The organism is Anabaena catenula FACHB-362, from assembly GCF_014698735.1.
In the GTDB taxonomy this organism is placed as follows: Bacteria; Cyanobacteriota; Cyanobacteriia; order Cyanobacteriales; family Nostocaceae; genus Anabaena; species Anabaena variabilis_A.
The window spans coordinates 1-55288 of record NZ_JACJTQ010000038.1 but is presented as its reverse complement, the minus strand read 5'-3'; the positions used below and the strand labels follow the sequence as shown (position 1 = coordinate 55288).

Below are 55288 nucleotides of genomic sequence, written 5' to 3'. Positions count from 1 at the left end.
ATTACTGTGGGTTTGATTGTGATAGAGATGTAAATGCTGCTCGTAACTTGAGTCAAGAAGCGGTCAGGTTGACCGTATTAGCCTGTGGACTAGATCGTGCCGACACGAATAGGATGAAGCAGGAAGAAAAAGCTGGCTCTTGTTAGCATTAGTTAGCTTTTTTGTATCGGAAGCCGCTACAGGTTTTGTCTGTGTAGCCCTAGAATTCTATCCTGATGATTAATGTAGTTAATGTAGCGCGAACTGACATAAAATTAGTATAAACCCCGTGAGTGATATCACATCCGGAATAATCACTCATTATTAAAATCTCTCCGTATCTCCGCGTCCCCGTGTCCCCGTGTCCCCGTGTCAAGATTTTAGGCTCCTATGATCCTGAATATAGTCAAATCCCTAAATGAAAATTTTCTAGTTGACTGCATCAGTAAAGTATTTATCATTGCTTACAAAGAATCTACTCAGCAGTTGGAAGCAGCATTAACTACAGAAGGATTAGAATGCGAAGTCCTCAGACAAGAACACAAACCAGAATATCAAGGTTTTTCTCGCAGTTATCTCTGCCTCATGAACCATCGTCGGGCTTGGGAAATAGCTACTCAACAAACTCAACCCACTATCATTATTGAAGCAGATTTCGTCCCAGTTCTCGGTTTTGGCAGGTGTCCATTACCTTTTAACCTCAATCAAGCCGATGTTGGCATTAGTTGGCTATATACTTGTGCGCCTCAAGTGTATTATGTTTCCCCTGATGGTCATGCTGAAGGCTTTTCAACCTCCGCAGTTGCTTATATTGTTACTCCGCAGGCTGCACGTTACCTGATAGAACTATCAGATGAAATTACAGAAAAAGTAGGAGCCGTTAACTACTCCACTTGGGATTCCAGTATCGATTCATTTTTGCGCGCCAGAAAACTAAAAAACTATATTCCTTGGCGTAACTACGGAGAACACGGCGGTTTACCTAATCTAGAACATTACCAAAATAATCTCAGTAAAACTCATCGTGCAGATCTTCTCTACAATCAACTTGCGTTTATACCTCTGTATGCGGTGGGTAAAAAAAACGAAAAAATAGCATTCCTGTGGGTGCGATTCCAAGCCCGTCTCAAAGGAATTGCCCGTCTGCTAACTGGACGTTTTCTCCGCCTTAAGGTGGTACAAACTTCAAGCTATCCTCTCAGGCTACTCAAGTTTGCAATTTTCCGACATTTCACTTTACATCTGTAGTTTAGTTTTTTAATCATAAGTCAACAATGCTAGGGTAGGAATTAACAATCAATTTGTGATTTCCTGTGCTGCCTTCTAAACGTCCAGTTGTCTTTCTAAGTTTAGCCATTGTACTCTCTTCCTTAACAGCTTGTGCTAACAGCCCAGCCGCTAAAAATTTAGAGAATTCGTTGGCGGCAGATCCTCGGCTGCAAACTGATCCTACTGTTTTTGGCGAAGCGAAGACTAAGGAATTTCCCACAGCATCAACAGTTCAGTTACCTGCTAACTTTCCCAAAGATATTCCCATCTATGCCAATGCCAAACTTGAAGAAGTAAAACCTGGGAGTAGTTCAGAAAATAAAATATTAACTCGCTGGCAAAGTTCTGATCCCAGCAATGTTATCGCCAGCTTTTACCGTAGTCAGTTTCAAGGCAATGGCTGGCAAATTTTACAACAGCCAAAAGATGATGTCGATGGTGCTTTTGAGGTACAACGTAATAACTTACTATTGAAGGTGACAATTCAACCAAAATTAGTTACCAACGCCGCACCCAATCAACCTCAAACAGCAACTGAATTAATAATTGAATACGTTAATAATACAGTTACTACACAAACTCAACCAAACACAAATTCTAGCGCAGTTCCCCAACCAGAAGATCCTCAGTTTATTGGTCCGACAACACCCAATGTCAATGTAGTCAAGCAGCCGACAAGCCAACCTGATACCTCTGAACCTCAAGAATTTACCGACTTGAATAAAGTACCACCAGAATGGCGACAACACATTCAAGATTTAGCAACATTAGGTGTATTGTCAATAGATTCCCAGACTTCTAAAAGCAACTCCACCGCTACAACCAACCAGTTGGAACCCAATAAAATTATTACCCGCAGAGAATACGCTCGTTGGCTAGTTGCTGCCAATAATGCCCTGTATAGCAATAATCCCGCTAAACAAATTCGTTTGGCATCAGAAACCAACCAACCCGCTTTTAGAGATACTTTACCTAAAGATCCTGATTTTCCGGCAATTCAGGGTTTAGCAGAAGCTGGATTAATTCCTAGTCCTTTGTCTGGAGATGCAACAGCCATTTTATTTCGTCCTGATGCACCCTTAACAAGGGAACAGTTACTACTGTGGAAAGTGCCTTTAGATACTCGCCAATCTTTACCTGCTGCTAACTTAGAAGCAGTCAAGCAAAGTTGGGGTTTTCAAGATACAGAAAAAATTGACCCCAAGGCGTTAAGAGCCGTTTTGGCTGATTTTCAAAATGCTGAACAAGCTAATATTCGGCGAGTATTTGGCTATACAACATTATTTCAACCCAAGAAACCCGTAACTCGTGCTGAAGCTGGTGCAGCTTTGTGGTATTTCGGGACTCAAGGTGAGGGAATGTCAGCAACTGAAGCCTTGAAATTAAAATAATTCGTAATTTGTAATTAAGTTTTTCAAAGATGATTTATACACCGCCACAAAACTTTCCGCTAAGTAAGTAGCCATCATGAACTGCGTACATCAGAACACATGAAAAAAAACTTCTTATTCCCCTCCACGAAACAGCGGGGAGGGGTTAGGGGTGGGGTCTTATTTTCAAGTCAGGCGAAAAGAAATCAAACTATGTTAAGTAAGGTAACAAATTTCCAAATTTCCTCGTAGTGAGGCTGAAACCCTCACTAAAAACCTTTAATTACTTACGTTACTTTACTTAGCAGTTATTGCTCTTTATGCTTCATAATTCCTTTATAATACACCCTCAATTATAAATTTGAGGTGAATTTCAGCATTTTCATGGAATTTGGCTGAAATTTCCGGAAGATTTCGATAGAAAATAAATATACTTACGTAAGTAAAATTAACAGTCTTGACTAAGCGCAAACTGGTAAAAGCAACTGAGTCTAAAAACCGTAACAACACTTAAATTGCAATATCATTTTCCGACTTTCTAAAGAGTTTTTTCACAACTCAGGGAATCACCTGTAGGTTTACTAATCCCTACAGATTTACGAATGTGAGAGATTCACAAAATATACAAGGAATTCCATCAGCATGAAAAAACAAGTTATAGCGGCTGGGTTTATTCTGTTCTCTTTCATGTTACCGCTGAAAGCCTCTGCTGCAAATTTTAGCAATTTTTATGTATTTGGCGATAGTCTTTCTGATACAGGTAACGCTTTTAATTTTACTCAAAGTTTAGGAAATCAAGTACCAGTTTTACCACCAAATCCACCTTACTTTGATGGACGTTTTTCTAATAATAAAATTTGGGTGGATTACCTGGGAGATAGCCTAAATTTAACACCCACTCCATTCACAACTTTAGGGAATCCACCCTTCAATACAACTATTCTCAACCAGAGTATCAACTTTGCTGTCGGTGGTGCTAGTTCTGGTTTAGGTAACGCAGTTTTTCCTAATGTACCGTTACCCGGAGTATTAGAGCAAGTTGCTTTGTTTACCCAACCATTCTTAACAACGAATCAAAAGCTTGACCCCAATGCGCTATATGCTATCTGGGGAGGTGGCAATGATTACGTGTTTGAGACTGATCCTAATCCTAATAAAACAGTCCAAAATTTATCAACAGCCATAGATTTTTTAGCTACAGCTGGGGCTAAAAATATCATGGTATTTAACTTACCGGATTTGGGTAAAACTCCGTTGGCATTGGCTAATCAGCAATCCCAAAATTTGACTGCTTTAACAATTGGCCATAACAATAAGTTGGCAGAAAATCTGAGCTTATTTAAAAGCAACAAACCTGACATTAATTTGATTGATGTTGATGTGTTTTCACTAGTTAATCAAGTTGTAGATAATCCTGGAGATTTTGGTTTTACAAATGTTACTAACTCTTGTGTTGTTGGTGATTTCACTAACATAATCAGTGTATGTAACACTAATGAACAAAACGATTTTGTATTTTTTGACAGCTTACATCCTACAACAAATGCCCATCATCTAATCGCAGATGCAGCACTCTCCGCAATCTCACATAAATCTGTTCCTGAACCTTCGGCAGCATTAGGAATGTTGGCATTTGGGGCTTTGGGAGCGACAGAAGTTATGAAGCGCAAAAAAAAGGCGATTAATTCAGCAAATCGGGTTCTTGTCGGACAATCATCTCATACAAAGGTTGAAAGCTAAACCAACCTAATTCATGAGAACCTACCTGGCTCTGAGTCAAACTAGCGTACTCTGGTTTGATAGGGCTAGGTTGCCCAGCGGATTCTGCTAATAATTGAGCTTGACAAGAACGTTCCATTGTGATGAACCACCAAGCAGCTTCATCAATGGAGTGACCTACTGTCAGTAATCCGTGGTTTTTGAGAATAATGGCTTTATTATTACCTAAGGTTTGAGCAATACGCCGTCCTTCTTTTGGGTCGAGGACAACGCCTGTATAATCATCAAACAGGCTATGGTTTTGGTAAAATGCACAAGCATCTTGGGTGATAGGGTCAAGGAGACGACCAAGACTAGACCAGCTTTTGCCGTAGATAGAATGGGCATGGGCTGCGGCTACTACGTCGGGACGAGCCGCATGAACTTGAGAATGAATGGCAAAAGCTGCCCGATTGACGGGACGGTTGCCGTGAATTACTTCACCTTCATGGTTAACTAAGATTAGGTCGCTGACTTGAATTAAACCAAAGTGCATTCCGAAGGGATTGACCCAAAAATGTTCTGGGTTCTCCGGGTCACGTGCAGTAATATGACCTGCAACACCTTCATCAAACCCAAATCGGGAAAATAGGCGGAATGCTGCTGCTAGGCGTTGTTGGCGGTGTAGTCGTTCTTCTTCAACGGTGGTAAATGTTGGTATTTGAGGTGTGTTGGGCTTTGTAGTTTGCATTTTGACAGTGACTTTTTTATATTTTTCTGTAGGGTTAATATTTAGGGCTTGCTGAATAAATGTAAAACCTAGATAAATCAAGGGATTCAGGGGTAAAAAAGGTTAAGTTGGTGCAAGGAATAGACATTTTACCCATCAAAAACTTATCACTTTTCCGCCAAAGCAACTATTCAAAAGCTGCTTCTAATTCTTCCTCCTGACTCCTGACTCCTGACTCCTGACTCCTAACCCCTAACGGAAAGACTTTTTCAGCAAACCCTATTTATCTATTTTTTCAGATTTAACTAGTATTTATTCTCATGTCAATAAAGGATAAACTTGATTCATATGGTTTGTATATTTGTAGAGGCAACTTATGAATTGTCCTTACAGATGCTTTTACGGAACTTTGAGATTAAATCTTTTGGTTTTTCACCAGACAAAAGCAAACTTGCCAACAGAGTTAAATCTAAATCGGGTAAAAATTCACTTTTTGATATTTTCTCATACTTATCACCCCGCAGAAAATATAACGAAAATTGATGATTCTTCCAAAACCAAACTTCCGGTACACCCAAACCTTGATAAATTAATAAATCATCAATTCCTCCACTGGTGACAACTACCTCAATAGCCAGATCAGGAACAGATTTTTCAGAATCAAAACAATAACATTCATCTGGTTCAATACCTCTAGCGGCTGCTTCCCTTCTAAAAGTAGTTGAGCCTAAAGGATAAAAATCAATATCTTTTTCTATAAAATAGGTTTCTAATAATAAAGCAATTAGCTTTTTATCAAACTCATGGCGACGACTAGGAGACATTATTTCTAAAGTACCTTCTAAATATTTAAAGCGATAATGAGAAGTATTTTCAAATTGCTGTAACAGCGTCTCATATATATTCCAGTTAATACCATTCATCAGTAAAATTTGGTCAGAATCAACATTATCTAATGCTGATTGACTCGTGAATTCTTCCCAGCGACTAAATTTTTCTAGTAAACCTAACATGGTCACTGCTCCAAACTTGCTTTAATCTCAGACATAATCTCAGTAACCCACCGATCTTTCTCTAATATATCAGTTTTATTACCAGCATCCCAAAAAGGTTGTGTATCTGCACTAGTTTGATGATAAAATTTCCTAAAATTATACTTACAAGCATTTTGATTTTATTCTCAATTCCGCCACCATGCTACACATTCAGCAAAATCTTCATCCTGTATCGGCTTAGTTGTAAGTTTTTTGTCCTTCTGGTTAAGATTGCTTTATCATTATTGTTAGATATAATTACTTATCATTTTTATCATCAGCCATAAAGAAGATAATTCTATCAATTATTAGAATTAAACGTAAGGAACTTGTAGCAGTACCAAAATTTGTTTGTATTCCGTGGCATATTCCATGACGATTAAGTTGATTTTCTTCATCTATTTCTTGTTTGTATAAATAAGCAATTACCTTTGGGAAATTTTCATTATTGAGTAAATCTACAAAATTTCCCATAATTTTATTCTGTTCTTTCCATTTTATTGCTAATTTATCTGCTGCATTTTTAATACATCCTTCCTTTAGGGAATCTAAATTAACTTCTTTAATCTCAGCCTCTTTTACGGCATCTTTTAATAATCCTTCAATTTGTGGCATTAGTGTAGATACACTTAAATGATATTTTCTTTCTAAATGCGCTGTAATGGCTTCGTTTAATATGTGTATTCTTTTTTTTACATAGCTATTGTTTTTTTCTGTCCAAGAATTTAAAGTTTCTTCAATCCTGGATGATACCATTAATTTATTCAAGAAAATTTCATCCTTTGTTAGACCTTCTTCCAATCCATCATTCAGAATTTGCAAAGTGCATTCAATAGGAAAAGTTGAAGTTGGTAAAATCCATATAGGTGGAATTTCAATTTCAATTTCATTATTTATATTTTTACCAATAAATCCATTTTCAATGGTTCTGATAACATCAGAATCAATCGAATTACTCATTTTTGAAAGTTCTTCCCATATATTAGAAATTTCAATTTGATAATCTCCATACATCTTATTTTGTTGTATAAATTCTCTTCGTTCTCGCCCAGATAATTTTTCCATATTATATGTTTTAGGTATAAAAATTTCCCTTTGAGAATGTTTGTATTCACCTTCTTCTATAAATTCTTCTTGCACAATTACTTTTACGTGTTCTGTAACATCTTTTTTAATTAATTCTGAGGATTTCGTAACACTTTCTAATAAACTATCTATTGAAGTAATTATGGAAAGAAATAATGAATCATCATCCTGCATTTCAAGAAGATCATCGTGGATTTGACTCGAAATAGTATTGATGTTGCCCAATAAGCGTTTTAAATAGTTCTTTTTATTTTCTTCTCTGTAATACTTCTTATTGATAATTATTTGTAAATATGACGCTATCCTTGATTGAAAAGATTTTAAGACAAGAATTTTCATTTCATTATCTGAATAATTCACTATAAACTCCTAATTGATAAAATTAATGTATTTTTTTGATAAATTATGCTGAATACAATAAACTTTGCAATTGATTCACAACTTCCTTTAATTCCTGAACACCCCCAAATCGTTCAGCAATTTTCACCACATTACCATAATTATCAAACTCTCGATTAGCCTTAAAAGTCGTCGGAATATTAAACTCCTCAACCCCGTTCTCTGCATACTTATCCAAAAGTATTTCTAAAATTGCCCTAGGAGAAAGCAAAATAATTAGCGATAAACGCCTCTCAATCTCGAAAAGCCTGATTGACAAAACACCAAACCTTGATAATAGAATAAGAATATTTAAACAATAGAAGGAATGCACCAGTTTCAACACCCTTCCCGGAGAGCGTTTAATAAGGGCAAATAAAATGATATCGCGGTCAAACAACTTGACAATCGACACAAAACTTAAATTTTTTGCTTAATTAAAGCCGATGATGGGATTTGAACCCACGGCCTGCTGATTACGAATCAGCTGCTCTACCACTGAGCCACATCGGCGTACACAGTTTAAGATTATAGCATTATTTACTTATGGTAGACCCAAATCCTAAAAATCGTATTAATACCGAACAATATGCCCGCCTGAAAGCAGAATCGGTAGCCCCTTATCGTGGTTTGCGGCAATTTATCTATATAGGTGTTGGCGCTTCTGGTTTTATTGGTGCATTTGTATTCTTTTTTCAACTACTAGCGGGTAGGAATATTGACAGTACTTTACCTAATTTCGCACTGCAAGTGGGAATAGTCGCTCTGATGATATTTCTTTGGAAATGGGACAAACGTCGTCAACCACCTTTGTAGCTGATAAAAATTAAATATAGCAGGAGTCAGGAGTCAGGAGTCAGGAGTCAGGAGTCAGTAGGGGCGTATTGCAATACGCCCGTACAGGAGTCAGGAGTCAGAAGTAAAACCCTCTTGTAGTGAGAGTTTCATTATCAATTGATGTCCTAACCACCCTGTCCACGGCTATAAAAATAAAAATATATTCAGCGCCAGACTAAAATTTGGTTTGTAATCTGGCGCTTTTGGTTTCCCAACTGAGTTTACTGAGCAGTGACTAAATAGGGTGAGGAAATTGGTTGGGCCCTGCCAGCATTGACGAGTGCCTGGTAAACAAAGGCCGCAATTTCTGCTCTGGTAGCTTGGCGATTAGGATCAAGTTGTTGAACTGTGGGATAGTTAATCACTAATTGCCGTATAGTAGCCGCAGCAACTGGTCCAGCGGCATAATTGGGGATTTGAGCAGCATCAGAGTAAAAGCTGAGTACAGTGTTATTGTTAGCAGTGAAGTTCAAACCATTAGCTAGAGCAACTAATGCCTGCACTCTGGGAATTTCCTGTTGTGGTCTAAAATTACCATCGGGATAGCCAGAGACAAATTGACTTTCATAAGCTGATTGAATTGCCCCATAAGCCCAAAAATTGCTTTTTACATCCTTGAAATTAATTGCAGGGCGTTTAGCAATGGGTATTAAAGCTTTAGTGATAATGGTAGCGAATTGGGCGCGAGTTACAGGCTCATTTGGTTTAAAACTACCATCTGGGAAGCCTGCAATAATATTTTGGGAAGCCAAAGCTTCTATATAGGCTTTTGCCCAGTAACCTGTAGGCACATCCTTAAAAGTAGTAGGTTGACCTGTGGGTTGTCCTGTGGGTTGTCCTGGTGGTTGTTCAACAGTTGCAGCCACAAAATCTACTGCACCAAAAATTTTCTTTTCATTGATGTCGTTACCAACAGCAAGAATCCTTTGCGATTTGGTGGAATTGTTCAAGTCATAACGAACGTTATCACGGATGAGATTATTACCAGGATTCTCATTAGTACCGAGGTTGGGGAGAGCATTGACAGTGGCGACAATTCCATCTCGCGTATTATTCTGAATTACATTTTTACGCAGTGAGGGTTGAGCAGATTCCGAGATAAAAATGCCGTCTTTGTTTTGGACGATTTGATTTTCTGTTACTAGAGGTGTGGAAGTACCACCAATAGCTAAACCAAAACCCGTATCCTGAAATAAATTATTGCGAATTAATCCTTGGGCAGATTTAGTGATTGAAATCCCATTGCCTTGATTTTTAAAAAAGACGTTATTTTCAATTTTGGGATTTCCTGTACCTGTAACAAAAATCCCCTCTCTTGCGCTGTTAGCAAAAGTACTGTTTTTGATAGTGGGATTACTTGACTCTACCCACACAGCAGTACCCCTTTGATTGGGGTTTGTAACAACGACACCCGTAATAGTAGTGTTATTATCAGCCAGAATTGTAATATCTTGTCTAGCAAAGGTACGGCTTGTGTAATAACCACCGCCTATAATCAATGTTCCTTGACCTTTATTAGACTCATTCCCTTGGAGTGTTACTCCTGGTTTGAGTAGTAGAGGGAAGTTTTCTCCAGAGTCTTTGGTGTAACTTCCCGGAGCCAGTTGAATAATTGCACCGGGTTGAGCTTGAGAGAGGGCGAAGGTGATGGTTTTGTAGGGTGCATTTATCGTAGTCCCAGCACCAGCAGTATTTGCACCATTTATGGGGTTAACATAAATCACTGTTGCATTTGCTGGAACCTGCGCCGTTAAGGTTGGGGTAGCACCAGCATTAACCTGAGTAGGCAGTAGTAGAGAACCAGCCGCAAGAACTAGCAAAGCTGTGAGACTTGTGGGCAAGGATAGAGTAGAGATGTGGAAACCTCTATATTTCATTTTTATTTTTCTGAATTTGCTTAATTACGGTACTTTTAACACAGTTTAAGGGAACAGATGTATAGCTGTGAAACCCATGCCAAACTATACCGAATGATCAGCACTTCATCAGCGAAAATTATTATTAAAAAACAATACGGTTCAGTTAGGGAACACCAAATAATAAATTACCCAAAAATCGTAGGGTGGGTATGGCTACGCCACGCAGGCTATAGGACGGTAGTCCGTAACCCACCATAAATTTAGGGGATAATGGTGGGTTACGCCCTCGCTCTAGCGAAGCCATGCCCGCAGGGCTACACCCACCCTACAAATTGGGGATTTTTCTATTTGGAAGTCCCTTATGGCAATTACAGATACAGTTGATTTTTATACACTGGCTATGAAACTCAGAAACAGATACACTTTCAACGCTGTTAAGAGTTTTCTGGCCTAACTTTAGCCACAGCCCTGAGACTGGGGATTTATCTGAACCGTATTGGATGAAAAAACGGTAATTTTCTGGTTATTGTGAAATTTTATTATGCTATGTTGCGTGTGAAGCGCTGAGAAATAGGTTCTTATTCACTCCACGCGGTTTTAACAAGTCTCCAATGATTGACTGAGCTTTTAATAAGCTAAAGTTTCTAAAGTTTCTCGTAAATACTTTTGGACTTGCTGTTCTAGGCGCAGACCCTGTAATTGAGCGTTACACTCTAGTTGCCAGCTTTGGAAACCAGAACTAGCAGAGATTACATATTTAAGGTTGTGCCAAATTTGAGTATCACGAGAAAATTGGCCGGTGCTAGAAGCTGAAATTTGAGCCATAGTCCCTCATTCTTCATTTTTAAGAGTTATCAGTTATCAGTTTCATGACTGGGTTTAAGTTCCCCAGCATTCGCTTTATCACTCTTAACAGTTCACTTTTCACTGATTGAACTTTTATAGTCCAACAGTTTTAGATTTTGGATTTTGGATTGATGATTTGTTTTACCCATCAGGGGGAAGATATGAACAGTGCAAACCAAACCTAAAATCTATCTCAGAAAACAAGATGTGATTCTTGCGTAGCCTGAAAATGGCCAATTTTTACTTAATCTTTTCTAAAGATAACGGTTCTATAGCAGCAAATTCTGTGTCATTAGTCACTAAAACTGGCATTAGACTCAGAGGAATTTGCAAAAATAATCCCAATTTAAAAAATGATTGAGACCGATGGAAGGAGCAAAAGTTTATGTAACAACTTTTGCCAAATCCAAAATCCAAAATCCAAAATCTAAACTGGTATAACTTGTTGTTAATTAAACAGAGAATTTTTTTAAATTATATGAGTCATGAGTGCTGAGTTTTCTTTTTTTGAGTGTTGAACCAAAAATAGCTTCAACCCAACACTCATAAATTCATTCAGCACTCAGCACTCTCTACTCAACACTACTTAGTCAGTGTTAAAGTACGACGCTTGGTGACCATCTGATAGGCTTCGATGATGTCACCTTCAGCCCAGTCATGGAATTTATCAATGTTGATACCGCATTCATAACCAGAGTTAACCTCGCGGGCATCTTCTTTAATCCGTTTGAGGGAGTCAAGAACGCCTTCGTAGATCACTTTATTACCACGACGTACTCGCAGTTTGGAATTACGAACTACCTTACCAGATTGAACATAGCAACCTGCAACTGCACCACGACCGATGAGGATGACGGCACGTACTTCTGCTTGTCCCAAGGATTCCTCTACCAATTCTGGCTCAAGAAGACCTTCCAAAGCTCCTTGGATATCTTCCAGGAGTTTGTAGATGATGTTGTATTCCCGCACATCCACACCCGCTTCATCGGCGGCTTGCCTAGCGCCACTGGCGTAGGTAGTGTTGAAGCCAATGATAACGGCGTTACTAGCAGCAGCTAAGTCGATATCTGTTTCTGTGATTTCGCCAGCAGTAGCCAACAGCATCCGAATTTGGACTTCGTTTTGTGGAATTTGCTTGAGAGAGCCGATAATGGCTTCTACAGAACCTTGAACATCTCCCTTGAGGATCAAGTTGAGTTCTTTCAACTCGCCTTCTTGTGCTTGAGCCGATAGGGTTGTGAGGGTTACACGTCCTTGTAACAAGCGAGATTGGCGTTGTTTGTCGGCGCGATCGCTTGCTAAAGCTCGTGCTTCTTTTTCGTTCTGGAAGACCTCGAAGTCATCCCCAGCGGCTGGGACATCACTTAAACCCAGTACCTCAACGGCAAAGGAAGGACTAGCAATTTCTACACGTTTGCCTCTGTCATCAACCATTGCCCGGACTTTACCAAATGCCGAGCCAGCTACCAGCATATCTCCAACGTGGAGAGTTCCGTTCTGAATCAGCAAGGTAGCAACTGCACCCTTGGCTTTATCCAAATGAGCCTCAATTACTGTTCCCTTAGCCACACGATTTGGGTTAGCAGATAGTTCTCCTACCTCAGCTACCAGCAAGATCATTTCCAACAGGGTATCCAGATTTTCGCCCTTGATCGCGCTGACAGGAACCATGATTGTCTCACCGCCCCAGTCTTCTGCTGTCAGACCATAATTGGTTAGTTCTTGTTTGACGCGCTCAGGCTGTGCGCCTTCCTTGTCAATCTTGTTGATTGCGACAACAATGGGAACTCCCGCTGCTTGAGCATGGCTAATAGCTTCGATAGTTTGGGGACGGACACCATCATCGGCAGCCACTACCAGTACAGCAATGTCTGTCACCCGCGCTCCTCTGGCTCGCATAGCTGTGAAAGCTTCGTGTCCAGGAGTATCTAGGAAGACTATCTGTTGTGGTTTGCCCTCATGTTCCACATCCACATGGTATGCACCAATGTGCTGTGTAATACCGCCTGCTTCACCAGCAGCCACTTTAGTTTTGCGAATTGAGTCGAGTAGAGTGGTTTTCCCGTGGTCTACGTGACCCATAATTGTCACAACAGGCGGACGGCGAATCAAGTGTTCCAAGTCTGCCACGTCAATCATTTCTGTGACTTTCCTGGCTTCGGCTTCTGGTTCAGCGACTTCTACTTCTACTTCTAGTTCTTTGGCTACCAGAGTAATTGTCGGAATATCCAGATTTTGGGTGATACTTACGGCCATGCCTTTCATAAACAGGATTTTCACAATCTCTGTATCGGCAACGGCCAAGCCCTCAGCCAACTCTTGTACTGTCAGCGGTCCTGTGACGACCAGTTTTGCTGGACGTTCTTGTTTGACCTCTACTTCTTGTTGACGACGGTTTTGGTCGCGGTAAGAACCAGATTTTTTATTTCTCGTAGTTGGTGCGGCAGCAACTAATGTTGGTTGCTGTGCAGGACGAGTAGACTTGGGCTTAGGAGGACGGGCTATGGAAAGACTGACCTGGACGGTTGCTGGAATTTCCAGACCCTCTTCATCCAGTAAATCGTCCTCTTCAAAATCATCATCGAGGATGGGTTTGACTCGCTTGCCTTTCGGCCCAATCTTAGCCTTCTCTTTAATCTCGTCAATTATTTCCTCTTCCTGCCACTTTTTGCCGCCTTTAGCTAGGCGAGGTGGTGTTGGGCGTTTTAAATCGAGGAGATCAGGTGCGATTGGTGCATCATCCATGCCCTCTTTCTTTGCCCCTGCTCCCACCATGTGTCTTGGTGGAGTAGCGATTGGCGCAACAGGCGATTCACCAGGACGTGCTGGTCTTGGCCGTTGGACATCCGTTGATGTTCCAGGTGCAGATGGTCTACTTCCCCTCTGTTCCGGTTTTAGCGGTGAGGGAGTTGAACGAGTCTGCCTTTGTGGTGCTGCCTGCGGGGTCTGATCTGTGGTTGGCTTGCCGACTTTTGGCTTAGGTTGGTCTCGTTTAAGGATCGGTTTTTCTGCCTGAGATAGCTGCTCACTGGCAGATTCGGTTTCCTCCGCAGGTCTTGTCGGTGGACTCACCAGTTGAGGTTTTGGTGCTTTTTCTGGTTTTGGCCTTGGGGAAACTACTTTTTCTGGTTTTTCCGCTGCTATTTTTTCCGGTATCGGGTTTGGATTAGGTGTCTGATCCGGTTCCGCGATATTAGGTTTCTGCGGGGTCTCCGATTGATTCCGGGGTACAGGTCGAGTTGGTGCCGTCGGCTTCATGGGTGAGACTGGTGTAGCGAAAGGCCGTGGAGGTGAGGGAGAATTGACCATGTCTGATGCCTCCGGCTCCCGAAGGGATATGCCACTCAGGCTATCAGACGAAGCAACTTGGGTATTGTTAGCAACTGACGCCTCTGGGGCGTTGGAGGTAGTGTTTCTCAATATTTTGGGTTTGCGAATTTCCAAAATTTGCTGTTTATTTGCTGGAGCAGGTCGGTTACGTCCGCCAGGTTGGGGTGAATTTGGTTTATGACTATTTGTACCTTGTTCCTTTTTTGACGTGACACTCGTAGTTGCCAGTTTTTCCGCAGCCATACGAATTTGTTCAGCTTCGGATTCTGAAATCGTGCTGCTATGGCTTTTGACCGCAATGTCGAGCTGGTCGCAAATTGCTAATAGCTCCTTGTTATCCAAATTCAATTCCTTTGATAATTCGTAGATTCTAACTTTGCCGTTGTTCATCCACTCTTTCCCCTTTAATTTACAGTTTTAGCGGATGGTTGCCTGGTTTGTGACATCTCCATCCTTTGATCACTGTTTTTTAGGTTGCCCTTGGTGATGTTGCCGGTGCCTCCAATTAGGAAAGAGAGATGTTTCGGTTTACCGCTGGCATCACCACCTAGAGTGGTGGTTAATGGGCATCCACAAAAGTTTTTTCAACAAAAATTTTGTGAAGAACCCCAACGCCGAACTGCGCTTTAGCGCTACCAGGTTGCCATGCTAATGGTTCTTGTTTTGCTGATTCTGAGTCTTCCACAACACAATCAAGTAAAACTTTTTGGGAGTATTGCTTCGTCGTCCCTCTTTAATTTTGGAGAGGCGCTTGCCTTTGACACCCATTTACTATTTTGGCACTAACCCCAACGATACCAGAGGGTGTGATGAGAGTGCGAATTGTTCGGCTTTCGTCACAATTGCTCTAGAGATTATCGTTGTCAAGTTGTTCCAATTAAATTTGATTTTGGGTATTGTTTTGGGTTAGACGCAGCCACAATGTTTGATACAGTGTTTCTGGCACTGTTCCATGTAGCGATCGCCCTAATCTATTTTTCTTCTGAGCCGCTTGTAGGCAGCTAGTTTGGGGACAAATATAGGCAGAACGCCCCATGCCCTGATCTAATTGTACCTTTCCAGATGGAAAGACGCGGACTATCCGCCAAAACTCTTCTTTTAATCCTACTCGACGACAACTAATGCAACGCCGATAATTTGGTTTCATCGGGCTTATGTTCAGTCAGGTCAGGTGTTTGTGGTTGCCAAAAATTAGCTCTTGTCTATTTTGACACCTGACAAATGCTTTCCTGTTTATGTTTGATGGCTGACAGTTAACAGACAACAAACTTCCAAAAGCACTTGAGAATTAATTTTCCTCTCTGGTGTCAAAATTATCTTCCTCTAATTCTAATTCGTATTGATTTTCATCCTCTAGTTCCTCCATATCATTTTCATCATCCTCCGGTTGATATTTTGCCCTGACAGCCATAAATTTAGCATCCTCTGCTACATGGTCATATTTAGCTTTATCTTTAATATCGATTTTCCAACCAGTCAAGCGGGCAGCTAATCGGACATTTTGTCCTTCTTTACCAATAGCTAAACTCAGTTGATCTTCAGCAACTAGGACGTGGGTTTGGCGTGTTTCCGGGTCCATCAGGCGCACTTCATCTACCCGTGCTGGACTCAAGGCATTAGCGATGTAGGTGGCTGGGTCAGGAGACCAGCGAATTACATCTATTTTTTCTCCCCGCAATTCATTGACTACAACTTGAATTCGTGATCCTCTAGCGCCAATACAAGCCCCAACTGGGTCTACATCACGATCTAGGGTATCTACTGCAATTTTAGTCCGGGGACCTACGTAACGGGAAGGAGGATTAGCTTCTCTAGCTACTGCCACAATTCGTACTACTTCATCTTCAATTTCCGGTACTTCGTTGGCAAATAAATAAACTACCAAACCAGCATCGGCACGGGAAACCAACAACTGTGGTCCACGTTGCTGACCTTGGGAAACTTTTTTGAGATAGACCTTAAATGTGGCATTTGCCCGATAATTATCGTTAGGTAATTGTTCCCGCTTTGGTAATTCAGCTTCTACTTCTGGCTGACCAAAACCACTGGCAACTGCCAAAATCACAGATTGGCGCTCAAACCGCAGAACTCTGGCTTGCAGAACTGTTCCTTCTAAATCTTGGAACTCTTCTTGCACCATTTGGCGCTGTTGATCTCGCAATTTTTGTGCCAATACTTGCTTTGTTTGCATGGCAGCCATGCGCCCAAATTCTCCTTGGTCTGGGGTGACATCCAGTACTACGGAGTCTCCAGATTGAGCTTCTGGCGCTACTTGTTGCACTTCGTCTAGGGAAATTTGATGGTCGGAGTTGTTAACTGCTTCAACGATGGTTTTAGTAGAAAGAACGCGAAATCCTTCTCCATCAATATCAAGTTCTACTTCAAAATTATCAAAATAATCTTCATCGAATTGTTTGCGCTCTAAATTTTGGGCGCGACGATAGCGTTCATAACCTTTAAGTAGTGCTTCTCTAATAGCTGATTGAACTGCTAATCGGGGTAAGTTTCGCTCACGGCTGATACTTTCAATTAAATCTTTTAATCCAGGTAAAGTGACCATTGACATAAGCAAGCTCCTTCATTTTCATTTAATCACCCAGGACAATTTTGGATTTTAGATTTTGCCTTTTATAAGGATGTTTGTACAGTATCAAGTTGTATCAATATCCCACTATACCCCTTTTAAAAAGGGGGAATAATCTTCTCATTGTTACCCTTTTCACAGGGATTTCAGGGAAGTTAAAAGTATTTGATACATCACCAATAACTTTTAAAATATCCTCTTACATTCTTATCTAAAACCCCTAAGCTAAAATCTAAAATCTAAACCTGATTAGTGACGCTCATCAATCTGCACCCTGGTAATTAGGGAACGGGGAATTCCCACTACACGACCTTTTTGGTTTAAGTAAACTGTTGTTTCATCCCTGCGAATTAAGTGACCAATCCACTCTTGTTGTCCGTTGTGGGGTGGAGAAGTGGAGATAACTACTGGAAATCCCTTAAAGGAAATAAATTCCCTGTCAGTCACCAGTTCCCTCGAAATTCCAGGGCTAGATACTTCTAACATATAAGCATCTGGAATGATCTCTGCCACATCTAATTCGGCTTCTAAAGCACGGCTCATTCGCTCACAATCATCGAGACCAGTATCCTGTTGAGGATTACGAATATCTACCCGCAAAACTGGTGGACTTTGATTTGTGTGAAAAACTACGCCTACAATTTCCAATCCGAGTTCTTCTGCTACTGGTGTGGCCAAGTCAATAATTTGTGGAACTAAGGGATGAGTCATGCGAGAATTCAATAAAAAAAGTGGGCTTCGACCCACTTCCTGCGATAGGGATATCTTCCAAGAAGTCTTGTGACGAACCAATGTCGGTTCGCCCCTAACATGAGTGTAGCGTATTTTTTTCAGTTATCAGTTATCAGTTGTCTGAACATATGCTGGCGATCGCAAGGCTAAGGACGCAGGGATCGCATTTGTCGTGTTTGCTCGATAATCTGGTCAATATCCTCTTGGGATAAGCGTTGAACGTAGTTAATTTTGACTTCTTCTAAAAAGTCATTGAGTAAACTTTGAATTTCTCTAAGTACGTGTTTTTCTTGAAGTTCGGAACTAAAGACAGTAGTAAATTTTTCTAATAACTGACTTGAAAGTTTGGCTGCTACTGGATCTTTAATGGCGCTAACCAAAGCAATATATAGATTAGTGGTGATTTGAGTTGCTAGTTGCTCACTTAGCTGTGTTTGTGCCTGTGTCACTCCTGGAAGCTTCAGCAAATTACGATAAAGTGGTACTTGCTGGAAAGCTGTTTCAATGTTGTGACGCAAAATGGCATTAATTTCTGGCTGAATTTTGGGTAGTACTTGATTGACTATGGTTTGTACCAAAAGTCCCGCGATCGCTTCTATTTCATTTATATTATTAATATCTATGTATCTACGTTCTTTTTCTGGCTGTAACAGCCAGCGCGTGATCTCACCTCGCTGAATCGATCCCTGAACCTGGTTGATTACCCGCACTACCACAATTTCTGTGATTTCTTCGGCAAAATTGGACAATATACCTTGGTGAATTTGTCGTCTGACTAAATATAGATTAATTAACTGTGCTTGATCTAAACGCACCAATACTGGTATAAAGCGCAGCCAACGCCAAAACGGAATTAGTAAAAATAAGTCATACCAACGCCACAATATCGCTTCTAACCAGCTTAAATTGCGATTTTGGCGTTTAATATAGAAAGTACGTCCTAGCATATCCAAACCAAATATGACTAAGAACGGTAAATCAATTAGCCAGAAATCATCCAAAAATTCCCCATTCTCACCTATTTTGCGATAATAGTTGGTAGCAATCGAAGGGCGAATTTGCTGGTTGAAAAAATTGATTTCTTGAATCCAACCATGCTTAGATAAATACACCGGACTCCAAAAAGTAGCAAAGGCGAGTTTTGCCGATTCTTGTCCAATGTGTTCCCGCATCCGGTTTTTAATTTTTTCCAGAGATCCACTCTTACCTGCACCCACAAAGGGATTACTATCAATCATCTCGCTACTGAGACGCTTCATTTCCTCTAGCTTGATTTTTACCTCAGGTGAGTTTAGCCCTGTTTGGCTGATCTGTTGTTCTAGTTCCGTTACTGTTTCCAGATATTTTTTCGTGTCTCGATGGGGTTCAATACCTTTAATAGGGTCATAAATGTACGTAATTTGAGGAATTATTCGGTAATAGAAATCTCTCCATTGTACGTAGCTCATATCAAACAAAACTAAACCTAAGTTAACAGTGGCAGTAATTGCCATTAACCTTTCAAACCATAGATTTCGTTGCTTGGGGGATTTTAATTTACGCATTTATATTTACTAAGTATATACAACTCACGATCTTTATGTTTTTAGCGCTGCCAATAAAATATCTGACTATTGATAGATGTCAAACAAAAATTGATTCATAGTGGTTAATAATCAATCAGATTCTAATTAATCAAAATTCATGAATATTTGAAAAATAACAGCTTACAGAAACTTAAGATACTTCTGTTAGTATTTCTATTTTGCTGATTTCATCCAAAGGAGTTGTAAGAATGTGGTGTGATTTGGGAAAATCAAAGGCAACTATTGCTGTTATCTGTGTATTAACAGTTAGCACTGTGATTTCAGGTACAGCGTTTGCTGTCCGTCAGCGTAATTACAAGCCGCAAGAATTTCGGGCTGTACTGCGTGGCTTGGGCTATAAGGTCAAAGTAACAAATGATTCATTGACCGATGAGGAAACTAAAAAAGCAATTAGCGAGTTTCAAAAAGGCTACAGGTTAAATGTTGATGGTCAAGCAGGCCCAAAAACTCAAGCTTTTGCAGCTAACATTGTGCAAATTCTCCAAGGGAATTTAAATGCTGTGCTGAAGCCTAATCCTCTCCTGCCCCGCGATCAATTTTACAGCACTCGGCTGGAAGAATTAGTGAAGGAGTATCAGAAAAAAAATCAATTAACGGAAACTGGTATTGCTGATTTAGCACTTCGTCAAAAGTTGAATGAAGAAGCTAAGACAGTTATCGGCCTACCAACAACACCAACAGCTACACCGTCACCAACACCGACTGCTACACCGACTGCTAAACCAACAGTTAAACCGACTGCTAAACCAACAGTTAAACCGACTGCTAAACCAACAGTTAAACCGACTGCTACACCAACAGCTACACCGACTGCTAAACCAACAGTTAAACCGACTGCTACACCAACAGTTAAACCGACTGCTACACCAACAGCTACACCGACTGCTACACCAACAACAACACCAACCCCCTAAGCTGCTGATTTATTTCTTCTTAAGGTCTGTCTTTAGGCTTGGGTAGAAAGGAAGGACGGTCATCATCCAGCATAAAAATATACTGAATGGTGAACCGTCTTTCCTGTGCCTGGGAGGTAAGCTGTTACGCATTTAGTTTACACATTCAGAAAAGTAAATACACTTAATTAAACCTAAAACCTTTTCTCTAACAGGTGAGAGACTTTGAATATCCCTTCTAGGAAAAAAAGTTTTTCCTTTTCTTTCTTCTAAGAGGGGAGGGTTAGGTAGAGGTTGTTGGAGGTTATATTTATTTGATGTGTTTAAGCTTAACCTACTTAGTAGTGTGAAATAGGGTTTAATGCTTTTCCCAAAAAACAACAATATGAAGTTATAAAATTGAACTTAAATGTCAAACTTTTTGAGCAATATGAATCTTGATTTCCTCCATAATTCTTGGGGTGAATAAGGATAATTGGGTACATTTTTTAATCTGTTGAAATGAAATTCCAGCTTTTTAGCCAAAGATATAGATGTAAATTTTGCTCCATCTGTAGATGATAAAAATGTTTTGATATTATTTCTTATATGTTCAAACTCTGAGGGTGTTATACTCATCATCCTTTTGTATAATTCCTCATAGTCTGATCCATCGAACTCTAGATAACATTCCTTGGGAATGTGAGTGGAAATATCAGGAGCGCCAAAATATATAGGTATTGCTCCAGAAAAGAATGCTGAAAATATCTTTTCTGTAATGTAGCCATCTTCTCGACTGTTTTCAAAGCAAATGAGAAATTTGTAATTTCTGAGTTTTTCTAATTTATCATTTCCCATAATTGAGCCTTTAAGTACTCCCTTCCAACCAATATTATTCCAAGGGAGTGTCTTATCCCAAACTCTTCCATAGGTGTGAAAATCATCCCCAAATACGTTATCAAAAAAGCTGACGGCTTTCTCTCTTTCAATATCACCCTGTAAATTTCTACATTCTTTTTTATATCTCTGATGAACCATAGCCAGCGTATACTCTGGTTTTTCTTGGAATTCTTGAATTGAGGAAAAATCTTGAGGTCCTAAATAAAATTCATCATCAGAGACACTACTGGAACTGCTGATACCTAAAAATCCACCAAACAGCTTTTTATATTTCGTGCCATACATTTTGCTGTATCTAGAGTAAGGTTCTGTAATTATGAGGATTGTACGCCGCAGGGAAAACTGTGGCAAAAATTGGCCATTCATGGAGATAAACAAATCAGCTTCCTGTGGATTTGATGTGTAGTAATATCCCTGAGATTCCAGATAGGATAAACCTGAATTTCCATGTATGTCTTTCCCAGAAAGAAGTTGCTTTAATGCTCCTACTCCATCCGGGTTCTTTTCACAAAATTTCATGCCTCAAGTCCTTTATTAAACTCTCAAGATCAGAATGTAAACACAAATAAAGGTTAAACAATTTACTGCCTGCTAAAGTTGTAAAAAAACAACAGTTATTGTCAGTGATGTTCTTTATGATTGTGTTCCTAGCCTTGTTACCTATTTTACCTTATTGATTATCAAGTCTAGCCTTACGGTCTTAGTGTTTTTTCTAGGTGGTGATCGCTGGGAGTGCAGCTGCGGTTACTCATCTTCCTCATCTGGTTCTAAATCTTCTTCTGTCAGTTCCTGATGGGGGATAGCAGCAATTATCGCATCTATTACTTTGGATACTGGTAAAATCTCGATATTCAAGTCGGGGAATTTTGTTCCTTTGGGAACGATCGCTCTTTTAAAGCCTAATTTCGCTGCTTCTTTCAACCGCAGTTCCATTTGGGACACTGATCGCACTTGTCCACCTAACCCTACTTCTCCAATTAAAACTGTACCGGGATCAACTATTCGGTCTCGGAAACTAGCAACAATAGCGATCGCTATTCCTAAGTCTACTGCCGGTTCTTCTACGTTCAAACCCCCAGCAGATGCTACATAGGAATCTAATTTCGACATTGGTATCCCTACTCGCTTTTCTAGCACGGCAAGAATTTGCACTAAGCGGTTATAATCTACGCCAGTTCCAGCACGACGGGGAGAAGGGTAACTGGTAGGACTGACTAAAGCTTGCAATTCTACAACTATCGGCCGCGTTCCTTCGCAAGCTACGACTATGGCTGTACCAGGTGCGGGGTCATCACGATTGCCTAAAAATAGCTCGGAAGGGTTGGCAACTTCTCTTAATCCTTCAGATACCATTTCAAATATACCAATTTCGTGTGTTGCTCCGAAACGGTTTTTTACTGTTCTTAATAATCGGTGGGAGGCAAAGCGATCGCCTTCAAAATACAATACTGTATCAACTAGATGTTCTAAAACTTTTGGCCCTGCGATCGCGCCTTCTTTGGTGACGTGTCCGACAATTAACATGGTGACATCTTCATGTTTTGCCACCTTCATCAAGGCTGCTGTACATTCCCTTACCTGTGCCACTGATCCTGGTGCAGATGTCAAAGCTGGAAAAAATACAGTTTGTATACTATCAATCACTGCCACATTTGGTTTTAGGGAATCTATTTCCCGCAATATTTCTTCTAAATCCGTTTCTGGCAAGACATATAAGTCTGCGCCAATACTGTCGGGATCGATTTCTACTTCAGTAATTTCCTGTAAATTATTAGTTTCTGTTTCCCCTATTTCTTCACTTTGCTTTTCCTCAGTAATTACAGTTAAAGGTTTTGACATTCCCAAACGCGAAGCGCGTAATTTTACCTGTTGTCCTGATTCTTCCCCAGTGACGTAGAGGATGCGGTATTTTTGCGCCAATTGATTGGATACTTGTAATAGCAGAGTCGATTTACCAATTCCTGGATCACCGCCAATTAGCACCATCGAACCAGGTACAACCCCGCCACCCAGTACCCGATCTAATTCTCCATAACCAGATTCCCAACGAGCAATTTGGCGATCGCTAATTTGATCAAAGGTAAGAGAAGCTCTTGCTTTAGCGGGTTTAGCTGATTTGTTAGCAGATTTAGCATTAGTTTGAGCAGCGTGCCAATTACCTACTCCCCCGCGACTGGATATATCTACAGATGACTGGATGGATATCTGCTCTTCTAGAGAGTTGTATGTGCCGCAAGCTGGACACTTGCCAAACCACTGGGAAGATTCTGCACCACAGTCGTTACAAATGAAAAAGGTTTTTGGCTTTGCCATGCTTAGTTTTTCTTAAAAAATCTTAATTGTTCCTTAAGTTTTATAAAAAACAGAAGTCCAATCATAGTAATAGTTACGGCTTTTTTCTAATCAGTTGATGGAATGATATCTTAATATTATGGTATTAAAAATTCATCATGTAAGATTTTAGTTAGGGAGCTTAGGGAAACTTGGAAAGTCATAAAGAAAAAATCCTGGTAGTAGACGACGAAGCCAGCATTCGCCGGATTTTGGAAACGCGCCTTTCCATGATTGGCTACGATGTAGTAACTGCTGGCGACGGTGAAGAAGCTTTAGAAACCTTTCGCAAAACTGAACCAGACTTAGTAGTATTGGACGTGATGATGCCAAAGCTGGATGGCTATGGTGTTTGTCAAGAATTACGTAAGGAATCAGATGTCCCCATCATTATGCTAACAGCTTTGGGGGATGTAGCCGATCGCATCACGGGATTGGAATTAGGTGCTGATGACTATGTAGTTAAACCATTCTCCCCTAAAGAGCTAGAAGCGCGAATTCGTTCAGTGTTGCGACGGGTAGACAAAACCGGTGCCACTGGTATTCCCAGTTCTGGGGTGATTCATGTCGGGAATATCAGAATTGATACCAATAAACGCCAAGTCTACAAAGGTGATGAGCGCATTCGCTTGACTGGTATGGAATTTAGTTTACTAGAGTTGTTAGTAAGTCGCTCTGGAGAAGCTTTTTCCCGTTCAGAAATTTTGCAAGAAGTTTGGGGATACACACCCGAACGTCACGTGGATACTCGCGTGGTAGATGTGCATATCTCCCGGTTGCGGGCAAAATTGGAAGATGATCCCAGTAACCCAGAATTGATTCTCACAGCCAGAGGTACTGGTTATCTCTTTCAACGCATACTGGAAGCAGGAGAAGAGTGAAGAAGGTGACAGGTGACAGGTGACAGGTGACAGGTGACAGAGAAAAAGCAGGGGGAGCAGGGAGGAGGGAGCAGGTGGAAAGATAAATATTCTTCCCCAATTACCAATCACCAATTACCAATTACCAATTACCAATGACTAAATCTGATCCCAATCGAGTTTTGCGGCGTTTACCCCTAGTCGTGGGGGGTTTAGGTGCTGTACTTTTGTTGATTAATCGGTTTTTGACACCAGAACTCACTAATTCCCAAGCGCGTGGTGATGTGCTGGGGGTGATTCTGAGTGCGGTGTTAATCTTAACGGGTTTAATTTGGCAACAGGTACAACCTCGCACACCTGATACAGTAGAACTGATTGGAGAAGAAGGTTTTTTCTTAGCGGTAGATTTACCAGAAGCCGTGAAAACAGAACTAGCGTGGGCATCGCATTTATTATTAACTAATACAGTGACGCGATCGCTCATCGTTTACTATCAAGGTAAAGTTTTGTTACGTCGCGGTGTTCTGGCTCCTAAATCTGAAGTTATACCAGGAACTATCTTAAAAAGAGTCCTGGAAACACAAAAGCCAATTTATCTGGTTGCTTTGTATGTATATCCAGGCAAAATAGAATTTGATTATTTACCTGAAAACACACAAGGTGTAATTTGTCAACCTATCGGTGCTCAAGGTGTATTGATTTTAGGGGCAAATGCTCCACGCAGTTATACCAAGCAAGATGAGAACTGGATTGCGGGAATTGCCGATAAATTAGCTGTTACACTTGGGGAGTAGTTAGTTTTAAGGTTTTGTAGTCAGCACTAAAGTGCTGAGAAAATAAAGACTGAAGTCCTGACTACGCTCAATTACGAATTATGCAAATTATTTACTGGCTGTTAGTAGCCGTCATGATCGTAGGTATTATTGGTGCTGTAGTTCCGGCTATACCTGGAAGCAGCTTAATTTTAATTGCCATTATTATTTGGGGAATTGTCAGTAGTTCCTTTGCAGCGATTAAGATTCCCCTCATAGTGACAATTATTGTTCTACTTCTGAGTATGGGAGTAGACTTCCTAGCTGGCTATTTGGGCGCAAAACAAGCCGGCGCTAGTAAATGGGGGCAAATTGGTGCTGTCGTGGGATTGTTACTGGGATTCTTCGGATTATTACCAGCATTACCCTTTGGCGGTCCATTATTAGGAATTCTACTGGGGCCACTTTTAGGTGCAATTATTGGTGAGTATATTTACTGTCGTGACTTAGGACTGGCAGTGAAAGCTGGTATAGGAATTACAGTAGGAACCCTGGTAGGGAATTTAATTCAAGGTATTCTCGCGGTTGGTGCGGTGATAGTTTTTCTATGGACAACCTGGCCTCAAGTATACGGTGGTTAGAATTTAAATCCCCGACTTCTTAAAGAAGCGAAGGATGTTGTTGTAGGAAATCAATCAAAAAAGAAAGCCTGCGCGGGCAGGCAAAAGGTATAATCATTGCAGTACAATTTTCACTTCTTACGGACATCAAACAATGTAAAAACCAAGTAAAGACTAAACTACTGGTGAGCTTTTTTTGCCTTTACGCAAACCAAATGCACCAGCTAAACCTAAAGCACCCAGTCCAAGAATAGTTGTAGGTTCAGGTACGGTTTCTATTTTCAGACGAACACCATCGCCAGTAAGGGGAAATTTAGCACCACCGATTAGACCAAGTTTAAGGTCGAATGATGTGACATTGTTTAATATTACTGTCTGGATATTACTGTCAGCACCCGGAGCAATTGATATATTGGCTGGGTTTACACCAGTACCAACTATATTGTTAATTAAAGTGCCTATATCTTCTACGTCAAAGAAACTTAGCTTCAGTGTTTTAGCGATAGCACCGAAATTAAAGTTGAATTTACCAACTTCCAATTGACCCTTCAATGGAGCCTTATTTTCAACGGGGTTACCCTTACTGTCAACAGCTACGGGACGGAACCAAAAACCATCGGGGTTAGTTCCTACATCTAGCTTCCCAAATTTGACAGAACCGTAGTCATTTTCTGTTGTTCTATCATCGACAAACAAACGGCTTGGTTTGTTACCGCCTGGTCCATCATAGTCCAAACTTGTTATTGTGTAACCCAGGGGAGACCCATTTACTTCGCTATTAATCACTTCTCCTTCGGTCGATGGAACCAAGGAAGCCGCTTGAGCCTGTGATAAACCACCGAATAAGCTTAAGCCCAAGGTTGATACAGCAACTGTAGTTACTAAATATTTGAATGATGTCATTTGTTGAATTGCTCTGTAAGTGTGATTTTGGAGGCAGGATATTTTTTGCTTCATACACAATAGACATTATACTGGGATATTTACTTAAGTAAACAGGATTTATTACTTAGTTTACACAATCTTTAAAAAACAATGCCTATATTTATACTAACCTCATACTAGAAATAGTTCATTCAATATATTTGGTAAAGTTAAAATATGCAAAAAGCTCTTCAGGCAAGATATTCAGGCAATATGTCTATATATATAGCAGTCCTACATGATTCATGAACACTTCTGTTCCCTGTTCCCTTGACTCACCGATAAGTTCTCAACTCCAATAGGATTGCGATATTAGGTCAAATTGAGCTAGTAAATTAAATAATGTTTGGCGGGAATTTTATACAAAATAGGGACACAGCAACGCTGTATCCCCACAATATAAGTGGTATTTTCGGGCTGACCTAAAAACCAATATGAACAGTAGATACCCGATATATGCAAGTGGAGCATATTGATTAAGCTAAATTACAAAGCTCTTTTCGCTTCATTTGCTATTGCTTCTACTTCATCATTTACCAGAGTCTCTAAAATAGATTTAGCTTCCGCACCACCCAAACGAGCTAAAGCTTGGACAACTCTGTAACGTACTTGCCAATCTGGATTAATAACATAAGGAACTAAGAGAGGAACAGCTTCTACATCTCCTAATTCCCCAAGAGAACTAATCGCAGCAGTTTGAATTAACCCATTATCTGAAGAAAGTGCTTCTTTGAGGAGTTCAAAGCTACGAGGATCACCCAACTCTCCTAATGTAGCGATGATGCTAAACTGTACGAGCCATTCAGGGGTGGTATGGTAAAGCTGCTGTAAATCTTCAAAAGCTGCTTGTAGTTTTAGCGCACCCAAACAATCTGCTGCTGCTGCTTGGACATCAGCCTCCGGATCATTGAGTAAATCCCGCAACATATGCAAAGATAAATCTAAATCCTGGGTTCCCAGCGTATCCATTTGACTTACAGCCGAGTAACGGACACGGGAATTACTATCAGTAACACCAATTTTAATTAGTTCCAAAGCAGCTTTCGGTTCTAGTTCCCGAATTTGATTGACAGCACGCAAGCGATCGCTTAAATTCTCAGAACCCAGTAATTCTTTTACAGATTCGGCGGAAATACTCATTTTTAATTATCCTAAATTGTTAAAATCGTGATTGGTAATGGGTAATTCGTAATTCGGAAAATTTCCCCAGTCCCTACTCTGCGGCCATGGCGCGAATAATGTCCCCACGAGTCAGAATACCAATAACTTTACCTATACTGTCAAGCACTGGGAGTCGATGAACTTTATGTTCTTGGATTCTTTTTGCAGCTTCTTTGAGGGGTTTATCAGGAGAAATAGTCACAGGATTTTTACTCATTACCTCTCCCACAGTTTGTCCCAAAGCCTTATGTAAATCTCGTTCATAAGCACCAGGGTTTTGTAAATAAATCACACTATCCAAAAACATAATGTATGCGGGCGGAGTCACACCAGTTTCTTGCCACATCAAGTCTGTTTCTGATATGATACCGACCAATTTACCTGCATCATCAATTACAGGTAAACCGCTAATTCGCTTTTCTGCCAAAATTTGAATAGCTTCTTTTAAAGGAGTTTCAGGACGAACCATAATCGGATCATGGCTCATCACGTCAGCAACAGTTTTAGACATTTTTTTACTTACACCTTTTATAAAAGTCTTTTTAATTATTCTAAGAAATTGGAGGATGATAAATAAATATTGTTAATAGATTGTTACTTTCAATTGAATCAATTTTTACCTGTTGGGAATATATTTATTTTAAGCCTTAGTTTAACAAATATTCTAAAAAGTATAATTTTTACTCTTTTGCAAAGCAGCAATAATTTCTACATTCGCTTCAGGAAAAGTAAATTGATCTAATTCATCCCACTTTACCCAACGGATTTCATCACATTCTATTGCTTGGGGAACCCCTGTTAAATGGTAACAGTGATGCACAGTTAAAGTAACTTGCAAATGTTTATAAGTATGATCAATAGTAATGAGATGTTCTCCAACTGTAATTTCTATACCCAGTTCTTCATAAATTTCCCTTTGAATACACTCTTCGATAGTTTCACCAGGCTCAATTTTGCCCCCTGGAAATTCCCATAAACCACCCATTGTCCCTCCTGGACGACGACGATCAATTAAAATTTGCTCTTGCTTGTTCCAAATAACAGCAACACCAATAATTTTATGGGGTGGAAGAGAACTGATTGCATTCATGATTGGATAGTAGATGGGAAGAATAATTAATGATTAAGTAAGTTTTTAGTAGGCTAAATTACTGCTGTAATAAAGCGCTATATTTAGTTTATAGTAGTGATGTGGGTATTTAATAGAATTTTTTTTTGAAGAAGGCAGAAGTACGAGGGCAGCTATGCTGAAGGCGTTAAGAAGGGGATTCAAACCCCTCCTTAACGAAGACCAGTAAATCTTTTATTTACTGGGGGTATTAAACCCAAATGGGCAAGGCATAGAGGCTGTTGTTTTCATATCAAATTAATCCCTTCTGCCTCCTGCCTTGCCCGAAGGGCAGATAAATGACCGCTAATAAAAATTGGCAGACTGACTTGATGCCTGCCGATTTTGTATTTATTTATCACTTGTTTTTTGTGATTATAAATTTTTTACTCTTAGTAATAATTCCTGCGTTTGTGCAAATAGTTGGATAATTCTTTTTCCCCCTGCGGTTCCTGAATGATAAGTCTTTAACTGAACATGATATAAGTGGGCGGCGGAAATAACTGACCATTAAAAATTAATAAAAAGCTTATGTAATCTGCTTTTTTAATTTTCAATTTTTAATTCCGCCCTGCGATACTAGAGTTTATTCGAGATCACTATTATTGATTTCAGTTCCTTGCAAAGCTGTATCAAAACTCATTCTCTGTTCAGCGTTACGCAAAAAGTAACCGCTAACCATAGCAGAGGCTAGTAGCCGACCTAAATTTTCCCGACTGGTGGTGATGGTGACACCAAAATGTTCAGGAGGTAGGTTGCCCAAAAGTCCCATAATATTGCGTTCCATCACCTGGAAAACTTCTGGAGAAGTTGGTTTGGATAGTTGGTTAACTGTTTCTGGACTCAATGATTTAACATACTGCCACAGTAAATTGCTGGTTTCGGACTCACTATCAAAAAATTCTGAGACTCGTTTTGGTTGGTTATTCACCTTTTATCTCCTTTACTACCACTGTTAATTGCGGTGTTTGTGACTGGATAATCAATAACCTATGTTGTATTGGATTTAACTGACAATTATATATTCATGTCAATTAATCTAACAGGTTCTTCCTTTCCAGGGAGTCGGTTTAACCGTACCAAAAGCGTGGTAATTTTGCGAATAGGTGATGGGTGATTGGTAATAAAAAACTATTCTTTGTTTCCCCCATCTCCCCAGTCCCCAATCCCCAAGCCCCTAACTAGCAAGATACTCATTGATATTGGTTTTAGACTTGCGAAGTTTTGTTAAGGCTTCGCGCTCAATTTGCCGAACTCTTTCTCTGCTGATATTGAGAAGTTCACCTATTTTGGCGAGAGTCAAGGCTTGTCCGTCGATTAACCCAAAGCGCAGCTTAATCACTTCCTTCTGTTGTGGGGTGAGTTCTGCCATTAAACGCTCTAAGTCATAAGATAAGGAAGATTGCATGACAAAATCTTCTGGAGATGCGCCTGTATCTTCTAACATTTCTCCGAGTTCGGTGTCGTAATTATCTCCTAGTCGCAAATCTAGAGATAAAGGTAGACGAGCTTTTTCTAGACACTCTCGCACCTGTTTAGGTGTCAGTTCTAATTCTTGAGCTAATTCTATAGCTGTGGGCGCACGTCCCAGTTTTTGTGACAATTGGCGTTGAGCTTTTTTAATTTTATTTAATTTTTCAGTAATATGAATAGGCAAGCGAATAGTGCGTGCTTTTTCCGCGATCGCACGAGTAATGGCTTGACGTATCCACCAATAGGCATAAGTAGAAAATCTATAACCTTTGGTAGGGTCAAATTTTTCTACCCCACGTTGCATACCAATGCTGCCTTCTTGAATCAAGTCGAGTAAATCGACATTGCGCTTAATGTACTTTTTGGCAACAGATACAACCAGCCGCAAATTGGCTTCTACCATCTTGCGCTTGGCGATTTCACCATCAGCGATTACTTCGTTTAACTCTGCTGGTTCTAGTTTTGCCGCTTGAGCCCATTCTTCTAAGGTTGGTTCACGATCTAACTGGAGAGCAAGGTTTTCTCTTACTTCATTTAAGCTGGTAGATCGTTGCACCTGTTTACCATAACAAATCTCTTCTTCGTGGGTGAGAAGTGGCACACGGCCAATCTCCCGCAGGTAAGTCCGCACAAGGTCTGTGGCTGTCTGAGCGGTCTTCATGGCGCTACTCTTTGGTGATGACGGGTTTGCTAGTAGGGTCATTGATTTATAAATGCCTTCTTAGGGTGCTATCCAGTCAAGCTGGGAAACCATACTAAGGTTTGCGACTTACACGCTCGATAAACTCGGCTGCTCATATTTAGTCAAATGAGGTCATTAACTGCTAGACGTTACAGTTACTTCCTCGTAATCACAAGTACCTAGAGTTAGATATAAGGTAACAAGTAGAACATTTTTAGTTTTATTTAGATTATTAACAATTGTAACATTTATGAGAAGAATTTGACTACCGAGAAACCCGTAATTTCGTGGCTTTTTAAAGTCGCTTATTGCAGTAATTTTACTCAATAGCCTATATTTGAAGGCACTTGCAGCAATTTCTTACCCCAGAAAATTGCTTTCTCATATTTGTTAAAATATCTCAATGATAACTATAATTGTTCTCCCATAATAATTGCTTAATGTTTTGGGGATTAGGAATTGGGGATTGGGTATTGGGTATAGGAGATTGGGGATTTAAGTTATTCTTCATTTTCTCCGCGTCCCCGCGTCACCCCATCACCGCGTCCCCGTGTCACCCCACCTCCCAATCACCGCGTCCCCGTGTCACCCCATCATCCCATCATCTCATCACCCTATCTACTGACTAATGGGGCAGTATTCCTGAATGACTTTTACGTCCAAAGTCGTATTTTGCAGGGAACGGATAGCTGCAACTGTGGCTTTGGCCCCGGCGATTGTGGTAATGATCGGAATTTTGTAAGCTAAGGCGGTGCGGCGAATTAATCTCGCATCAGTATGGGCTTCTTCCCCAGAAGGCGTATTGATGATCAGTTGGATTTTTTGGTTTTTGATAGCATCGAGGACATTGGGACGACCTTCATGGAGTTTGAGTACTGACTGAATCTCTAACCCTTGTTCTTGAAGGACTTGGCGTGTACCTTGGGTAGCCATAACGGTAAAGCCTAAAGTTATAAACTCTCTGACTACATCTACCGCAGCAGATTTATCGCGATCGCTCATGGACACGAATACAGTACCTTTGAGAGGTAAGCGTTCACCTGCTGCCAATTCAGCCTTGGCAAAAGCGCGGCCAAAGTCGCTATCGATGCCCATCACTTCACCAGTTGAACGCATTTCCGGCCCCAAAATGGTATCTGTACCAGGGAATTTATTAAAAGGTAATACGGCTTCTTTGACCGCAATATGAGAGGGAATAACTTCTTTGGTAAAGTTCAACTCCTCTAAGGTTTTACCCGACATAATTAAGGACGCAAGTTTTGCCAGTTGTACACCCGTGGCTTTAGAAACAAAAGGAACTGTACGGGATGCCCTGGGGTTAGCTTCCAAAATGTAAACTTGGGGAGAATAGCTATTTGCACCAACCACAGCAAACTGAATATTCATCAAACCCACAACAGATAACTCCTGTGCTAGTTGCACCGTCCAAGTGCGAATTTGATTTAGCACTGCTGGAGATAGAGAAATAGAAGGTAAGGAACAAGCCGAATCGCCTGAGTGAATCCCCGCTTGTTCGATGTGTTCCATGATGCCACCAATTACGACTCTACCAGTATGGTCGGCGATCGCATCTACATCAACTTCAATGGCATTTTCTAAGAACTTATCAATCAAAATTGGGTGTTCTGGTTCTACCAACACCGCAAAAGTCATGTAACGTTCTAAATCCGCATCAGAATAGACGATTTCCATCGCCCTTCCCCCCAACACATAGCTAGGACGCACAACCACAGGATAACCAATACGTTTAGCGACAATTAAAGCATCTTCATAACTTCTGGCCATACCATTAGGCGGTTGAGCAATATTCAATTTATTGAGAATCTTTTCAAATCGCTCGCGATTTTCTGCCATGTCGATAGAATCGGGGGATGTACCCCAAATTTTGGGAATGGGGAAATCAGGACTAGGAACAGGACATTGGTAAATATCACCACTCGCTAGTTGCTCTAAATATTGCTGCAACGGAACTGCTAATTTTAATGGTGTTTGTCCCCCAAACTGGACAATTATCCCCACCGGGTTTTCCGTATCGATGATGTTGAGAACGTCTTCTTTGGTTAACGGCTCAAAATACAAGCGATCGCTGGTATCGTAATCTGTAGAAACTGTCTCTGGGTTAGAGTTGACCATAATTGTCTCATAGCCTGCACCATGTAAAGCATAGGCAGCGTGACAACAACAATAGTCAAATTCAATTCCTTGTCCAATTCGGTTTGGTCCACCACCCAAAATTATCACCTTGGGTTTTTCGGTGGGTAAAACTTCCGTTTCTTCTTCGTAGGTGGAATAGTAATATGGAGTTAATGCTTCAAACTCAGCCGCGCAGGTATCGACCGTTTTGTAAACAGGAATCACTCCTAGCTGTTTGCGATATGCCCGAACTTCATCTTCATTTGTTTTGGTAGCATAGGCAATTTGGCGATCGCTAAATCCATCTCTTTTAATTGCATACATCTTCTCTTTAGTCAACTGCTTTAAGGGTGTGCGTTTCAGAAATTTTTCTACTTCTAGCAGTTGTTGCAATTTATCTAAAAACCAAGGGTCAATAGCCGTTAGTTCATAAATTTCTTCATTAGTCATCCCTAGTTGCATCGCATGACGCACAGAGAAAATTCTATCTGGGTTCGGTGTCCGTAACTGGGCGCGAATTTGTTCTCCACTGGGTAATTTTTCGGCTTTGTCACAACCCCAACCAGCCCGTCCTGTTTCTAAAGAACGTAAGGCTTTTTGGAAAGATTCGTTAAATGTTCTACCAATGGCCATCGCTTCCCCAACAGACTTCATTTGTGTAGTCAGCACAGGATCTGAACCGGGAAACTTTTCAAAAGCAAAACGGGGGACTTTTGTCACCACATAATCAATTGTCGGTTCAAAGGAAGCGGGAGTTTTTTTGGTGATATCGTTTTGCAGTTCATTCAAGGTGTAACCCACAGCTAATTTAGCCGCTATTTTGGCAATGGGAAACCCGGTGGCTTTAGAAGACAATGCAGAACTGCGGGATACACGAGGGTTCATTTCAATGACAACCACATCCCCATCAACGGGATTAACGGCAAACTGGATATTAGAACCGCCAGTTTCTACACCAATCTCGCGGATGATTTTAATTGCCATATCCCGCAACCGTTGATATTCTCTATCGGTGAGGGTTTGGGCGGGGGCGACGGTAATTGAATCCCCAGTGTGAATACCCATAGGGTCAATGTTTTCGATAGAACAGATAATCACCACGTTATCTGCTAAGTCACGCATGACTTCTAATTCATATTCTTTCCAGCCGAGTAGAGACTGGTCAATGAGAATTTGAGACACGGGACTGGCATCAATACCCACTTGTGCCATTTCTTCAAATTCTTCTTTGTTGTAGGCGATACCGCCACCCGTACCACCCATTGTAAAGGCTGGACGGATGATTAGGGGATATGTACCGATTTGGCGTGCGATCGCTTTCGATTCTTCTAAAGTCGAGGCTGTACCACTGGGACAGACTGCTACCCCAATCTTAGCCATTGCTTCGTTAAACAGTTTTCTGTCTTCGGCTTTTTCAATCGCTGGTAATTTCGCACCAATTAACTCAACGTTGTATTTATCTAAAACACCATTTTTCGCCAAAGCTACAGCCAGGTTGAGGGCGGTTTGTCCTCCCATCGTTGGTAATAGGGCATCTGGACGTTCTTTAGCGATAACTTTTTCTACTATTTCCGGTGTCAGCGGTTCAATATAAGTGCGATCGGCTGTTTCCGGGTCAGTCATAATGGTTGCAGGGTTGGAATTAACCAACACCACTTCATAGCCTTCTTCTCGCAATGCTTTACAGGCTTGAGTTCCAGAATAATCAAATTCACAGGCTTGGCCAATTACAATTGGACCTGAACCTAACAGGAGAATTTTTCGGAGGTCTTCACGACGGGGCATAGTTTTTACCTTAGATGACAAGAATACAAATCTTGACTATTTTAAGGGTCTTTAACCCTCATCATGCCATTTATTATCAAGGTTTCCAGGTTTTTATGTCCCAGAGGTAATGTCGTAACTAATGACTAGTACCGCAGGGCGGAATTAAAAAAAATTAAAAATTAAAAATTAAAAATTAAAAAAGCTTATTCCACAAGCTTTTCCGGAATTTTTCATGGTTGGTTGACTTATGCCTTTGGCTACTAAAAGTCACTCCTACCAGAACTAAACCTGTATACGCAAGCTCTAAACCTCTGATTATACCTGAATATGCTTGGTAATCTTTTCCCACTAGTAGTCTGTCAAATACAGCAGGGAACAGGGAAAGGTGTTGAAAGTCTTTTAGCATAAGGCTTTGTTCTTAAATTTTGTACATCCTGCGACCTGAAATCTGCTGTAAATTTTGACGGATAAACGAACAAATCGCCAAGACGCGTAGACTCGGGGCGGCTTCCCGCAGGGTAGGACGCAAAGGAAGAAAGAAGAAAATAAGTAATCTTAATACTGGGGAAGTATTAATAATAGGACTTACGCAAGATGTGACTGAAAACCTTATTCCTGTGTAGCGGTAATTCATGAATTACCGCTACTTTGGTTCTGTTTTGCGTAAGTCCTAAATAAGATAAATTTTCAATAACTACAGAATAAATTTACTCCTAATTATTAGGTGCATTTTTAGCCACAAAATAATATTGATAATTCTAATAAGAATCTTTATTAATTACTTCTTGATCTTAAAAAGAACTTAACCTAAAAATAATCTCATTTTTTATCCAGATATTCAATCAAAATGGCAGAAAGGTCTATATTTCCCTCTCTGCCATAATTGATCATTATCTAATCGTCTGAGAAGCTAATTTAGGCTTCCTGCTAAGTGATAATAATCGAGATGTTGCAAATTTTAGTTTTGAGCAGGTTGGACAAAACCTAAAGTTAAACTATCCTTAGCTAAGAAGTGAGCCAAATGATAAGCTCTTTCTTCAGTTTTTAACAGGATTTTTTCGTAAAGGTAGCGTGTGCCACGATCGCCTAAACTCTCAGCCTGAGAAGCTTGACGGCGAATTACGCTAATCATTGCTTGTTCTGCTACTAGATCATTTTCTAGCATCTTCCGGGCTGCATACGCGCCATCACTTTCAGGCTCAAAGCAGCATAATTCAGCTAATTTGCTAAAACTTGCAGCAGGTACACCACCTAAACCATTTAACCGTTCCCCAATTTCATGGATGTGGTCTTGTACTTCTTTGTAGCTGGTATTAAAAAATTCATGCAGCGAGTAAAATTCTGCACCTTCAACTACAAAATGGTGTTTTTGATATTGTAGATAGAGCGCTTGAAAACTAGCTAATACAACATTGAATCCTTCAACTACTGGAGTTGTAACACTCCGATCCAGTAATACAGGATTGTCATATACTTGACCAAAATCTTGTAACAAAATTTGAGTATCAGACATTGTTCTCCTCGCTTTTAAACAGTTATATTTTTCAACTGTTAAGTCTTTATATATTAACACTTAAAAAAATGTCGGCAAGTTTATTAAATCTTGCAGATTTTGGCATTTTCAAGGCTGTGAGTATCAATTTTTCTTCTTTAGGACTTACGCAAAACAGAACCAAAGTAGCGGTAATTCATGAATTACTGCTACACAGAAATGAGATTTTCAGTCACATCTTGCGTAAGTCCTATTCTTGTCAACTGCTCACAATTTATTTAATTTAGGTGTATGTATCTAATCCCATGATTGACTTATACCGCTAAATATGCATATATCCTGAGGAATATCTCTCCATTATGGAAGTGATATCTTTTTGCAAAATTAATGCAAATAATTTTCACTAGTGTGTTATAACTTGGAGAGAATCAAATCCCACAAACTCCTATGAACAGGGAGTTTACTTGTTGTGTTTACTGCAAGTTTGTTGCACTTTGAGGGCAATTCGCTTGAAATCTTTTAGCTCAGAAACAGGAATAAAACAGGTTGTTGAGGTGAATTGGGCAGATCGTTGGCAAGTTTATCAACGTCTGCGTGAGTTGGATATTACTTGTGGTTGTGAAATTAACCAGCCATTACAGGTAGAAATAGCCAGTACCACAGCAGCTATTCAACTTTGGAGTGTAATTCGACAATTCACGGCTTCTCGTCAAGAACTGATTTGCACTCTTGAACATTGCTGGCGTATTCGTCACCAACAGTTTTAATTGGCTAATAACTTTTCTTCATTCACCGGAGGTCAAAAAAATGCATATATATACTCAGACAGAAGTAACAGAATTTTGCATGGAAGGTCGGTTTTTAGATTTTGTGATCAAAGACGGATATAAGCTTAAAGGCTTATTATTATCGACTTCTGAAGGTGAATGTTATGTGAAGTTAGCCAAGCATTTACGGAGTACTTTTGATTTGCGTTTACCTAAAGGGACTTGGCTGCAAGTTGTGGGTACAAAACAGCACGACTTCAAAAAAGATAAGCTGACACTGAAAGCAGAACGTGTAATGGCTGCGCGTGAGGAGATGAGTAAACAACCGGCATTACAGAATCAGAACCAGCCAAAACCAGCTAAGACACAAACGATTTTAGTTTGTCAAAAGTCAGATTGCATGAAGCGCGGTGGTAAGGCTTTGTGTCAGGCTTTGGAATCTGAGTTGAGAAATAATGGTTTAGAAGATAATGTAATTATTAAAGGTACAGGCTGCATGAAAAACTGTAAAGCAGGGCCGAATTTATTGATGCCAGATAAAACTCGCTATAGTAAAATTCAAGCTGCACAAGTGCCGGCATTGATAGATAAGCATTTTGGTAGTGAGATTCAGGAACAATCAAAAAATGTAGCTGTACCTCAGTTTGCTAAAGTTTAGCAAACAAATATTAAACAATTCAAAATTCACAATAGTGCTTATAGCAGGCCACTTTCACAAAATTCAAACAAAATTCAATTGTGTGGTGGGTTACGCTATGGTTAACCCAACCTACATTGAAATGCTTTAACCACTAATCACCGCAATACAGTCAATTTCTACCAGCACATTTTTAGGTAAACGCGACACCTCAACACAAGCACGCGCTGGGGCTGTATCCTCGGAAAAATATTTTGCATAAACCGCATTCACTGCGGCAAAATCATTCATATCAGCTAAAAATACACCAGTTTTAACGACATCTTGGAAAGTAGCACCAGCTGCTGTCAAAATGGCTTCAAGATTAGCCATTACCTGTTCAGTTTGCTTAACTACATCTTCTGTGTAAACAACATCACCGAGTCGAGGATCAATGGCAATTTGTCCAGCTACAAACAACATTTGTCCAGATGCGACGATGGCTTGATTATATGGTCCAACTGGTGCTGGTGCTTTATCGGTACGGATTACTTTACGAGTCATAGATATCACTTTTTCTAATGGTGCTGGTTGTTTACCGAATTCTAAATCAGTAGATGTTTGGTAAACTTCTCCATCTGGCATTATCGCACCTGTGAGGTCAGCATTTTTAAAGGTTGCACCGTAAATATTCGCGCCGGTTAGATTTGCCTTTTTCAGATTTGCACCATTAAAATTTGCATTCATTAAGTTGGCATTTTCCAGACAAGCTCTTTCTAAATTTGCACCTTGTAAACTAGCGTTTATGAGGTTTATTTGTCCCATAAAGACAGCAACTAAATCAGCTTCAGCTAAATTTGCACCTAACAAATTACATTTTTCTAGATTTGCACCTCGAAATTTAGCCTTTTGAAGATTTGCATTTTGGAAGGATGCATTAGTGAGGTTTGCCTGAGTCAAGTCTGTTTCTGCTAAGTTTGCCCCAGTTAGATTTGCACTGTTGAGGTTAATTCTTTTCAAATTTGCCTTATATATACTGGCATTTCTCAAATTTGCACTAGTCAAGCTGGCTCCTATCAACCAAGCCAAGTTAAGGTCTGCCCAGCTGAGATTTATTGACGAACCCTCTATTAATTGCAAATCTGCATCTTTGAGACAGGCTCTAGTAAGGACAACATTATTAAGTTTTGCTCCGATTAGGATTGCTTTACTTAAATCTACTCCATTCAAATTTGAATTGTATAGGTCTATCTCTTTTAAGTCTGCACTTTTTAGTTCTACCCCTCCCAAATTTATAGAATGAAACTTTCTTTGCCCTCCAGCGTATTTCTCTAAAAGTTCCTCAGCGTCCATAAAGCACCATTAAATACTCTTATAAAAGTATAAAACAATGCCCAACGCTAAAGTACAAATCTCATAGTGAAATTCTCTACTTTTTTCGCGCAAATATGCACCAGCGAAGCGAAGCACGAAGTGTGTTAGGAGCAAAGACGCAAAGAATATCTTTTGAATTGCCTGAATTAAAGATAAACATCTCTGACAGGTACATAAAATATAGATTTCCCCGTGCCTCAGATATTAAAAAACTCTTCATTGTTACTAAAAAATCTTCTCTTACTTTGCGCCTTAGCGACTTTGCGCGAAACCCATTCCTATTTTCATCTACCCCAACCTGGGACGAATCCCATAATGCCGATATTGCCAATAATCCCGCAAAATCCGGTCATGATCAAAACACAAATTCCCAGGAACACACCAAGGCTCAAAAATACCCACACCTTTAGCATCATCACCCGCTAAAGGCTCACCCGTTGCTGTAGCTAAAAACACAATACTAATTGTATGCTGACGGGGATCACGACTGGGGTCAGAATATACTAACAACTGTTCTACTAACTCTACTTGTAACCCTATTTCTTCCTCAGCTTCCCGTCGTGCAGCCACTTCTACAGGTTCCCCATAATCCACAAACCCACCGGGTAACGCCCAACCCAAAGGCTGATTATGGCGCTCAATTAATATAATCGGTCGATGCGGTCTATCAATTAATTCGATAATAATATCAACAGTTGGTGCAGGATTTCTGTAAGTCATATTTGTTAATGGTTATTTTTACTAATCTTCCCATTTCTTAACCGTTGTTCCTATTTCTTCATAAACAGCAACTGTAAACGCTGACTATGACGTGATAAATTCGATGGGTGTTTTACAGACTCCTATATTTCAGGTTAATTAATTATGCCTTTTCCCAGATCCAGCGGTATTTTGCTGCATCCTAGTTCTTTCCCCAGTCGTTTTGGTATTGGGGATTTAGGTTTAGAAGCTTATCGGTTTATTGATTTTCTCAAAAATAGTTACCAGCAATATTGGCAAGTTTTACCCTTGGGACCGACTGGATATGGTAATTCTCCTTATATGTGCTACTCAGCAATGGCGGGAAATTACTTTTTAATTAGTCCAGAAAAGCTGGTAGATGAAGGGTTATTAGTTGAAAATGATTTTGCTAATTTACCAAATTTTCCGGCGGATAAGGTAAATTTTGAGCAAGTTATACCCATTAAAGTAAATCTGCTCATCAAAGCTTGCAATAATTTTAAAAATCACGCAACAGCTATCCAAAAGAAAGCATTTACTGATTTTTGTCGCACCAAAGGCTATTGGCTAGATAATTACGCCTTGTTTATGGCGCTCAAAGATGCCCACAATGGTGCAAGCTGGAATACTTGGGAACCAGAACTAGCGCAGCGTAAACCCGCAGCATTAGCCCAAATTACACAAAAGCTAGAACAGGAGATTTTTTATTACAAGTTTATCCAATACGAGTTTTTCCGTCAGTGGTCAGAACTCAAAAGTTATGCTAACGAGAATGGGATAGATATTATTGGTGATATCCCCATTTATGTAGCTCATGATAGTGCTGATGTGTGGGCAAATCCTGATATTTTTGCTCTAGATGAAAAAACCGGCAAAGCAGCTTTAATGGCTGGTGTCCCACCAGATTACTTTAGCGCTACTGGTCAATTGTGGGGCAACCCTGTTTATAAATGGGAGGAGTTGCAAAAACAAGACTTTAAGTGGTGGGTGCAACGCTTTGAAGCAATGCTGGATTATGTAGATATAATTCGCATTGATCACTTCCGGGGATTTGAGGCTTATTGGGCTGTACCCCAAGGTGAAGAAACAGCTATTAATGGTAAATGGATTGAAGCGCCTGGGGTAGCTTTTTTTGAAGTTATTAAACAGAAATTGGGTAAATTACCAATTTTGGCGGAAGATTTGGGGATTATTACGCCACCAGTGGAAGCCCTGCGGGATCAATTTGAATTTCCCGGTATGAAGGTGTTGCAATTTGCTTTTGGTTCTGATCCTGGGAATCCGTTTTTACCCTTTAATTATCCACGTAATGCTGTAGTTTATACTGGCACTCACGACAATGACACGACTGTAGGCTGGTTTAATAGTGCGAATGATTACGAAAAGCAAAATTTGTTGCTTTATTTGGGTTCTATCAGTCCTGACGGCATACACTGGGATTTGATTAGATTAGCTTTGAGTTCCATTGCCAATCAAGCCATTATTCCTTTACAGGATGTTTTAGGATTGGGAAATCAAGCGCGAATGAATTATCCCAGTACGGCTGAGGGTAATTGGGATTGGCGCTATCAGGGTGGGGTTTTGAGTGGGGAATTGTGCGATCGCTTGAGAAATCTTACCAAACTTTACGGACGCGCTCCCAGAAATTCCTGATCAACGGGTTGTGAAAAAGGAGTATCAAGAGTCATCAATTTTTAGCTCTCAAAACTCCATACTCAACGCCCAGCAGTGCATCAAAAGGAAAGGGGGTTGTCTAGAGGAAGAGAGAACTCCCTACCCTAAGGTAGGGGCTGGAAACAAATTTACGCGGTAAATATAAATAGATTGTTTTCCTTTCTTTTTGGTCAACACTCATCAGGACTTGGCTTTAGCAGCAATCCTGACTTCTCCTGCTTTCCCTGGTTGACCCATTTCCTTTGCTTGTTGTTGATTGACACTCATTAGCACACCACCAGCATTATTAGTTTTAACGGTCAGTTGCTGAGTAGCTTTCCAATTTCGGTGAGATCCTTGCGGTAGAACTCCCTCAAACTCGGTTCTACCATCAGCGATGACACGAATCCAAGACGAAGACTTTAAGGTGACACCAATTTCTACTGTTTGAATATCTGCCCTAGGGCTAAAAGTATCACTAACAGGTTGAATTTCTTGTAACTCCTTGGATTGGATCTGTTGTGGTATTAAGCCCGATTCCGTTTGGGACTTGATTTCTAGTTGGTTATTATTTGCTTGGAGAGCTTCATTATTTAATAGTTGAGACAGGCCTTTCACTGAACAGATAATTAGAAAAATGTAAAGTAAATAAAGATGAACAGGACGCAATTGTTCAATGGGTTTAGCTTTCCAAGTCGCTGGTAAACCAAATGATGGGGAACCAATCGGAAAAGTACTAGCAAATTCCGCTCCCTTCATCCCCAACGCATCAGCAAATTGCCTAATTAATCCTTGAATATAAATGGGTTCTGGTAAATCTTTCAAATCACCTGTTTCAATAGCCTGCAATAGTCGCCGAGGAATTTTAGTCAATACTACCAATTCGTCTAGAGATAAACCCTGTTCTTGACGCAATGAGGCAAGTTGAGCGCCTAATTGTCGCAATTTTTCGGATTGTTTTTCCTCTATGGAAGGTTTAATAAGCTGTTTACTATTCCTTTGTAGCCATTTCATGATTTTTCTGCACTCCTTAACTCAGCCGACTTTTTAATAGGTGTGTGATTTAACTGCTGTTTTAAAAAAATAATCTCGTCTGGTGTGAGATAACGGTAGGTACCTGCGTCCAAAGATGACGCTCTTGGCTTTTGTAATTGAATTGAACCTATAGCAGTACGTTGTAGTTGGATGACTGGATATCCTAATTGTTCAGCTATGCGGCGAATCTGGCGGTTTCTTCCCTCCTGTAAAATAATTTCTAGATAGCTTTGATTAGGAAGACGTTTAATCAAACGTACCTGGGCGGGTCGTGTTTTTCTTCCTTCTAGGACTACACCTTGTCTCCACCTCTCCAAAACTGCTTCTGGGGGATGTCCATTGACCAAAACACGATAGGTCTTAGAGATACTATGACTAGGATGTGTGAGGCCAAATGTCAACTCTCCATCATTGGTGAGTATTAACACTCCTGTAGATTCTGCATCTAAACGACCAACAGGGTGAATACCTAAACCCTCTCGTAATTCTTTTGGTAATAGATCCATGACTGTAGGTCTTCCCTGGGGGTCATAGCAGGTAGAAACAACTCCAGCTGGTTTATCAAGTAACAGATAAATTAAAGCTGGACGCTGCTTTTGGGACACCAGTTTACCATCAATGGCAATAATATCTCGTTGGGGATCGACTTTTTGACCTAAATGTGCCAAGATTCCATTGATATGCACTCGTGACTGCTTGATCATCTCTTCAGCTTCACGACGTGAGGCAATACCCCATTGAGCAATAATTTTTTGTACCCGTGCCTCCATGTGACTATTACTTCTTCTTTTAATACTCAAACTCTAATATTTGCATTTTGTTGTTAATAGCCATAAGTGTTACATTTAAGACTTGTTTAAGTTTTCTCAACTTTAGAGCAAAAATACCCGATATAGTTGTTAAATGAGAAATCTCAGTTCCTCGGTAACAAATGGCCAGAAAATCCGCATAATCTCACAAGTTTTGACAACAGCGATAAAACTTTGGCTTAAAACCCAATTAAGTCAAGTATCCCAGCTGGATGTAGAGATTAAAGCAAGCGATCGCCAGATTCTTTCTGGGAATATTCCTGCGGTTTCTATTTTTGCTAGTAATGCAATTTATCAAGGCATTCATGTTACAAGTGTTCAACTTTGGGCAGAGAATATACAGATAAACATTGGCTCTGTACTTAAAGGACAGCCGCTGCGACTATTAGAAATAGTACCAGTGGTAGCTGAACTGACTGTGGAAGAACAGAATCTTAATAACTCTCTCTCATCTGAATTATTATCTACTACTTTAAATGATCTACTGGTTAAACTATTACCAGAACAGTGCCAAAAATCCAAGCCGATTTCTTGGCAGGAAATTACCCTTGACAATCAGCGCTTGATACTAACTGGTACTTTAGCGTCCGAAAGTAAACCCACCTTGTTGGAAATGTGTGTAGGTCTAGAGCTACTCAACGGACAAGAATTACAGTTAACAGAGATTAAAATCGAGCATGATCAAGAAGTACTCTTAGAAAGTAATTCTGGATACAATTTCTACCTTGGTTCAGATGTGGATCTTCAAGAAGTAACGGTGGTTCCCAGCCAACTAGTATGTCGTGGGCGAATTAACGTCAACCCTTAAGTCAGTTATCAGGTGTCATTTTTTTTACTGTTCCGTGATTTACGGTAACAGGAGTGTGACGAAATAATAAACCAAAGGAGCCGTAAAAATATAACTATCAGTACGGTCTAAAATACCCCCGTGTCCGGGAATCAACTGTCCTGAATCTTTGACTCCCGCATCACGTTTAAGCAGAGATTCGGTTAAATCACCCAAAAGACTAGCAATACCGATGAGCAAACCCAGTGCAAAACCTGTCAGCAAGGAGTGCGGTAAATCCAGAACGTAGGCTCCGGCTATACCCACCGTGACACTGGCGGTAATGCCAAAAACTGCGCCTTCTACGGTCTTTTTAGGGCTGATGTCAGACAAGGGAGTTTTACCGAAAAACTTACCAATAATGTACGCGCCGATATCTGCTGCCCAAATACACAAGAAAGTTAGGACTGTAGCCGTTAAACCCTGTGGTAAAGAGGCAAAATTTCCCTGTGCTAAAACATCGTTCCAGTTGGTAGGCCAGTAGCCGCCTAAGGGGAGATTGCTGATAGTTGCGCTATCGAGATCCCGCAACCGCACCCAGTAACTCGGCAAGTACCCTACATAAAATAGCCCCATAATCGAGGCAGAAATATCTGCAATTGTCGCTAATTGGGGTTGAAACAGCAGATAAAAACAAATAAGTGTGCCAGCTATGGGCATAACCGCATCAGCTAAACTACTATCAAGAGTACAAATGGCTAATAAAACTTGACTAACAAACATTGTAGTTTTTGCCGCAGGAGCTATGCCTCTGGCTCGCACCAAATTAAAATATTCCTGTTGACCTAAAAAAACAACAATAGCGATCGCAATAGTAAAGTACCAACCTCCTAACAGGGTTGATGACAGCGCCATAGCGATCGCAATAACTCCACTAATAATTCGAGGCCAAGGCATAAGCAATTAAAAATTAAAAATGCAAAATTAAATAAAAATGATGAAATCCAAGCTGCACTATTGGATTTTTGCACAGATGCGGGAATAATAACTAATCAACCGGAAATGATATGACAGCCAATAGGATTCTAATTGAAGGTTTAACACTTTATTGAAGATTTTGGCTGCAATCCTCAACCAACAATTACCGACTCAAATTTAAGAGAAGCAGCGCAAAAAAGCCCAAAAGCAAGGAATATCGGCTACATTCTGACTTTTAGGCATCTGTTCCTTGTCTACATACGTCCAAAGTATAATTTTCAATTTTCAATTTTCAATTTTCAATTTTCAATTTTTTAATCTAGTTTCTCACCACTGAGAATAAAAATCGGATCAGCTGCTACAAAGGTTTGCGAAAAGCCGCGTGTCTCTAAGCGGTTAACCGCTGACTGCACAACTTCAATATTTCTAGCTCTTAACTGAGAAAAGCTTTGGGAAATAGCATACAGACTTTCTAGATTAGCAGCTGTAGCTACAACTCTGCCGGATGGGGGCAAATAACGCCATACCACTTGTAAAATTTCCTGGATAGTGCGTCCTCCTTCAATACAGATGCGGTGAGGGGGAACTTTAATATCGTGCAAACACTCTGGGGCGCTACCTTCTATTACTTCCACATTTTTCACCTCAAAGCGATCGCAGTTGCGTTTAATTAAATTAGCCACTTCCTCATCTCTTTCCACAGCAATTACCCGTCCCTGTGGACAAAGCAACCCCACTTCTACAGGAATTGTACCTGTACCCGCACCAATATCCCACAATACTGAATCTGGTTTTAGTCGCAGTTGGGAAATTAACAACAATCTTAATTCTCGCGGACTCAGGGGAATACCTGGTAAATTCTCAAATAATTCGTCAGGAATACCGGGAGTAATGTAAGGCCAAAGTAGGGAAGGCATAAGCAATTAAAAATTAAAAGTTAAAAATTAAAAATGGAAAACCTAGTTTTAGTAAGCATCCTGACTACAGGCTGTCTAAAATTTAGATGTGGTATCCTTGAATAAGGATACTGACTGAACTTATTGAATTCAGTAATAAACTAGAGAAAGTTTAACTACATAGCCCTATAAGTAATCATGATGAATAGGGAAATATTGGCAAATCGCTACGAAGTTCAACAGCAGTTAGGCAAAAAGTCAGGACGACGAACTTTATTAGCGCGTGACTTGGTAACTGGTGACTTGGTAATTGTCAAGTTGCTTGCTTTTAGTAGTGACTTTGAGTGGGATGATCTCAAACTTTTTGAGCGGGAAGCAGAAACCTTAAAATCTTTATCACATCCCCATATTCCTCGCTACTTAGACTATTTTGAGGTTAATTCCCCCACATATAAAGGATTTGCCCTGATCCAAACTTATATCCCAGCCCAAACTCTAGAACAATATTTACAAGCTGGTAGGAAATTTACAGAAATTGAAGTCAAAGAAATTGCTTTATCAGTTTTAGAGATTCTCATATATTTACATGGGTTAAATCCACCAGTTATCCACCGTGATATTAAGCCTAGCAATATTTTGTTAGGAGAGCGATCTGGTAATAGTGTAGGTCAAGTGTACTTAGTAGATTTTGGCTCAGTCCAAACCGTCTTAGCAGCAGAAATAGGAACGAGAACAATTGTTGGGACTTATGGCTATATGCCACAAGAACAATTTGGAGGGCGCACTGTTAGAGCTTCTGACCTTTATAGTTTAGGCGCAACTCTGATTTATTTGGTGACGGGTACTAACCCAGCAGATTTACCCCAAAAGAATTTTCGCATTCAATTTGAACAAGTTGCTAATCTTAGTACCAGTTTCACTAAGTGGTTGCAGCGAATCACAGAACCAGATTTAGAACAGCGTTTTCCTACTGCAAATGAAGCGCTCACAGCTTTAGAACAGCCCGAATATACTGAAGAAATCAAAGCTTTAACTGTTGGTAAACCAGCAGGGAGTAAAATTAAACTCACCAAAAATGAAGATTCTTTAGAAATTACTATTCCCCCTGTCGGCTTTCAATCGTCGATGATATTTCTAGGTTTCTTTGCCACATTTTGGAATTCATTTATCTTAATTTGGACTATTGGCGCTCTTTCTGCACCTTTTCCTGGCAATATCCCCTTTGCTTTGTTCTCCCTACCTTTTTGGGGCGTAGGTTTTTCGATGATCTACGGTATATTGTATGGTTTATTTGGTAGTTTAAAAATTAGTATAGATTACCAACAAATTTCTCTTAATCATCAGTTGGGAAAATGGAAAATTCCCCGTCGTCGTTCAGCTTTTAGAGAAAGTATTAACAAACTGATTTATACGCCGAAATATTTTACTAAAGACTCAGATGGGGATAAAACTCAAGTACCTGCAAAATTGGTAATTTGGGCAGGAGTGGAAAAGTTTGAGTTTGATGTTAATAATGTGACTATTCAATCTGAAGCAGAATTAGAATGGTTAGCTAGAGAATTAAGTGATTGGTTAGGTATAGAAATCACCAGTTAGACTAATGCATTCCAAATTTTTTAACTAACCTACTTGGCGATAGCCCCTTACCTAAGCCATGATTGATTTAGCACAATAACCAGGGTGTAAACTCATAAATTTATGGGCAATATCTTAGCAAATCGCTATGAAGTGCAGAAGCAGTTAGGCAAAAAAGCCGGACGAAGCACGCTGTTAGCAAAAGACTTAAAAAGTGAAGAACTAGTAATTGTAAAGTTGCTTTCTTTTAGTAGTGATTTTCAATGGGATGATCTCAAATTATTTGAGCGAGAAGCGGAAACTTTAAAATCTTTATCCCATCCCTTTATACCCCGCTATTTAGACTATTTTGAAATCAATTCATCTACCTTTAAAGGTTTTGCCCTTATCCAAACTTATATTCCTGCCAAAACCTTAGAGCAATATTTACAAATTGGACGCAAGTTTACAGAATCAGAAGTTAAACAAATTGCTAAATCTGTACTCCAGATTCTCATTTATTTACATAGTCTGAATCCACCTGTAATTCACCGTGATCTTAAGCCTAGTAATATATTATTGGGAGACAGAACCGGTAATACAGTCGGTGAAGTTTATCTGATAGATTTTGGCTCAGTGCAAACAGTTTTAGCAACTGAAGGTACAGGAACAAGAACTATTGTGGGGACTTATGGTTATATGCCACAGGAACAATTTGGAGGTAGAACTGTTCCAGCTTCTGATCTTTATAGTTTAGGTGCAACATTAATTTATTTAGTTACTGGTTGTCATCCCGCAGATTTACCAGAAAAAGATTTTCGGATTCAATTTGAAGAAGTCGCTAATCTGGGTCTAAATTTTACTAACTGGTTAAAATTGATGATAGAACCCAGTTTAGGAAATCGGTTGCGTTCTGCAAAGGAAGCGCTCACAGCTTTGGATAAACCGCAGTTACAAACACAAACAAATACTAATTTAACTGGCAAAAAACCAACTGATAGTAAAATTCAACTGACTAAAAATCAGGATTATATAGAAATTATTATTCCGCCAATTGGCTTTAAAATGTCTACATTTCTATTGTTTTTCAGTAGCATTTATATAGGTATTATTAATTGGATTTTTCTGTATTTATTAATCCATGATTCAGTAATTAATCCATTCACTTTGACGATACTCTTGATATTTTTAATGGCAATATTGATGTCAATATATAAGTTACTTTTTTGCTTGTTTGGCAGGATAAGATTAGTGATAAATCAACATCAAATTACATTAATTCGTGAATTATTTGGCACAAAAATAAAAGTTCCTGAACCAGCAACAAAAGAGGATATTTGTTTAATACAAAGAATTAGGAAACCTGTTTATAAAGACTTTCGTATTAGTTCATTACAAATTCAAGCTCAAATCATAATTTGGACTGGAAAAAAGAAAAAATTTACAATTGGCAATAATAATGAGTTAATTTCTGAGCCTGAACTGGAATGGTTGGCTAATGAATTAAGTGAGTGGTTAGATATGCCAATTAGAACGGAATAAATTCTATAGTTAATTACAGTAGTTAAAGAGGAAAGTTAGATGTTTGGACTAGGATGGCCGGAAATAGTGATTATTGCCATAGTTGCTATTTTGATTTTTGGACCGAAGAAAATTCCTGAATTGGGGGGAGTGTTAGGAAAAAGCCTCAAGAATTTCCAAGAGGGAATGAAAAAGCCTAATGAGGATGATAATTCAGAACAATCATAATTGTCTGAATCAGGATATCCAGGATTTAAGGATTTACAGGATGTGATTGTCAAATTTTTCCTCAGTAAATTAAACTAGATTCTAGTCGGTTTTAACCGACTTTTGCTTTTAGACAGGGAATTTATTCCCTGGATTTCTGGATTTCTGGATTTCTGGTGATGATTTACAGGATTTTAATTGTCTGAATCAGGATTTACAGGATTTAATTGCCAGAAATGGGGGAAAATACTATTGAAGCATCATATAAGTGCTACCCCATACCACCCCTAATTTATGGTTAATGAAGCAGATATAGAAACTTATTTACCATTTTTATTAGAAGTATTACAAGCAACCGCAGACAGTCAAGGTAATCCCCAGGCAGTTTACCCCTTATTGGCAGAAAATACAGATAAACAGTAATTATTCAATTTTACATTTTTAATTATTGTTTTCGCGCTTTCATTATCACTCGCAACAACGCTAAACCAGAAATTTGGACATCTACCTTCTTCGATTTAATCTACCTCAGCAACTGGATTCATGATGAATATCTCACCCTTATTAGCATCTAGTTTTAGTTTTGATGTGGAAATAATCCTCATAATGTTCTCTAGATATGAACAATCCTCCTGATATGAAGTAAATACCAAAAAATCAACTTTCTAATATTTGTACTATTCAACAATTTTGTTTAATAGCTTTTGATAAATCAAAAAAATTCCGATGACGAGACGAAACGAGAAGACGAAGAAAAATAGTCATAAGTAGAGACGAGTTGATTCGCGCCTCTACTTGTAATTAAAGTAGGGTATTAACCACAGAAGAAGGTGCTACCCCATTTTGGGAATCTATGACTGTTGTAGTTGCACTTTGTGGCTGTATTTCTTCCTGAACACCCCGCACCTTAATTAACTTAATTGCCCTGTTAACGCTTTCTGGCAAAATTACCACCAGACTACCATCAGGAGCCATATCTAAGGCTTTATTGATTGCTTGGGTTTCATCGAGGATTGATTCAAAACGGCAATTAGGCTTGGCTTGAGTAATGCCTTGAGTAATCAAATCAGACGCTGAACCACGTAGACGACCTCTAGTGTCATCATCCTCTTTAATAATAATGTAGTCAAAGATATCTGCTGCTAATTTACCCAGAGTAACAAAATCTTCATCACGGCGATCGCCAGGGCCACCAATTACACCAATTCTCTGACCAGTTGTCCAATTGCGAACAAATGATCCCAACGCTTCGTAACTAGCGGGATTATGGGCATAATCTACCAAAGCGTGGTATTTACCCAGATTAAACAGATTCATCCGTCCAGGCGTTTGACTAACTGAAGCGCGGAAAGTCTTTAAGCCAGCACGGATTTGCTCAATTGTGACGTTCTGCACAAAGGCAGCCAAACTTGCTGCTAAAGCATTGGCTATCATAAATGGCGCTTTTCCACCCATTGTCAAGGGGATATTTTCTGCTTTTTCTATGCGGTGTGTCCAATCACCTTTGACAATTGACAAATAGCCATTTTCATATACTGCTGCCACTCCTCCCTTTTCTATATGCTTTCGCACCAGTTCCGAACTTGGGTTCATGGTGAAGTAAGCAATATTCGCTTTCGTCTTTTCTGACATGGCGGCAACGCGGTTATCATCGGCATTAAGTACCGCATAGCCATCAGGGTATACCGCTTCTGCAACTACACTTTTGAGATTAGCTAACTGATCAATGGTTTCTATATCACCGATACCTAAATGATCTGCGGCTACGTTCAGCACTACACCCACATTGGCAGATTCAAAACCTAATCCACAGCGAAGAATGCCACCACGTGCTGATTCTAATACAGCTACCTCCACAGTTGGGTCTTGCAGTATGACATGGGCGCTTTGGGGGCCTGTATTGTCTCCAGCCTCTACTAAGTAATCACCGATGTATGTCCCATCTGTTGTCGTATAACCTACTACTTTTCCGGTTTGCTTGTATATATGTGCTAACAGGCGAGTAGTAGTAGTTTTGCCATTAGTGCCTGTGATACTGAGGATGGGAATACGGCTAGATTGTTCATTAGGGAACAGCATATTCATCACTGCACCAGCAACGTTGCGGGGGATGCCTTGACTGGGGGCAACGTGCATTCGGAAACCAGGGGCGGCGTTAACTTCTACAATTACGCCATCCAATTCTCTGAGGGGACGGCTAATATCGGAGGTGACAATATCAAGTCCGGCAATATCTAAACCGATAATTCTGACTACCCGTTGTGCCAGCCAGCGATTTTCAGGGTGGATTTCGTCGGTGCGGTCTACGGCACTACCACCTGTACTCAAATTTGCCGTTGCCCGTAAATAACAAATTGTTCCCTTCGGCGGCACACTGTTGAGATTGTAGCCTTGTCTTTCTAGCAGCTGGTAGCTGGTGCGGTCTAGTTCAATTTTGGTGAGGACGTTATCATGACCTTCGCCGCGATTAGGGTCAAGGTTGGTTTCTTCAATCAGTTCAGCAATTGTGGATCTACCATTGCCAACGACATGGGCTGGTACTCGTTCAGCTACTGCGACTACTTTGCCATCTACCACTAATACCCTGTGGTCGCGTCCGACGTAATAACGCTCCACAATGATAGAACGGGAAACCTGTCTAGCTGCTTCGTAGGCTGCTTCAGCTTCATCCCAAGTTCTGATATCAATGGTGATGCCGCGCCCATGATTACCATCTAGGGGTTTGATAACGATGGGATAACCGCCAACCTGCTCAATTGATTCTTCCAAATCATCCAAGAAGTTGATGACTGTACCTCTGGGTACTGGTACACCATTAGCAGCGAGGATGCGCTTAGTGGCTTCTTTATCGCAAGCTAGTTCTACTCCTAGAATGCCTGTGTTATCGCTCATTGTGGCCTGCATTCGCTTCTGGTTAACGCCGTAGCCTAACTGAATCAGAAAGCGTGCAGCTAAAGGCATCCAAGGAATGCCGCGTTTTTCTGCTTCTTTGATAATTGCTTCTGTTGAAGGTCCTAAAGAAGCATCACGCAAAAAGTCTTTCAGGTCTTGGATATCTTGTTCTAGTTCTGCCTTGGGATAACGACCTCGATCAACAATACTTTGGCACAGCCGAACTGCGGCACGTCCCGCATAGCGTCCAGCTTCCTCATTAAGGTACTCAATTACTACCTGGAAAATTCCAGGTGTGGCAGTTTCGCGGGTGCGACCAAAACCTACGTGCATTCCAGCTAGTTCTTGGAGTTCTAGAGCTACGTGTTCCACGATATGGCCCATCATTGTGCCTTCTCGTACGCGCATCAAAAAACCACCTCGACAGCCTGGTGAACAATAGTGACCTTCCAGACTTGGCAGCGCCTCAACTAATCCTTCATAAAAGCCAGGTATTTCATTCGAGGGCGTCTCGGCAAGGTTTTCTAGATCGAGGCGCATGACGATCAGCTTGTGGCGTCGAATGCTCCAGTAGTTTGGGCCGCGTAAGGTCTGGATCTTGAGGATTCTCATGGGAATAGGTAGATGGAGATTCGGAACCAAAATTCTAGTTTCTTACTGGAATTGACCGCTAAACTGTTTGTCATGAACAGTTTTTTCTTTTTAGATAGTATTCATCTAATTGATTTTTGCAGCAACAAATAAAGGTGCGGTCAACACAGTGTAACCTCAGATACTCTATCCCGTCAGCTGGAGATCCGATGCACAGCAGGTAATACAGTACGTTGATATAGATGGAATCGATCTCCGTAACTGAGGATATGTAAACGTAAATTATGTACTGTTAAAGGTTCATTGGCACTGACATGGGGTTCATTGGTATGGGTGAGTTCTGTGGGATCAACAATGGTAACACTGCCTTTGCCCACGACTTGTAGCCAACCGTCACGTTCAAATACAGCACAAGTATCTTCATCAATGCCAATGCCTAGACGATCAGGATGAGCAGCGATCGCACTTACTAATCTTCCCATACGATTACGGTTGTGAAAGTGTTGATCTACTATCACTTCAGGAATAAATCCCAAACCCGTTGCCATATCCACTAGGGAACGATTGGGTGTTTCACCACTACCACCGCCTGCAATCATATGATGTCCCATTACAGCTGCCCCCGCACTAGTTCCTGCTAGGGTTAGTTGTCCTGCTCTGACTCGTTGCCGGATAATTTCCATTGCTGGTGTGTCTGACAGAACTCCACAGAGCCGCAATTGGTCTCCTCCTGTTAAGAAGACTCCCGTACAGGCTTCGAGGGCTGCTTTAATCTGGGGATTTTCGCATTGTTCCCGTTCACGGATGTCTAAAATCTCAACCTTTTCAGCACCCATTTCTTCAAAAATGCGAATATACCGACCACCGATAATAGCGGGTTCGCGGGAGGCTGATGGAATAATTGTAATATACGCCTTGCTAGCGCCAGCACGACCAAAAAAAGTTCGTAGGATGTCGCGTCCGTGAACTTTGTCTTCTGCGCCTCCGATAACCAGAACGGCGGTTTTTGTTGCTTGGGGTGTCCTCATTTCCAGCGATTTAGCTTTTAATTGCTGCATTGTGTTTCTCCTGTCAACAACTTCAGGTGAATTTAACAAGGTTTAGTAGCCTGTTGATTTTCGCCTTTTGATTCTTCGAGAGGACACTGCTTGACGCACACGATACCTCAGCCGAATCATGTCCGTTGCTGTTCCTCATCGCCACCGCCTTGTTTTTCACCTATCCACTTGCTTCAGACTGGCTTTGATATTGCTTGGGGCTAGGGTTCCCCTCTGGATTGGGGCAAGTAGGTCTTGACACTCTTCATTCTGAGGCTGGCTCGATGCATCCTGGAAGTTGTTAACTTTGGTGGGATTATTAATTTAAATTTAGTTGTGACAATATTTAAACATAAATTAAGTAATTAGAAAAACTTTTGATCCCACCAAAAAACCAAGACTTCTGGTACTTTTAGATACTATTGATGAAGTTTAACTCTAGTTTTACCTCTCTTCGACTTAAGGGAACAGGGAATAGGGATTTGTGAACAGGTGAAAATTATACTAATCATCTCTCAGCCATTACCAATTTCCAGCCCGAACACGGATAATTTAGCAATTTACGTTAAATGTTCCAATCTAAGATTAGTGTCCTTGAATACGAATTACTGTGCGTTTTGATATAGTTACGCTTTTTCCTGACTGTTTTCACTCGGTTCTGAGTTCCGGTCTTTTGGGTAAAGCCCTAGCCAAACAGATTGCCCAAGTGCATCTGGTCAACCCCAGGGATTTTACCACTGATAAGCATCGGAAGGTGGATGATGAACCTTATGGCGGCGGTGTAGGGATGCTGATGAAGCCTGAACCGATTTTTGCGGCTGTGGAGTCGCTGCCGATTCTACCGCGCCGAGAGGTGATTTTGATGAGTCCCCAAGGTCAAACGATTAATCAGCCCTTGCTGCGCGAATTAGTGACCAATTACGACCAATTGATTGTGATTTGTGGTCATTATGAAGGGGTGGATGACAGGGTGCTAAATTTAGTCACTCGTGAGGTGTCTTTGGGTGATTTTATTCTCACTGGGGGAGAAATTCCTTCTATGGCTTTAATTAATGGGGTAGTGCGTCTGCTACCAGGAACTGTGGGGAAGGTGGAATCTCTCAAAGCAGAAAGTTTTGAAGAAGGGTTATTGGATTTTCCCCAATACACTCGTCCCGCTGATTTTCGCGGGTGGAAAGTTCCAGATGTGTTATTGAGTGGTAATCATGCGGAAATTGCTAAGTGGCGTTTCCAACAACAAATTCAACGCACTGCTTCCCGTCGTCCCGATTTGCTCTCAAAATGGCAAGAAGAAAGGGAAGAGGGAACAGGGAGCAGGGAGCAGGGGAGGAATGAGTAATGACCAATGACCAATGACCAATGACCAATGAGTAATGACCAATGACCAATGACCAATGACCAATGACCAATGACCAATGACCAATGACCAATGACCAATGACCAATGACCAATGACCAATGACCAATGACCAATGACCAA

The 55288-nt window shown here is 40.4% G+C and carries 48 protein-coding genes, 1 tRNA gene and 1 pseudogene; 17 read left to right on the top strand and 33 right to left on the bottom strand.

All coding sequences use genetic code 11. The features are described from left to right. The first annotated feature begins 369 nt into the window (after nt 1–369). From H6G68_RS20475 to H6G68_RS20465, 3 genes are all read left to right on the top strand, one after another. Nucleotides 370–1227 (top strand): LPS biosynthesis glycosyltransferase, encoded by an 858-nt coding sequence (locus tag H6G68_RS20475; RefSeq protein ID WP_190908289.1) that lies wholly within the window; start codon nt 370–372, stop codon nt 1225–1227. 65 nt (nt 1228–1292) lie between these two features. Next, a complete protein-coding gene (locus H6G68_RS20470) occupies nt 1293–2639 on the top strand; it encodes an S-layer homology domain-containing protein (RefSeq protein ID WP_190908288.1) in 1347 nt (448 codons plus the stop codon). Nucleotides 2640–3260: 621 nt separating this feature from the next. After that, a complete protein-coding gene (locus tag H6G68_RS20465; RefSeq protein ID WP_190908287.1) occupies nt 3261–4358 on the top strand; it encodes an SGNH/GDSL hydrolase family protein in 1098 nt (365 codons plus the stop codon). Here the strand turns inward: H6G68_RS20465 and H6G68_RS20460 are convergent. The 5 genes and pseudogenes from H6G68_RS20460 to H6G68_RS20440 all read right to left on the bottom strand — a co-directional run bounded on the left by H6G68_RS20460 (nt 4300) and on the right by H6G68_RS20440 (nt 8057). After that, nucleotides 4300–5067: a class II aldolase/adducin family protein gene (locus tag H6G68_RS20460; RefSeq protein WP_199332674.1), complete on the bottom strand. Its 768-nt coding sequence runs from the start codon at nt 5065–5067 to the stop codon at nt 4300–4302. The two genes, H6G68_RS20465 and H6G68_RS20460, sit on opposite strands and share 59 nt — an antisense overlap. A 353-nt stretch (nt 5068–5420) precedes the next feature. Next, complete coding sequence (locus H6G68_RS20455) at nt 5421–6059, bottom strand: Uma2 family endonuclease (protein ID WP_190908286.1); 639 nt, start codon at nt 6057–6059, stop codon at nt 5421–5423. Nucleotides 6060–6338: 279 nt separating this feature from the next. Continuing rightward, nucleotides 6339–7526 (bottom strand): hypothetical protein, encoded by a 1188-nt coding sequence (locus H6G68_RS20450; protein ID WP_190908285.1) that lies wholly within the window; start codon nt 7524–7526, stop codon nt 6339–6341. Between the two features lie 43 nt (nt 7527–7569). After that, nucleotides 7570–7764 (bottom strand): annotated as a pseudogene (locus H6G68_RS20445) (type I restriction-modification enzyme R subunit C-terminal domain-containing protein); the annotation flags it as partial. 221 nt (nt 7765–7985) lie between these two features. Further along, a tRNA-Thr gene (locus H6G68_RS20440) sits at nt 7986–8057 on the bottom strand. 33 nt (nt 8058–8090) lie between these two features. Between H6G68_RS20440 and H6G68_RS20435 the strand changes: the two genes are divergently transcribed. Beyond that, complete coding sequence (locus tag H6G68_RS20435) at nt 8091–8360, top strand: DUF3493 domain-containing protein (RefSeq protein ID WP_190908284.1); 270 nt, start codon at nt 8091–8093, stop codon at nt 8358–8360. Between the two features lie 242 nt (nt 8361–8602). On the opposite strand, the gene H6G68_RS20430 is transcribed toward H6G68_RS20435, so the two are convergent. The 9 genes from H6G68_RS20430 to H6G68_RS20395 form a co-directional block, all read right to left on the bottom strand. Then, the gene (locus tag H6G68_RS20430) at nt 8603–10258 is read right to left on the bottom strand and encodes a DUF1565 domain-containing protein (RefSeq protein WP_190908283.1); all 1656 of its coding nucleotides are present in this window, start codon (nt 10256–10258) and stop codon (nt 8603–8605) included. 145 nt (nt 10259–10403) lie between these two features. Continuing rightward, nucleotides 10404–10544, bottom strand: a complete 141-nt coding sequence (locus tag H6G68_RS20425) for a hypothetical protein (protein WP_190908282.1) — start codon at nt 10542–10544, stop codon at nt 10404–10406. A gap of 323 nt (nt 10545–10867) precedes the next feature. Beyond that, a complete protein-coding gene (locus tag H6G68_RS20420) occupies nt 10868–11065 on the bottom strand; it encodes a hypothetical protein (RefSeq protein ID WP_127053483.1) in 198 nt (65 codons plus the stop codon). Nucleotides 11066–11668: 603 nt separating this feature from the next. Next, nucleotides 11669–14806, bottom strand: coding sequence for a translation initiation factor IF-2 (infB, locus tag H6G68_RS20415; protein ID WP_190908281.1), 3138 nt, complete (start codon nt 14804–14806; stop codon nt 11669–11671). A gap of 169 nt (nt 14807–14975) precedes the next feature. Then, on the bottom strand, nt 14976–15101 hold the full coding sequence (locus H6G68_RS27700; protein WP_277925547.1) for a hypothetical protein: 126 nt from the start codon (nt 15099–15101) through the stop codon (nt 14976–14978). Nucleotides 15102–15293: 192 nt separating this feature from the next. After that, a complete protein-coding gene (locus tag H6G68_RS20410; protein ID WP_127053480.1) occupies nt 15294–15563 on the bottom strand; it encodes a YlxR family protein in 270 nt (89 codons plus the stop codon). Nucleotides 15564–15704: 141 nt separating this feature from the next. Next, nucleotides 15705–16982: a transcription termination factor NusA gene (nusA, locus tag H6G68_RS20405; RefSeq protein ID WP_190648701.1), complete on the bottom strand. Its 1278-nt coding sequence runs from the start codon at nt 16980–16982 to the stop codon at nt 15705–15707. Nucleotides 16983–17249: 267 nt separating this feature from the next. Further along, entirely contained in the window at nt 17250–17711 is a 462-nt protein-coding gene (rimP, locus tag H6G68_RS20400) for a ribosome maturation factor RimP (RefSeq protein WP_190908280.1), read from the bottom strand. Between the two features lie 167 nt (nt 17712–17878). After that, on the bottom strand, nt 17879–19276 hold the full coding sequence (locus H6G68_RS20395) for a hypothetical protein (RefSeq protein ID WP_190908279.1): 1398 nt from the start codon (nt 19274–19276) through the stop codon (nt 17879–17881). Between the two features lie 230 nt (nt 19277–19506). On the opposite strand from H6G68_RS20395, the gene H6G68_RS20390 reads away from it, so the two are divergent. Further along, nucleotides 19507–20232, top strand: coding sequence for a peptidoglycan-binding domain-containing protein (locus H6G68_RS20390; protein ID WP_190908278.1), 726 nt, complete (start codon nt 19507–19509; stop codon nt 20230–20232). 384 nt (nt 20233–20616) lie between these two features. Here the strand turns inward: H6G68_RS20390 and H6G68_RS20385 are convergent, their stop codons facing one another. Further along, nucleotides 20617–21609 carry a glycosyltransferase family 10 domain-containing protein gene (locus H6G68_RS20385; protein ID WP_190908277.1) on the bottom strand — a complete coding sequence of 331 codons (993 nt, stop codon included), beginning with the start codon at nt 21607–21609 and terminating at the stop codon, nt 20617–20619. Nucleotides 21610–21834: 225 nt separating this feature from the next. Further along, nucleotides 21835–23403 (bottom strand): DNA repair protein RadA, encoded by a 1569-nt coding sequence (radA, locus tag H6G68_RS20380; RefSeq protein WP_190908276.1) that lies wholly within the window; start codon nt 23401–23403, stop codon nt 21835–21837. Between the two features lie 170 nt (nt 23404–23573). Between radA and rpaB the strand changes: the two genes are divergently transcribed. The 3 genes from rpaB to H6G68_RS20365 all read left to right on the top strand — a co-directional run bounded on the left by rpaB (nt 23574) and on the right by H6G68_RS20365 (nt 25674). Beyond that, complete coding sequence (rpaB, locus tag H6G68_RS20375) at nt 23574–24302, top strand: response regulator transcription factor RpaB (protein ID WP_071188248.1); 729 nt, start codon at nt 23574–23576, stop codon at nt 24300–24302. A 134-nt stretch (nt 24303–24436) separates the two neighbouring features. Next, nucleotides 24437–25075 (top strand): cofactor assembly of complex C subunit B, encoded by a 639-nt coding sequence (locus H6G68_RS20370; RefSeq protein WP_190908275.1) that lies wholly within the window; start codon nt 24437–24439, stop codon nt 25073–25075. A gap of 80 nt (nt 25076–25155) precedes the next feature. Then, nucleotides 25156–25674 (top strand): DUF456 domain-containing protein, encoded by a 519-nt coding sequence (locus tag H6G68_RS20365; protein WP_190908274.1) that lies wholly within the window; start codon nt 25156–25158, stop codon nt 25672–25674. 153 nt (nt 25675–25827) lie between these two features. Here H6G68_RS20365 and H6G68_RS20360 read toward each other — a convergent pair whose 3' ends face one another. The 8 genes from H6G68_RS20360 to dpsA all read right to left on the bottom strand — a co-directional run bounded on the left by H6G68_RS20360 (nt 25828) and on the right by dpsA (nt 36414). Then, a complete protein-coding gene (locus H6G68_RS20360; RefSeq protein WP_190908273.1) occupies nt 25828–26556 on the bottom strand; it encodes an LEVG family PEP-CTERM protein in 729 nt (242 codons plus the stop codon). A gap of 507 nt (nt 26557–27063) precedes the next feature. Next, nucleotides 27064–27717, bottom strand: a complete 654-nt coding sequence (nblB, locus tag H6G68_RS20355; protein WP_190908272.1) for a phycobilisome degradation protein NblB — start codon at nt 27715–27717, stop codon at nt 27064–27066. 73 nt (nt 27718–27790) lie between these two features. Continuing rightward, nucleotides 27791–28249 carry a CBS domain-containing protein gene (locus H6G68_RS20350; RefSeq protein WP_190908271.1) on the bottom strand — a complete coding sequence of 153 codons (459 nt, stop codon included), beginning with the start codon at nt 28247–28249 and terminating at the stop codon, nt 27791–27793. Nucleotides 28250–28402: 153 nt separating this feature from the next. Further along, nucleotides 28403–28828, bottom strand: coding sequence for an 8-oxo-dGTP diphosphatase MutT (gene mutT, locus H6G68_RS20345; RefSeq protein ID WP_190908270.1), 426 nt, complete (start codon nt 28826–28828; stop codon nt 28403–28405). A gap of 604 nt (nt 28829–29432) precedes the next feature. Further along, nucleotides 29433–29777 carry a DUF760 domain-containing protein gene (locus tag H6G68_RS20340; protein WP_127053470.1) on the bottom strand — a complete coding sequence of 115 codons (345 nt, stop codon included), beginning with the start codon at nt 29775–29777 and terminating at the stop codon, nt 29433–29435. Nucleotides 29778–30023: 246 nt separating this feature from the next. Then, nucleotides 30024–30980 (bottom strand): RNA polymerase sigma factor, RpoD/SigA family, encoded by a 957-nt coding sequence (locus H6G68_RS20335; protein ID WP_190908269.1) that lies wholly within the window; start codon nt 30978–30980, stop codon nt 30024–30026. Nucleotides 30981–31619: 639 nt separating this feature from the next. Continuing rightward, a complete protein-coding gene (gene carB, locus H6G68_RS20330; protein WP_190908268.1) occupies nt 31620–34919 on the bottom strand; it encodes a carbamoyl-phosphate synthase large subunit in 3300 nt (1099 codons plus the stop codon). A gap of 940 nt (nt 34920–35859) precedes the next feature. Continuing rightward, nucleotides 35860–36414 carry a DNA starvation/stress protection protein DpsA gene (dpsA, locus tag H6G68_RS20325; protein WP_190908267.1) on the bottom strand — a complete coding sequence of 185 codons (555 nt, stop codon included), beginning with the start codon at nt 36412–36414 and terminating at the stop codon, nt 35860–35862. A 488-nt stretch (nt 36415–36902) separates the two neighbouring features. Here dpsA and H6G68_RS20320 point away from each other — a divergent pair, with 488 nt between their 5' ends. Together H6G68_RS20320 and H6G68_RS20315 are read left to right on the top strand one after the other, a co-directional pair. Further along, the gene (locus H6G68_RS20320) at nt 36903–37160 is read left to right on the top strand and encodes an Asr1405/Asl0597 family protein (protein ID WP_190908266.1); all 258 of its coding nucleotides are present in this window, start codon (nt 36903–36905) and stop codon (nt 37158–37160) included. A 40-nt stretch (nt 37161–37200) separates the two neighbouring features. Further along, on the top strand, nt 37201–37818 hold the full coding sequence (locus H6G68_RS20315) for a (2Fe-2S) ferredoxin domain-containing protein (RefSeq protein ID WP_190908265.1): 618 nt from the start codon (nt 37201–37203) through the stop codon (nt 37816–37818). Between the two features lie 126 nt (nt 37819–37944). Here the strand turns inward: H6G68_RS20315 and H6G68_RS20310 are convergent, their stop codons facing one another. Beyond that, nucleotides 37945–39129 (bottom strand): Rid family detoxifying hydrolase, encoded by a 1185-nt coding sequence (locus H6G68_RS20310; RefSeq protein WP_190908264.1) that lies wholly within the window; start codon nt 39127–39129, stop codon nt 37945–37947. A gap of 309 nt (nt 39130–39438) precedes the next feature. Next, entirely contained in the window at nt 39439–39870 is a 432-nt protein-coding gene (locus H6G68_RS20305) for an NUDIX domain-containing protein (RefSeq protein ID WP_127053462.1), read from the bottom strand. A 144-nt stretch (nt 39871–40014) separates the two neighbouring features. On the opposite strand from H6G68_RS20305, the gene malQ reads away from it, so the two are divergent. Further along, nucleotides 40015–41523, top strand: a complete 1509-nt coding sequence (gene malQ / locus H6G68_RS20300; protein ID WP_190908263.1) for a 4-alpha-glucanotransferase — start codon at nt 40015–40017, stop codon at nt 41521–41523. 201 nt (nt 41524–41724) lie between these two features. Here the strand turns inward: malQ and H6G68_RS20295 are convergent, their stop codons facing one another. Together H6G68_RS20295 and H6G68_RS20290 are read right to left on the bottom strand one after the other, a co-directional pair. Continuing rightward, complete coding sequence (locus H6G68_RS20295) at nt 41725–42537, bottom strand: helix-turn-helix domain-containing protein (RefSeq protein ID WP_190908262.1); 813 nt, start codon at nt 42535–42537, stop codon at nt 41725–41727. Further along, entirely contained in the window at nt 42534–43328 is a 795-nt protein-coding gene (locus tag H6G68_RS20290; RefSeq protein WP_190908291.1) for a pseudouridine synthase, read from the bottom strand. The genes H6G68_RS20295 and H6G68_RS20290 overlap by 4 nt, the downstream gene beginning before the upstream one ends. A 133-nt stretch (nt 43329–43461) precedes the next feature. Here H6G68_RS20290 and H6G68_RS20285 point away from each other — a divergent pair, with 133 nt between their 5' ends. Next, nucleotides 43462–44175, top strand: a complete 714-nt coding sequence (locus H6G68_RS20285; protein ID WP_190908261.1) for an LmeA family phospholipid-binding protein — start codon at nt 43462–43464, stop codon at nt 44173–44175. A gap of 39 nt (nt 44176–44214) precedes the next feature. Here the strand turns inward: H6G68_RS20285 and H6G68_RS20280 are convergent, their stop codons facing one another. After that, nucleotides 44215–45090: a phosphatidate cytidylyltransferase gene (locus H6G68_RS20280; RefSeq protein ID WP_190908260.1), complete on the bottom strand. Its 876-nt coding sequence runs from the start codon at nt 45088–45090 to the stop codon at nt 44215–44217. Between the two features lie 335 nt (nt 45091–45425). Continuing rightward, nucleotides 45426–46028 (bottom strand): precorrin-6Y C5,15-methyltransferase subunit CbiT, encoded by a 603-nt coding sequence (cbiT, locus tag H6G68_RS20275; protein ID WP_190908259.1) that lies wholly within the window; start codon nt 46026–46028, stop codon nt 45426–45428. Between the two features lie 180 nt (nt 46029–46208). Here cbiT and H6G68_RS20270 point away from each other — a divergent pair, with 180 nt between their 5' ends. The 4 genes from H6G68_RS20270 to H6G68_RS27695 all read left to right on the top strand — a co-directional run bounded on the left by H6G68_RS20270 (nt 46209) and on the right by H6G68_RS27695 (nt 49712). Then, the gene (locus H6G68_RS20270; protein WP_190908290.1) at nt 46209–47603 is read left to right on the top strand and encodes a serine/threonine protein kinase; all 1395 of its coding nucleotides are present in this window, start codon (nt 46209–46211) and stop codon (nt 47601–47603) included. 102 nt (nt 47604–47705) lie between these two features. Further along, on the top strand, nt 47706–49103 hold the full coding sequence (locus H6G68_RS20265) for a serine/threonine protein kinase (RefSeq protein ID WP_190908258.1): 1398 nt from the start codon (nt 47706–47708) through the stop codon (nt 49101–49103). Nucleotides 49104–49142: 39 nt separating this feature from the next. Continuing rightward, entirely contained in the window at nt 49143–49310 is a 168-nt protein-coding gene (gene tatA / locus H6G68_RS20260) for a twin-arginine translocase TatA/TatE family subunit (RefSeq protein ID WP_190908257.1), read from the top strand. Nucleotides 49311–49583: 273 nt separating this feature from the next. Continuing rightward, nucleotides 49584–49712 carry a hypothetical protein gene (locus H6G68_RS27695; RefSeq protein WP_277925546.1) on the top strand — a complete coding sequence of 43 codons (129 nt, stop codon included), beginning with the start codon at nt 49584–49586 and terminating at the stop codon, nt 49710–49712. A gap of 378 nt (nt 49713–50090) precedes the next feature. Here H6G68_RS27695 and cphA read toward each other — a convergent pair whose 3' ends face one another. Further along, a complete protein-coding gene (gene cphA, locus H6G68_RS20255; RefSeq protein WP_190908256.1) occupies nt 50091–52793 on the bottom strand; it encodes a cyanophycin synthetase in 2703 nt (900 codons plus the stop codon). Nucleotides 52794–52966: 173 nt separating this feature from the next. Further along, nucleotides 52967–53830: a cyanophycinase gene (locus tag H6G68_RS20250; RefSeq protein ID WP_190908255.1), complete on the bottom strand. Its 864-nt coding sequence runs from the start codon at nt 53828–53830 to the stop codon at nt 52967–52969. 589 nt (nt 53831–54419) lie between these two features. On the opposite strand from H6G68_RS20250, the gene trmD reads away from it, so the two are divergent. Then, nucleotides 54420–55148, top strand: a complete 729-nt coding sequence (gene trmD, locus H6G68_RS20245) for a tRNA (guanosine(37)-N1)-methyltransferase TrmD (protein WP_190908254.1) — start codon at nt 54420–54422, stop codon at nt 55146–55148. On the opposite strand, the gene H6G68_RS20240 is transcribed toward trmD, so the two are convergent. Further along, a partial coding sequence (locus H6G68_RS20240; protein WP_190908253.1) for a hypothetical protein occupies nt 55086–55288 on the bottom strand: 203 nt, incomplete at its 5' end. The genes trmD and H6G68_RS20240 overlap by 63 nt on opposite strands.

Coding starts and splice junctions, on each gene's coding strand:
- H6G68_RS20475 (WP_190908289.1), top strand. CDS start 370: ATGATCCTGAATATAGTCAAATCCCTAAATGAAAATTTTCTAGTTGAC.
- H6G68_RS20465 (WP_190908287.1), top strand. CDS start 3,261: ATGAAAAAACAAGTTATAGCGGCTGGGTTTATTCTGTTCTCTTTCATG.
- H6G68_RS20460 (WP_199332674.1), bottom strand. CDS start 5,067: ATGCAAACTACAAAGCCCAACACACCTCAAATACCAACATTTACCACC.
- H6G68_RS20455 (WP_190908286.1), bottom strand. CDS start 6,059: ATGTTAGGTTTACTAGAAAAATTTAGTCGCTGGGAAGAATTCACGAGT.
- H6G68_RS20435 (WP_190908284.1), top strand. CDS start 8,091: ATGGTAGACCCAAATCCTAAAAATCGTATTAATACCGAACAATATGCC.
- H6G68_RS20430 (WP_190908283.1), bottom strand. CDS start 10,258: ATGAAATATAGAGGTTTCCACATCTCTACTCTATCCTTGCCCACAAGT.
- H6G68_RS20425 (WP_190908282.1), bottom strand. CDS start 10,544: ATGGCTTCGCTAGAGCGAGGGCGTAACCCACCATTATCCCCTAAATTT.
- H6G68_RS20420 (WP_127053483.1), bottom strand. CDS start 11,065: ATGGCTCAAATTTCAGCTTCTAGCACCGGCCAATTTTCTCGTGATACT.
- infB (WP_190908281.1), bottom strand. CDS start 14,806: ATGAACAACGGCAAAGTTAGAATCTACGAATTATCAAAGGAATTGAAT.
- H6G68_RS20410 (WP_127053480.1), bottom strand. CDS start 15,563: ATGAAACCAAATTATCGGCGTTGCATTAGTTGTCGTCGAGTAGGATTA.
- nusA (WP_190648701.1), bottom strand. CDS start 16,982: ATGTCAATGGTCACTTTACCTGGATTAAAAGATTTAATTGAAAGTATC.
- rimP (WP_190908280.1), bottom strand. CDS start 17,711: ATGACTCATCCCTTAGTTCCACAAATTATTGACTTGGCCACACCAGTA.
- H6G68_RS20395 (WP_190908279.1), bottom strand. CDS start 19,276: ATGCGTAAATTAAAATCCCCCAAGCAACGAAATCTATGGTTTGAAAGG.
- H6G68_RS20390 (WP_190908278.1), top strand. CDS start 19,507: ATGTGGTGTGATTTGGGAAAATCAAAGGCAACTATTGCTGTTATCTGT.
- H6G68_RS20385 (WP_190908277.1), bottom strand. CDS start 21,609: ATGAAATTTTGTGAAAAGAACCCGGATGGAGTAGGAGCATTAAAGCAA.
- radA (WP_190908276.1), bottom strand. CDS start 23,403: ATGGCAAAGCCAAAAACCTTTTTCATTTGTAACGACTGTGGTGCAGAA.
- H6G68_RS20370 (WP_190908275.1), top strand. CDS start 24,437: ATGACTAAATCTGATCCCAATCGAGTTTTGCGGCGTTTACCCCTAGTC.
- H6G68_RS20365 (WP_190908274.1), top strand. CDS start 25,156: ATGCAAATTATTTACTGGCTGTTAGTAGCCGTCATGATCGTAGGTATT.
- H6G68_RS20360 (WP_190908273.1), bottom strand. CDS start 26,556: ATGACATCATTCAAATATTTAGTAACTACAGTTGCTGTATCAACCTTG.
- nblB (WP_190908272.1), bottom strand. CDS start 27,717: ATGAGTATTTCCGCCGAATCTGTAAAAGAATTACTGGGTTCTGAGAAT.
- H6G68_RS20350 (WP_190908271.1), bottom strand. CDS start 28,249: ATGTCTAAAACTGTTGCTGACGTGATGAGCCATGATCCGATTATGGTT.
- mutT (WP_190908270.1), bottom strand. CDS start 28,828: ATGAATGCAATCAGTTCTCTTCCACCCCATAAAATTATTGGTGTTGCT.
- H6G68_RS20335 (WP_190908269.1), bottom strand. CDS start 30,980: ATGAAGACCGCTCAGACAGCCACAGACCTTGTGCGGACTTACCTGCGG.
- carB (WP_190908268.1), bottom strand. CDS start 34,919: ATGCCCCGTCGTGAAGACCTCCGAAAAATTCTCCTGTTAGGTTCAGGT.
- dpsA (WP_190908267.1), bottom strand. CDS start 36,414: ATGTCTGATACTCAAATTTTGTTACAAGATTTTGGTCAAGTATATGAC.
- H6G68_RS20315 (WP_190908265.1), top strand. CDS start 37,201: ATGCATATATATACTCAGACAGAAGTAACAGAATTTTGCATGGAAGGT.
- H6G68_RS20310 (WP_190908264.1), bottom strand. CDS start 39,129: ATGGACGCTGAGGAACTTTTAGAGAAATACGCTGGAGGGCAAAGAAAG.
- H6G68_RS20305 (WP_127053462.1), bottom strand. CDS start 39,870: ATGACTTACAGAAATCCTGCACCAACTGTTGATATTATTATCGAATTA.
- malQ (WP_190908263.1), top strand. CDS start 40,015: ATGCCTTTTCCCAGATCCAGCGGTATTTTGCTGCATCCTAGTTCTTTC.
- H6G68_RS20295 (WP_190908262.1), bottom strand. CDS start 42,537: ATGAAATGGCTACAAAGGAATAGTAAACAGCTTATTAAACCTTCCATA.
- H6G68_RS20290 (WP_190908291.1), bottom strand. CDS start 43,328: ATGGAGGCACGGGTACAAAAAATTATTGCTCAATGGGGTATTGCCTCA.
- H6G68_RS20285 (WP_190908261.1), top strand. CDS start 43,462: ATGAGAAATCTCAGTTCCTCGGTAACAAATGGCCAGAAAATCCGCATA.
- H6G68_RS20280 (WP_190908260.1), bottom strand. CDS start 45,090: ATGCCTTGGCCTCGAATTATTAGTGGAGTTATTGCGATCGCTATGGCG.
- cbiT (WP_190908259.1), bottom strand. CDS start 46,028: ATGCCTTCCCTACTTTGGCCTTACATTACTCCCGGTATTCCTGACGAA.
- H6G68_RS20270 (WP_190908290.1), top strand. CDS start 46,209: ATGAATAGGGAAATATTGGCAAATCGCTACGAAGTTCAACAGCAGTTA.
- H6G68_RS20265 (WP_190908258.1), top strand. CDS start 47,706: ATGGGCAATATCTTAGCAAATCGCTATGAAGTGCAGAAGCAGTTAGGC.
- tatA (WP_190908257.1), top strand. CDS start 49,143: ATGTTTGGACTAGGATGGCCGGAAATAGTGATTATTGCCATAGTTGCT.
- H6G68_RS27695 (WP_277925546.1), top strand. CDS start 49,584: ATGGTTAATGAAGCAGATATAGAAACTTATTTACCATTTTTATTAGAA.
- cphA (WP_190908256.1), bottom strand. CDS start 52,793: ATGAGAATCCTCAAGATCCAGACCTTACGCGGCCCAAACTACTGGAGC.
- H6G68_RS20250 (WP_190908255.1), bottom strand. CDS start 53,830: ATGCAGCAATTAAAAGCTAAATCGCTGGAAATGAGGACACCCCAAGCA.